This window comes from Actinacidiphila sp. bgisy167 (genome assembly GCF_057707665.1).
This window is the reverse complement of the sequence record NZ_JBYIQP010000019.1, coordinates 1-55,665: the sequence shown is the minus strand read 5'-3', so window position 1 is coordinate 55,665 and position 55,665 is coordinate 1. Positions and strand designations below refer to the sequence as shown.

The following is a 55,665-nucleotide window of genomic DNA, read 5'->3' as shown; positions in this document are numbered from 1 at the left end:
CCGGGGCACCGTACCGGACCTCAACGACTACACGCTGATGCGCATCTACGACGGTGCCACGTCGGTGATGATGCCGCTGCTGGAGATGGGGCACGGCTACGAACTCCAGCCGCTGGAGCGGGACCTCACCGCGGTGCGCGCCGCAGCGGAGATGGCGTACTTCGTCATCTGCTGGGACAACGACATCTTCTCGCACCACAAGGAGAAGCGAGCCGGCGGCTTCTACCTGAACGCGGTACGCGTCCTCGCCGAGGAGCGGGGTCTGTCACAGGACAAGGCCCTCACCGTGGCCATCGCGCAGCGCGACCGCGTGATGAACCTGTTCCTGCGCGTCTCGGAACATCTGAGGATCTTCGGCAGCCCCCAGCTGCGGCAGTTCCTCGACAGCCTCGGCCACTTCATCCGCGGCGCCCAGGACTGGGGCGTCACCTCGATCCGGTACACCACCCCCGACGACCCGGCGAACCTTCCCTCGACCTTCTGCGACGTCCCCAGCGACGACAGTCTCGAGCCGCTGGACATTCCGGCGATCGCGTGGTGGTGGGATCTGCTCCCCGAGCGGGACCCCTCACGTCCGCACGAGTTCACCCAGGCGCCGACCGCCGACTCCCTGCTGCACCCGTTCGCCCAGCGCACGGCGTAGTGCCCGCAAGGACATGGGCGGCGCGTCGGCGGCGGGAGCTCAGAGGTCGCCGGTGAACGCCACCAGCCGCGGGGTGCCCCATGGTTCCGGGACCGCGGTCCGGGTGGCGTGGTCGAGGAGCCACTGCTTCAGCTCCGCGAAGCCGACGTCCCCATAGGTGTCCTTGTAGAGCGCCGCGATGCCGGTGACGTGGGGCGCCGCCATCGAGGTGCCGCTCATGACGGCGTAGAGGCCGCCGGGGAAGGCGGAGGCGATGTCGACCCCGGGCGCGTTCAGATTGACGCAGCTGCCGAAGTTGCTGAACGGCGCCCGGTGGTCGGCCCGGTCGGTCGCGGCGACGGTGAACGCCTCCGCCGCGCTCGCCGGTGAGATGGCGCAGGAGCTGACGTCGTCGTTGCCGGCCGCGACCACCGGGAAGACCCCGGAGCGGGCCAGCGCGTCCAGGCTCTCGTTCAGAGCCGGCGAGTAGACCCCGCCGAGCGAGATGTTGGCCACCGCGGGTCTCACCGCGTGCAGGGCGACCCAGTTGATGCCGGCGATGATCCCGGAGTTCGGGCCGCGTGCCTCGCAGTCCAGTACGCGCACGGAGACCAGCGAGACGCCCCGGGCGACGCCGGTGTTCTCGCCGCCGACCGTCCCGGCGACGTGCGTGCCGTGCCCGGCGCAGTCCGCCGCACCGCGGTCGTCGTCCATCTCGTCGATGCCGGGCCTGGCGCGGCCGCCGAACTCGGGGTGGGTGAAGTCGATGCCGCTGTCGATGATGTAGGCGGTGACCTTGGCGCCGGTCGCCCGGACGGTGTAGCCGTGGGTGGCCGGGGCGCGGTTGTTCACCCGTTCCAGGCCCCAGAACCGGCCTGTGCCGCCGGGCGGAGGGGGTGGGCCCACGGGAATGCTGCGGCTGGTCGCCACCGGGACCCGGTCCTCGAGAGGCAGGGCGACGGTGGTGTCCTGCTCGACGCCGCGCACCGAGGGCAGGGCCCGCACCCGCGCCAGCTGCGGCCCGGTGAGCGGGGCGGCGAAGCCCCGCAGCACGCTCTCGTAGACGTGAGACGGGGTCACCCCGGCCGCGCTCGCGACGGCCGAGGGGTCGCTGCCCGGGGCCACGGTGACGATGTACCGGCCGGGGATGGAGTTCGGCGACCCCGCGCCGAGCAGCGGGGCCAGGGCGAGCTGGTCGTGCGCCTGCGCGGGCGACGGCACGGGGAGGGCGGCCAGAAGGGGGGAGACGGTCATCAGCACCCCGGCGAACATCCGGCGCAGGGACACACGCATGCGTCGATCTCCTCGGGTTCCGCGTACAGCGCGACCGACGGACCGTCAGTCGGCCCTCCTCTCCACCCTGTCAGCCGGGACCGGCCGCGGGCGCGCCCTGGTACGCCATCCGGGCCCGGGGCGGGCGACGGCGCCGGTGCTCCGCGCGCGGTGTGCCGGTGCGATCCTGAACGGTGTGCGAGATGCGATGACGGTGGTCGAGGCAGCGTTCGCCGGCGTCCTGGGGTCGTCGGCGGCAGACGTCGAGACGGCGCTGGACGCCGGGGCGTCGGCCATGGCGGCGGCGGAGGCCGGATGGGACGAGGTCAGCCGGGCGGTGGGGGCCGCGGTGGGCGGACTGCTGCGGGGCTGCCGGGCGCGTGGCTGGGAGGACGCGGACCTGCTGCGCATGGTGCGCCGTGAACTGCGCCCGGAGCACGTGCGGCTCGCCGAGCGCCTGACCGCGGACGGGGACGGGGGCAGAGACGCGGACGCGGAGCCGCAGGGCCTCCTGACGGCTTTCGGGGCGGCCGAGCGGTGGGACCGCTTCACCGTGGCGACGGCCGTGCTGGAGCTCGTCCGCCTGCTGGGGCGGCTGCCCGGGATCACCCCGCTGGCCGCCCCCGCGACGGCGGCGCCCGGTGGCTCGGGGCACCCCATGCTGCGCCGCATCAGGGCGCTGCTGGCCAAGGCGGAGTCCACGGCCTTCCCGGAGGAGGCGGAGGCGCTGAGCGCGAAGGCCCAGCATCTGATGGCCCGGCACAGCGTGGACGAGGCGCTGGTCGCGGGCTCGGCTCCGGGCGCCGGCCCGGGTGCGCGGCGGATCGGCGTGGAGCGCCCGTACGAGGCCCCGAAGGCGCTGCTGCTCGACGCGGTGGCGGCGGCCAACCGCTGCCGCGCCGTGTGGTCGGCGGAGTTCGGCTTCTCGACGGTCGTCGGCTGGGAGGCCGATCTGGACGCGGTGGAGGTCCTCTACACGTCTCTGCTGGTGCAGGCCGAGGCGGCGATGCGGCACGGCGGCGCGCCGGGGCCGGCCGCGGGCACAGGAGGGAAGGGCGGCAGGGGCGGGAGGGCCGGAAAGGGCGGTAAGGGCGGGGGCCCCTCCCGGGATTTCCGCGAGTCCTTCCTCATCGCCTACGCGGGCCGGATCGGCGAGCGCCTGGCCGGCGCCGCCCGCGACGCGGCGGAGGAGGCCGCGGAGGGGCCCGAGGGCCCCGGGGTGCTCCCGGTGCTCGCCGCCCGCGAGGTCGCGGTGGGGCGGGCCGCGGACGAGATGTTCCCGCAGACGAGAACGGAGCGGCTGAAGGGCCGAGACCGCGAGGGCTGGGAGCACGGCACGGCCGCGGCCGACCGGGCGGCCTTCCACGGCCCGGTCGGCCGCTCCCGGCTTCCCCGCGAGTGAGGGGGCGTCGGCCTGGGGGAACGGCCGGCGGGTGGGCGTCGGCGACGCCCCCCGCCGGGCGCGCCTAGAACACCCACCGGGTCTGGCTGTACACGGTGCCGCGGGCGTAGGCGAAAGCGGCGGTGGGCTCCACCTGGTAGACGAGGGCCTCGTGACCGTCGCCGACGAAGACCTGGTCGCGTACGTCGAAATGCCGTGCCGAGCCGTACTTGGCTTCGTACGCCTCCGCGATCCGGCGCAGTTGCTTGTCGCTGCGCACGCGGGCGGCCTTGCCCTCGAGCACCACGTCCAGGCCCTCCTCGAGCGCGTTGTTGCCGGTGGTGAGGGCGACCCGGTGGTTGTGGGCGAGGTTCCGGGCCTTGCGCTCGTCCACACCCGTGCAGAAGTGCAGGGCGTCGTCGAACCAGACCCCGATCAGCGGGGTGACGTGGGGGCGGCCGTCCGGACGGACGGTGCTCAGCCAGTAGATCTCGGCGCCGGCCAGTTGTTCGCGGGCGTCGTGCCAGGTCGTGGGGGCCGCACCCGCGCTGCTGTGGCGGGCGTCGAGCTCGGGCTCGGGTTCCTTCTCTTCTGCCATACCTCAACTGATACCGCGTCAGCCCGCGCGGAGCGCGTACGCGCTGTCGACGGCGCGCGCCAGGTCGCGTACCGCCGGGTCCTCGGTGATCTCGGCCAGGGCGTGCGCGGTCTCACCGAGCTCGGCGAGACCGGGCGCGCCGGGCAGCTGCCTGTCTCCCGTGTCGTAGGTGCGCAGCGCGTCGGCGAAGTACGCGGCGACCGCGTCCACGCGGAGCCTCGGGGAGGTGCCGGAGTCCCACAGCCGCCCGGAGAGCCGGTCCGCCTCGACGGCGCCGGCGGCCTCGTGAGGGGAGCGGTCGTGCGGGTCGAGCCAGCGCACGGTGGCCGTGGCGACGTGGCCCCGGGCGCCCTCCTTCAGCCGCACGGCGTAGAGCGCGGTGACGGTGTGGCCGGGACCGACCTCGCCGCCGTCCACGCGGTCGTCGCGGAAGTCCTCGTCGGCGACGGCGCGGTTCTCGAAGCCGATCAGGCGGTAGCGCTCGACCGTGCGCGGGTCGAAGGAGACCTGGGCCTTGGCGTCGCGGGCGCGCAGGCCGATGTTGACCGGCAGCCGGTCCACGAACAGGGCGCGGGCCTCCGCCGGGGTGGCGACGTACGAGGTGTGGCCGTCGCCCTTGTCGACCAGTTGCTCCATCAGCTCGTCGCCGTACTCGCTGCCGACGCCGACCCCGAAGAGCGCGACGCCGTGTTGTGAGCGGGCCCGGTCGATCCGCTCCAGCAGGGCGTCGGGTTCGGTCTCCCCGGTGTTGGCGAGGGCGTCGGAGAGCAGGACGACCCGGTTGGTGGACCCGCGCCGGGCGCTCTCCAGGGCCACGTCGTAACCGGTGCGTAGGCCCGCTTCCAGGTTGGTGGAGTCCTCCGGCTCGAGACGGTCGACCACCGAGCGGGCGTGCTGCCGGGCGCCCTTGGCGCCGAGCCTGGTGTGCGGCAGGACCACCCGGGCGCGGTCGCTGAAGGCCACGACGGCGAGGGAGTCGTCGTCCCGCAGTTCGCCGATCGCGGCGCGCAGCGCCTGTCGGACGAGGTCGAGGCGGCCGGTCTCGCCCATGGAGCCGGAGACGTCCACGACGAAGGTCAGGACGGCCGGCGGCCTCTCGCCCTCGTCCGCGGGGCGGGTGGCGAGGCCGACCCGCAGCAGGGACCAGCCCCGCTCGTCGCCGATGCGGGCGCCGTCGACGGTGACGGAGAAGCCGTCCCCCCGGGGAGCGGGGTAGTCCTGCCGGAAGCTGTTGACGAACTCCTCGTAGCGCACGTCGGCCGGCGAGGGCAGCGATCCCTCGTCGAGCCGCCGCCTGGCGTAACCGTACGAGGCGGTGTCGACGTCCAGCGCGAAGGTCGACAGCCGGGCGGTCTCCGGTCCGTCGGCCGGGTTCCGCCCGCTGCCGTCGCCGCCCTGCCCGGTCCACCCCGAGCCGTACCCGGGCGCCTGGGCGCCGCGGCCGGGGCCGTGCTCGGCGCCGGAGCGGGAGCGGTTCCCGCTCTCTCCGGCGCTGCACCCCGCCACCATCGCCGCCGCCGCGACCGCCGCCACCGTCATCGCCGTGATCCGCCGCATGAATGTCACCCCCGTCGGCGCCCCGTGCGCCTTCTGTGACTGTGACGTACGCGGTCCGCACGGGGCGGCATCGGTGCCGTTGCGGAAGCGTCTCAGTTGGGCCAACGCCTCTTCGGGCGTGGGGCGATGGGCGCTGCCAGGCCCATCGTCCGGAGCGGATGGCGCGGCTTGTCCCGCCCTCCCCGGCAGGGGCCGCCGGTGCTGTGGCTGGTTCCGGCCGGCGCCGCTGTCGTGGCGACCCGAGGCGACCGGCGTCAGGTGTTCCGGCGGCTGCGTGCCGCGTACAGCGCCGCCCCCGCGACGAGCACGGCCGCGCCCGCGGCGGCGGAGGTCCAGGGCAGGGCGAAGGCCAGGACGAGGCAGCCGAGCAGACCGACGGCGGGCACGAGCCGTCGGGCGCCGGGGCCCAGGGTCCAGGCGGAGGCGTTGGCGACGGCGTAGTAGACGAGGACGCCGAAGGAGGAGAAGCCGATCGCGCCGCGCAGGTCGGCGGTGGCGGCGAGCACGGCGACGACGGCGCCGACGGCGAGTTCGGCGTGGTGGGGAACCCCGAAGCGCGGATGCACGGCGGCCAGGGCCCGCGGCAGGTGGCCGTCGCGGGCCATGGCCAGCGCCGTGCGGGAGACCCCGAGGATCAGCGCGAGCAGGGAGCCGACGGCGGCGACCGCCGCGCCCACCCGCATCAGCGGCGCGAGGCCGCCCGCGGCATCGGCCAGCGGTGCCGCCGAGCCGGCGAGTCCCTGCGGGCCCAGCACCGCGAGCAGGGCGACCGCGACGGCGGCGTAGACGGCCAGGGTGACGCCGAGGGCCAGCGGGATCGCGCGGGGGATGGTGCGCGCGGGGTCCCGTACCTCCTCGCCGAGCGTGGCGATCCTGGCGTACCCGGCGAAGGCGAAGAAGAGCAGGCCGGCCGCTTGCAGCACGCCGCCGACGGTCGCGTCGGCCCCGATGTCCAGCCGGGTCGCGTCGGCCCCGATGTCCAGCCGGGTCGCGTCGGCCCCGATGTCCAGCCGGGTCGCGTCGGCCTCGCCGCCGGTGAACGCGGCGACCACGAAGGCCGCGAGCACCGCGAGGACGACCGCGACGATGCCCCGGGTGAGCCAGGCGGCCTTCTGCACGCCGGCGTAGTTGACGGCGGTGAGCGCCACGACGGCGGCGACACCGACCGCTCGCTGCTGCTCCGGCCAGACGTACGCGCCGATGGTCAGGGCCATCGCCCCGCAGGAGGCGGTCTTGCCGACGACGAAGGACCATCCCGCCAGATAGCCCCAGAAGGGCCCGAGCCGTTCGCGTCCGTAGACGTAGGTGCCGCCGGAGGCGGGGTAGAGCGCGGCGAGCCGGGCCGAGGACATGGCGTTGCAGTAGGCGACGACGGCGGCCGCCGCGAGCCCGAGGAGCAGCCCGGAGCCGGCGGCGTGGGCGGCCGGTGCGAAGGCCGCGAAGACCCCGGCGCCGATCATCGAGCCGAGTCCGATGACGGTGGCGTCGAAGACGCCGAGCCGTCGCTGCAGTATCGCGTTTCCACCGGTCACGGCGGCAAAGGTATACCGTGCCGCCGCCGGAGGAGACGCCGGCGGACCGCCTCCCGCGACCGCCGGGAACGGCGGTGGTACGGCGGGTGGCGGCCCGGCGACGAGCGGACGACGTGCGGGCGCCGACGGCGGACGCGGGCCCCACGGCGGACCCGGCGCGGCGCAGGTCGGCCGGGACGGGAGGCGTCCGCCCGCCCGGCCGCCGCGCGCTCCCGCCCCGCGCGGTGGGACGTGACGGAAGCGGCCGCAGTCGGTCGGCCGGCCTGCTCGACACGGTGGGTGAGAGCGGGCCGGTGGGGGCCGACGACGCGCAGGATGACTCCCGCGCGTGCGTTGCGGTCGACGACGGACGTGGCCGGTCGGTTGGGAGGGAGCAGACCCGCGCAGGGCAGCGCCTCCGCACGGTCCATCCATCGCACGAGGGCGGGGGGCGGTATGCCTGCTCGGTTGCTGCCGGCCCCACCGGCGCTGACGGCGCATCGCTTCCCACGAGCTCCTCGTCGCCGACCTCCCCGCCGCTCAGCGGCCCCGAAGACCACGGCAGACGGCGCGACGCAGGACCGCAGCACGCCGCCGCCAACAAGGCTTTCCGCACGCCGAGATGAGCGTCGCGAGTCCGCGACCGTGTGCAGCCCTCACCTCGCGATCCTGGGAACGCCGCAGGGCGGGAGTCGCGCACCATGATGACCGGTCCTCGACACAGACTGGCCATGTCCCCGACATGTTGCGTGCACCTCCATCACGATATCTACGAGATGCTGGAGACCGTCTCCGCGCGGGGCGGGCCGGGGCCTCGACGGGGCCTCACATCCTGAGCCCGTGCTCACGACGACCTCTCGCCGGCCGGCGGCCGCAAGCCGTCAGGGCGCTGCTCGCGGGAGCCCCCCCCGCGAGTCGACGGTCCCCGCTCGACCTCACGTCACCGACCTCCGCCGGATCCCGGTCCGGTTCGGGTCGCACCGACTCACATGCAGTACAAGGGACTTGGCAGGCTTTCATGAGATCGCGCAGATGGACGGTTCGCCGCAAGCTGAATGCCCTGCTGCTACTCCCCCTTCTCTCGTTGACCGCCCTGTGGGCCTACGGGGCGAACCTGTCCCTGGGCAACGCCCTCACCCTCGCTCACGTGGACACGATCGGCACCCGCCTGGCCCACCCCTTGGGCGAGGTCGTCATCGACCTCCAAGTGGAGCGGCGCAACTCCCTGATCGCGCTGGCGCTGCAGGCGCCCGCGGAAAAGGGACGCAGTGACCGCGCTCACTGGCGCGACCTGGCAGCCAGCCGTGCCGCCACGGACACCTCCGTGCGGGCTTTCCTGGCCGAGGCCGAGCAGAGCAGCGTCCGCGACGTCGAGAACCCCGAAGTCCGCCGTAGCGTCGACGCCGCCGAGGACGCTCTCGCGGGGATCGGGGGGCTGCGCCGGCAGATCGACAGCCTCGCGCTGCCTCCCGCCGAGGCGCTGGCCTCGTACACGGCCGTCAACGCAGCGATCTCCGGAGCGTTCCACGCGATGACGATCCTGCCGGACGAGGAGGCGCAGAAGTTCGGACAGGCCCTCGACACGCTGGTGGTCGGCGGGGACTTCCTCTCCCAGGAGGACGCCCTGATCTCGGCCGCAGCGGTCTCCGCGCACCACCGACTTGACCCAGCCTCCTACAGTGCCGTGGTCCAGAACATCGGCGCCGCACGGCACTTCACCGCCATGGCTCTGCAGTCCCTCCCCGCACCCCAGCGGGCCCAGTTCGAGGCGCTGTCCAAGGACGGAGGCCCGCAGGCGAAGGTCACGGCGATGGAGGAGCAGATCATCGCGGCCGGCCCCGACGCACCGGGCCTGCCGTTCCCTGTCCTTGAATGGCGCAAGGCGTACGACGCGCAGTGGCGGGCCACCAACCAGCTGGCCTTGAACGACATCTCCGTGGTGTTCACCCTCACCGGTCCGCCGGCGACGCGTGCCTTCGTGGAGCTGCTGGTGAGCGGCCTGTTCGGACTGGGCCTGCTGGTGGCCTCGGGTCTGCTGTCGGTGAGAATCACCCGGTCACTCGTCAGCGACCTGGGCCGCCTGAACGAGTCCGCCCGCAGTCTCACCGACGTGAAACTGCGTGACGTGGTCGGGCGCCTTCGCCGCGGTGAGCTGGTCGACGTCGAGGACGACCTGCGCCGGCCCGACTTCGTCAACCGCGAGATCGCCGAACTGGGCGAGGCTTTTCACGCCCTCCAGTCGACGGCCGTCGAACTCGCCGCCGAGGACATCCGCCTCCGTCGCGGGATCAGCGATGTGTTCGCCAACCTCGCCAGAAGGAGCCAGTCACTGGTCAACCGGCAGCTCAGCCTCCTCGACTCCATGGAAAAGCAGGAGGAGGACCCTGCGCTGCTGCAGTCGCTGTTCCAGCTCGACCACCTCGCCACCCGGCAACGCCGCTATGCCGAAGGCCTGATCATCGTCTCGGGCTCGTCGACGGGCCGTGTGTGGCGGCACCCGGTTCCGGCGGTGGACGTGGTGCGCGGCGCGGTCGCCGAGACCGAGGGCTACGACCGGGTCATCGTCCCGCCCGTGCCACCGGTCGGCATCAGCGGTCACGCGGCGGCCGACATCGTCCATCTGCTCGCCGAACTCATCGAGAACGCACAGAACTTCTCCCCGGCCGGCAGCCAGATCCGGGTCGGCGCGGGCGTCGGCGCGGGCGGCCTGGTCGTGGAGATCGACGACCGCGGCCTCGGCATGCTTCCCGAAGACCTGCAGGCGGCCAACGAGCGGATCACCCAGTCCGTGGACGTCAGCGCCGTGGACAGCACACGACTCGGCCTGGTGACGGTCGGCAGGCTCTCCCAGCGCCATGGCGTCCATGTGACTCTCCGCTCTTCGCCCTACGGTGGCATCACCGCCATCGTGCTCATCCCGAACACGCTGCTGGAGGACCCGGCCCGCCCAGCCGAGCCGGCGGACACGAGGGCGGAACCGGGAGCCGCACCCGGTTCCGGTCCGGGCAGGCTTCCCGGGCCGGCCGGCGCACCTGCGCTGCGGGCCCGGCCTCCCCAGGCGGGGCCTGCCCCCGAGTGGGCTCCGGCCGGCCCAGCCGCGCCGACGGGCGCGTGGACACCCGCGACCCACGCGCACCCCGGTGCTCTCCCTGCGGGGACTGTGGAGCCATGGCGCCACACGGCCGGCACGTCGCCCGCCGCCGCAAGCTCGGCACAGGTGCAGGACCAGGCCGCGGCCACCGTCCCGGAGATGATCGACGGCCTGCCGCGCCGGGTGCGGCAGGCCAGCCTGGCACCGCAGCTCAAGACCGAGAACGCCGGCCCGCCGGCGCCACCCGACTGGGGCGGAGCCCGGTCGGGCGATCACACGCCGGCCGCCGGGCCGGCGCCCTACCGGGGAGGTCTCCCCGGACCGGGCGTCACCGGAGTGCTCGACCCCTGGTCCGTGCGTCAACTGGACGCGGACGCGTCCGGGGCAGCGCCGGACGGCGGTGAGGCGGTGGCGGACGGCCCGGCCACCAGCCGTCCGGCCCAAGTGCGCTCTTTGATGTCCGCCCTGCAGGCGGGAGCCGCCCGAGGCCGTCTCGAACCGCTCTGAGCCCGCCGAGATCCGGCGCTCCCCTTCAACGACCGCTCGTCCAGGAGAGGACAACTCGATGACACCGACGCCCGCCACCGAGACCACCGCGAACCTCGGCTGGCTCCTCAACGACATGGTGCAGCGCGTGCCGAGCATCGGCCACGCCGTCGTGCTGTCGACCGACGGCCTGCTGCTCGCGGGCTCCGACGGACTCGCCCGGGAGCACGCGGAGCAGCTGTCCGCCGTCGCCTCGGGCTTCCACAGCCTCGCCAAGGGCACCGGCCGCCACTTCGGCGGGGGTACGGTGCGCCAGACGATGGTCGAGATGGAGGCCGGATACCTCTTCGTCTGCGCGGCGGGGGACAACGCGTGCCTCACCGTGCTCTCGCCCGAGCAGGCCGACATCGGCGTGGTCGCCTACGAGATGGCGAGGCTCGTCCGGCAGGTCGGCCGGCACCTCTCCGTGGCTTCCCGGCCCCCGCACGAGCCCTCGGACCAGTGAAGTGGGCGGTAGCTGGTGGGTGGACGACGAGGCGGTCCCTCTCGTACGCCCCTACGCCCTGGTACGCGGCCGCACCCACGCGCGGAAGGGCGCCTTCGACCTGGTCTCCTACGTCGTCGCCGTCATGGAGCACCTGGACACCTGGCTGGAGACGGAGCCGGAGCACACCAGGCTGCTGTCCCTGTGCCGGCAACCCCTGTCGGTGAGCGAACTCACGGCCCGCAGCGGACTGCCTATCGGGGTGGTCCGGGTGCTCCTGGGCGACCTGCTGGTCATGGGCGCCATCAGGGTCCGTGAGCCCTCCCCCGACGGAGAGCGCCCCTCCCTCTCCCTCATCCGCATGGTTCTCGCCGGCCTCCAGGCCCTGTGAGCGCCGCAGGCCCGGACGGCAACGAGACGAACCGGAAGTGGCGTGTACCGCCCTCGACACGAAACGCCCAGAAATGGAACGGCGATGATTCAAGCCCTCTCGCACGAGCCCTCTGTTCCGGGGCCGGCCGAAGACCTTCCCCAAGCTGTCAAGATCCTGGTCTCGGGCGGCTTCGGCACGGGCAAGACCACCTTGGTGTCGACCGCTAGTGAGATCACTCCCTTTCACACCGAGGAACGCCTCACCCGGTCCGGTATCGGGATCGACGACACCTCCGGTGTGGGAGAGAAGACGACGACCACCGTCGCCATGGACTTCGGGCGCATCGCCATCCACGACCGGCTCGACCTGTTCCTGTTCGGCACGCCCGGGCAGGACCGTTTCTGGTTCATGTGGGACGAGCTCGCGTCCGGGGCCCTGTGCGCGGTCGTCCTCGTGGACACCCGCCGTCTGGACGCGTCCTTCGCGTCCATCGACTACTTCGAGCGGCGCCGACTGCCGTACGTAGTGGCCGTCAACGTCTTCGACGACGCCCGTGTGTACCCGGCGGAGACCGTGCGGGCGGCTCTCGATGTCGACGTGACCGTTCCCGTGCTCTCCTGCGACGCACGGCAGCGCGCATCGGTGAAGCAGCTCCTGGTCTCCGCGGTGACCCACGTGCTGAGAGTCGAGGAGCTCCTGGCCGGAGTGGGTGCGGCCGAGTAGAGCGGTGGCGGCCGCCCCCGTGTCCGTCGCGGAGGATGCGCCAATTCCAGGGCTGCCGGGACGCGAGAGGATACTCCGACGGGACGGACAGAAAGACAGCTTCGAGTGAGGGGGCCTACGTTGCCGCACCAGCACGACTCCGAGCGGGAACCGCACGCCGTGGTGCGCGTGGAGATCACACCGGACCCGGCGGACCTGATCGGGGCGTGTCTGCGTACGCTCGCGGAACGTCCGGAGTCACCGGGCACGACCACGCACGACCTGGAGTCACGCGAAAGGGCGCTGGCTGATCTGACGAAGTCGTTCCTGGACGAGGTCGCTGCCTCAGGGCTGAAGCAGACCGGAGACGACCGCGTGCCCGAGAGCACCCGCATCGAGGTCGTCGCTGATCCGGTTTTCCCCGTGGCCGCTGTCATTGAGGCCGCGCAACACCTCGTGGCCGCCATCGACCACGGCATCTGGCTGACCTACGGGCCGCACAAGGGCACCCTTCACATGTGCCCCCGCTTCATCTCACTGTGCCTCTAGCCAAGAGGCCGCGCGGATAGGCGGGCCGGCGTCGCGGGTCGACGGCTCTCGCCTGGCGGCGTTGTCGTCGGTCGCCGCAGCTCCGCTGCGTCTCCCTTCTCCGCCTTGCCGGGCTCGGCCCTCGACCCCCTCCTTTCTCCACCCCGCCGATCCGCGCGACCTCTAAGCGGTCACCGGGTCCAGCGGCGCCGGGACGGGCTGGCCCTCCATCATGGCGCCGAGCCCGCGCACCGCGCAGACGTCGGGCCGGTCCGCGATCGTGACCGGCATCCCGGTGGACTGGCGGAGCATGGCGTCCAGGCCCGGCAGCAGCGCGCTGCCGCCCGCGAGCATGATGCCGCGGTCGGTGAGGTCGGCGACCAGGTCCGGCGGGCACCGCCGCAGCACCTGGCCGATCCCGTCGACCAGCGTCGCCATGGGCATCCGGATCGCCTGCCGTACGGCCTCGGTGTCGACGCGGACCGTGCGGGCGATCCCGCTGGCGACGTCGCGGCCCTGGACCTCGGCGCTGGGCGCGAGGGGCCCGGGCGCGGAGAGGATCTCGTGCAGCGGCCGGACCGACTGGCTGGGCAGCACCAGTTCGTGCTTGTTGCGCAGGTGCTGGACGACGGCGTGGTCGATCGCGTCGCCGCCCACCGCGATGGTCTCCGCGGCGACGATCGAGCCCATCGAGATGACCGCGATCTGCGTGGTGCCGGCTCCGGCGAGCATGATCATCGTGGCTTCGGGCTCGTCGACCGGCAGCCCGGCCCCGATGGCGGCCGCGATGACGGAGTCCACGAGTTCGACCCGGCGCGAACCGAGGCCGTACAGCGTCTCGACGGCGGCCCGCTGGGCCAGCGGCCCGCTGCCGGTGGGGGTGCAGACGGCGGCCCGCAGCATCGGCTTGCGCCGCCACGCTTTGCGGAGCTGACCGCCCAGCAGGTGACGGAGCATACGCTGGGCCATCTCGATGTCGACGACCATCCCGGCCTGGATGGGGCGGACCACGCGGATGTGCTCGGGTGTGCGGCCGGTCATCTTCTCGGCGAGCGAGCCGACGGCGACGAGGGCGCCGCTGTGCGCGTTGACGGCGGCCACGCTCGGCTCGTCCACGACGAGTCCCTGGTGCTTGAGGTAGACACGGGTGCGCGACGCCCCGAGGTCGACGGCAACGGAGCAACGACGCAGATGCGCCAGACTGACGGTCACGGCAGATCCTCCCCGAGGGGCCGGTTCCCGGGACCGCCCCTGCGGCGGCCCGTCTGATCATCGTGCGGGCGCAAGTCGAAATCCGCCTGTTGTGATACTCCGAGCGGTTGATCCGTCTATCGCATGATCCGTGCCGCGAGGATCGCGATGCCACCTCCGGCTCCTTCAGGACCCGCGCGGACGGGACCGGGTCGACCGGGCCGCCCACATCACCGTCGGCGTGCGGACGCAACCCGGCGAGCCGGGCGGGCGAGGCGCCGATGTCCTCCTCGCGCCACTCCACGAGGCCGTCGGACGGTCGGCGCGACTCGACCCGGCCGCCCGGACGCGGTCACCCCGCCGGGTGGCCGCGGCCGGGCGGGGCGTGTCGTCCGGGCGCTGCGGTGACCAGGCCCGACAGGATCGGGCGATGCGATGGAGGACGGCGGCCGTGGCCCTGTGCCTGCTCCTGGCCGGTGCGCCGGCGATGGCCGACGAGCACCCCCGGCCCGGCCCGCCGGCCCGGGCGGAGCGGCTGTACGCGCAGGCGGCCCGTGCGGTGCAGGCGTACGAGGACACCGAGCGGGCGGCCCGCCGCAAGCGCGCCGAGCTGCGGCTGCTGCGCCGGGCCGCGGCGGTGGAGCGGCGGCGGCTGACGGCGGTGCGGGACCTGATCGGGGCGATGGCGCGCAGCGAGTACCGCAGCGGGTTGATGGGGCCGTCGGCACGGCTGCTGCTGGCCGACCGGCCCGAACGGCTGCTGGAGGGCGTGGCGCTGGCCCGGCAGGGCCAGCACGCGCAGGCGGCGCTGCTGGCCCAGCGGATGCTGGCGGAGCGCCGGCTGGAGGCGAAGACCGAGGCCGTCAGGCGGACGCTGAAGGCGCTGGCCCGCGAGGCCCGCCGCAAGGACGCGCTGCTCCGGCGCATCGAGGCGCGGCTGCTGCGCGCCCGTGCCGGGCTGTCCGCCCGGGACCTCGCCCTCATGTCCCACGGGGGGCTCTCGGCGGACTGCCCGCGCGAGGCGCCCCCGGCCCCGTCACGGTCCTCCGCCGCATCACGTCGCCCCGAGGCGCCGCGCTGGGTGCGCCCGGTGGCGCATTACACGCTCACAGCCGGCTACGACGCCTCCGGCGCGCACTGGGCGCACCGCCACACCGGTCAGGACTTCGCGGTGCCGCCGGGCACCCCGGTCCGGGCGGTGGGCGGCGGCACGGTGGTGGTGGCCGCGTGCGGCGACGGCTTTGGGAACCAGATCGTCGTCCTGCACGACGGCGGCTACTGCACCCACTACGCCCATCTGTCCGTCCTGGAGGTCGCCCCCGGTCAGCGGGTCCGCGCGGGCGAGCGGATCGGCCGGTCCGGCAACTCCGGCAACTCCACGGGTCCCCACCTGCACTTCGAGGTCCGCGTGACGCCCCAGATGGGTTCCTCGGTCGCCCCGCTGCCCTGGCTGGCCCGGCACGGCGTGCGCATCCGCCACTGACCTCCCCGGGGGCGCGGGCTACGGGACGCGGCCCACGGGACGCGATCCAGGGAAGCGGTGCCGGAAGGCGTGTCCCACCCCGTCCCGTCCGTGCTCCATGGCACCCCGCCCCCGCCTGCACCGCACCGCCACCCCTGCACACAGGACGCACACAGGTCCGCTAAGGTTCGGCCTCCGGCGTTTGATCATTTCGGCGCCGTTCTCTGACCTGTGGGGGGTCTTGCATGCGCATCTCGCGCGCACATCGGCCTGCCGTCCTCCGAAGCGCGGCCGTCCTTCTACTCACCACCGGCCTCGCGGCCGGACCGCTGACCGCCTGGCCTGCGTACGCCGACGATGCGACGGTCAGCGGGCTGGCGACCGGCGACGACGGCACCCTGGCCGTGGACCTGGCCGACGGCGAGGCCCTGTGGGTCAAGGTGAGTGTCCGGGCGTCCGCCGCGCCCGACGCTCCCGTGCTGGCCTCGACCGACAACCTGTCCTTCTCCTGGCAGCGCGGCTGGTACACCGACCGGCCCATCGGCCTGCCCGCGGGGACCGCGTACGGCGACTACCCGGTGGACGTCGACTACCGCCTGCCCGGCGGCACCGTCCAGCACTGGAGCGGGGCCGAGCACGGCGCGGCGGGACTCTTCGGCTACCGGCTGCACACCGGTGTCGGCAGGCTCGCCTACGACCGGGACCACACCGACTTCGACCACCGGACGGCGGTGCTCACCGGCACCGTCACGACCTTCGACCCGGCGACCGGCACCACCGGTCCGGCCGCGCCCGGCACCACGGTGCGGGTGAACTGGACCGCCCGCGTCGGGGTGGACGCCAGGCAGGGCTCGGCGACGGCGACGTCCGCGGCCGACGGCACCTTCTCCCTCGGCGTGACGCCCGGCGGCACGCTCACCGCGGGCGCCGCCGTGGTGACCGGCGGGGCCGACACCGACCCGGGGGCCCCGGTCGCCCTCCCGCAGCTGCCGGCGGAGGCGGTGCAGTACCGGATCAGCGCCGACCCGTCGGCCAAGCGGGTCCACAAGGGCAAGACCTTCACCGTGCGGGGCACCGTCCAGCGGCTGACCGACGCGGGCTGGAAGCCGTTCGCCGGGGCGCCCCTGGTCACCACACCGCAGCCGCCGGACGTCTACCGCTACACCACGTCCGGCCTGATGGGCACGGGGACGGCGGACACCTCCGGCACCTTCGCCTTCGCGGCGACGGCGACCAGGACGACGCACCACTACACCTATGTCAGGCCGTCGGAGTACGTGTCCGGCTTCGCGTACACCGAGCACCTGGTCAACGTGCCGACGCCCGGCGCCTATTCGGGCGTCTCGATGTCGCTGGACGCCTACGGGAAGGTCACCGCCAAGGGCAAGCTGGCCGGCTCCTGCTGGAGGGCACCGGTCTCCCTCCAGTACTCCAAGAACGGCAGCACCAGCTGGAGGACCCTCAAGTCGGGCTCCGCCGGGGAGTCCTCGGGCGGCAAGTGCTCCTTCTCGGTGAGCGCCTACGGCTACACCGACGGCTACTACCGCCTGTACCACCCCGAGTCGGACGGCATGCTCGCGGTCACCTCGGCCAAGAAGCGGCTGTACCGCACCGTCACCCGGATCGTCTCCTTCGACATGACGCCCAACAGCCCGCGCGTGGGCGGCGCGCTGAAGGCCCGGGGCACGCTGCAGTACAAGTCGGGCAGCAAGTGGAAGGCGTACAAGGGCGGGAAGGTCGTGATCGTCTTCCGGCCCAAGGGCAAGAGCACCTGGTACTGGACGGTCATGGGCCGCACCGACTCGGCCGGACGCTTCAGCCTGAAGACCAAGGCCTACGGCGACGGCACCTGGGCCGCCTGTCTGGAGGCCGACTCCAAGCACTTCTACAGCGAGTCGAAGACGGAGTACGTCAATGCCCGTTGATTCCCGGCGCGCTCTCGCGCTGATCGTCTCGGTGGCCGCGCTCTCCTCCGGATTCGCCGTCACCCCCGCCCTCGCCGACGACGCCGGCCCGCTCGGCATCGGTGTGGCCCGCACGGCCGACGCCGAGCGCGGCTCCTTCACGGTGCCGGTGTGGACGGACGAAGCCGGTTCGGCGATCACCTCGGTCACGGCGACCGTGCGCGACGGCGACTCGGTCGTCGTGGACGCGCTCGCGCTGTCCGGCGTGGGGGAGCGGTGGTCGGTGCCGTCCGGCGCCCCGCTGAGGCTCACCGAGGACGGCGGCGCCATGCCGCACCTGGGCCGGTACGCCATCGACGTCACCGCCACCGACGACCAGGGCCGCACCGTCACCCGCACGGACGCCGGCATCCTGGACTTCACCCTGCGCCCGGTCCTCGCCGGCACCGGCCTGACCCGTACGGAGCTCGACAAGGACCACCGCACGACGGCCGTCACCGGCACGCTCCTCGGCGTCCAGCCGGGCAGCGGCGACCAGGTGCCCATCGAGGGCGCCACCGTGGATGTGACCTGCGTCTACGACTCCTCCGCCGGGCGGCCCGACGGCATTGGGCAGGCCGTGACCGGGGCGGACGGCTCCTTCACCTCCCCGCAGTTCCCGATCGGTTCGTGGGCGGAGCTGAAGGCGGCGTTCTCCGCGAACGACGAGCGGGTCCACGGCGCCGCGACCGAGGGCGCGGGCTCCCCCCGGCTCCGGCAGACCTCCGTGGTCGTCACCGCCAAGGCCGACCGCACCCGCGCGGTGCCCGGCCAGGCGGTGACCATCAGCGGCAGCGTCAAGGACTCCGCGGGCGCCCCGGTGGCGGGCGTGCCCGTGCGGCTGTGGCTGACCGCGGGCACGGCGGTCACGGTCACCAGCAACGCGTCGGGCGCCTTCAGCGGCAAGGTGATCGCCGCCCCGTACGCGTACGGGGCCTGGTCCGCCGCCGAGGCGGACCCGTACCTGACCGCGTCCGGCGCCGCGAGCGGTTCGATCGTCCTCCCGGCGGACTCCCTCTTCACCGAGGTCAGCGCCAAGATCGGCGCGGACGCCAAGGTGACCATGTCCGCCCGGCTGTACTCCGCGTACGACCGGGTGACATCGATCTACCGTCCCCAGGTGGTGCACCTGGAGTACTCCAAGGACGGCAGGACGGGCTGGCAGGACCTCGGCAAGGCGAACGCGGCCGACAACGGCAGTGTCGTGACGATCGCGAAGTGGGGCAACCTCGACGGCTACTACCGGCTGCACCACTACGTCTCCGACCAGTTCGCGGAGAGCGCCACCAAGCCGGTCCGGCTGACCCGCACCAACACCCGGATGTACTCGATCAAGGCGTCCGCGACGAAGAAGGTCAAGAAGGGCGCCACCGTCACCTTCACCGGCACGCTGAAGGAGTACGTCTCCAAGTCCTGGCGGCCGTACAAGGGCCGCCACGTCGAGCTGTTCTTCCAGAAGAAGGGCTCGACGAAGTGGACGTACGTCTCCTCGGGCACGACGAGTTCGACGGGCAAGGCCACGCTCAAGGGCAAGCCGTCCTCCGACGGCACGTGGCTGATCCAGTACTTCGGTGACTCCAAGCACTTCAACAGCGACGGCACTCCCGTCTACGTCGACGTGCGCTGACACAACGCACCACCCGCGCGAGGCGGGGGTGGGCCGGGCGACCGGCCTGCCCCCGCCCTCGCCCGTACCGGCCTCGACGCGCGGCGTCCACCGGAGCCGGTGGGCGGCGGGCCGCTCAGTGGTGGAAGGCGGTGGGCGCCTCGCCGGGCGGGTGGAGCGGGTGCTCCTGGGCCCGCAACTGGGGGAGGAGGCGCTCCAGGTCGGCGAGGAAGAGGTCGGCGAGGTCCTCGGAGAAGCCGTTGCGGACCACGATGCGCAGCACCGCCAGGTCCTCGCGGTCCGGCGGGTAGGTGTAGGCGGGGACCTGCCAGCCCCGCTCGCGCACCCGCCGGGAGACGTCGAAGACGTCGTACGCGGTGACGTGGTCGGCGGTGGTGAAGGCGAAGACCGGGAGCTGGTCGCCGCGGGTGATCAGCCGGAAGTCCCCCAGGTCCTCGATCCGCGCGGCCAGGTAGGTGGCCACGTCGCGGGCGGTCTGCTGGACGGTGCGGTAGCCGTCCCGACCCAGCCTGAGGAAGGTGTAGTACTGGGCGACGACCTGGGCGCCCGGCCGGGAGAAGTTGAGGGCAAAGGTCGGCATGTCGCCGCCGAGGTAGTTGACCCGGAAGACCAATTCCTCGGGCAGCGCCTCGGTGTCCCGCCACAGCGCCCAGCCGACGCCGGGGTAGACCAGCCCGTACTTGTGCCCGGAGGTGTTGATGGACGCCACCCGCGGCAGCCGGAAGTCCCAGACCAGGTCCTCGTCGAGGAAGGGGGCGATCATCGCCCCGGAGGCACCGTCGACGTGGACGGGGATGTCGAGTCCGGTCCGCTCCTGCAGGGCGTCGAGGGCGGCGCAGACCTCGGCCACGGGCTCGTACGAGCCGTCGAAGGTCGAGCCGAGGACGGTCACGACGCCGATGGTGTTCTCGTCGCACAGCGCGACGGCGGCGTCCGCCTCCAGGTGCAGCCGCTCGCCCTCCATCGGCACCAGGCGCGGCTCGACCTCCCAGTAGTCGCAGAACTTCTCCCAGCACACCTGCACGTTGCCGCCCATGACCAGGTTGGGCCGGGCACTGCCGGGATGGCGTCCGCCGCCGGCGCGCCTGGTCAGGCGGCGCGTGAGGGAGGCGCGGGCGGCGCCGTCCCCGGCGCGCTTCGCCCAGCGGCGCTTCAGGGCCATCCCGGCGAGCATGCAGGCCTCGGAGGAGCCGGTGGTGGAGCAGCCGACGGCGCTCTCCGGATCGGGCGCGTGCCACAGGTCGGCGAGCATCGACACGCACCGCCGCTCCAGTTCCGCGGTGCGCGGGTACTCGTCCTTGTCGATCATGTTCTTGTCGAGGCACTCGCCCATCAGCACCCCGGCCTCCGGCTCCATCCACGTGGTGACGAAGGTGGCCAGGTTGAGCCGGGCGTTGCCGTCGAGCATCAGCTCGTCGTGGACGAGCTGGTACGCCGTGCCGGGCGTCATCGGGCCGTCCGGGAGCCGGTGCTTCGGCGGCGCCTCGCGCATTCCGGCGACCGGGTCGGCCCCGGCGTAGAAGGGGTTCACGGCGAGTTTCGGAAGGCCTTCGGCACCCTTGTGTAGCGACATAACGTCACGATACGGGCGGAATCCGTCACCGGCAGGTCGGCGGCGGGTCGGCGGCGGGGGCTTCAGGGAGCGCCGGTCAGCCCGCAGAGGACAGCGACAGCTTGGCCGCGAAGCCGAGGAAGAGCGCCGCGGCACCGGAGGTCAGCCCCGCCGCCAGGCGCTTGCGACGGCGGAACTGGGCGGCCAGGCGGGTGCCGCCGAAGATCAGCAGCGTCAGGTAGCAGAAGCTGAAGAGCTGCGCGATGGCGCCCAGTGCAAGGAAGGACAGCGCGCGGTGCGCGTAGGCGGGGTCCACGAACTGCACGAAGAAGGAGATGAAGAACAGGATCGCCTTGGGGTTGAGCAGGCTGATCACCAGTGCCCGCCGGAACGGCCGCTCGGCGTCCCCCGCCTCATCGGCCGTCGCTGAGGCCGCCGGCTCCGCGCTCCGCGACCGCCACATGCCCCAGGCGGCCCGCGCCATCCCGAACGCGATCCACGCCAGGTAGCCGGCGCCGGCGTACTTCACGATGCCGAAGAGCACGGCGTTGGCCTCGAGCAGCCCGGCCACGCCCGCCGCAGAGGCGGTCATCAGGACGGTGTCACCGAGGAAGACGCCCATGGCCGCGCGGTACCCCGTCCGGACGCCGCGGCGCGCCGCGACGGAGAGCGTGTACAGCGAGTTCGGCCCGGGCAGCAGCACGATCAGGACGGTGCCCAGCACATACGTCGGCAGGTCGGTGATTCCCAGCACGCGCATCAATATGGCACTTGCACCTCACGCGGCGTGAGGCTTCAGGGTGTGGTCATGAACGCGAGCACGGGCTACCCGGTCGGGCAGGTGGCGGGTTTCGCCGGCGTGACCGTCCGCACGCTGCACCACTACGACGAGATCGGGCTGCTCTCGCCGAGCGCCCGCAGCCACGCGGGCCACCGGCGCTACAGCGACGCCGACCTCGACCGGCTGCAGCAGATCCTCTTCTACCGGGAGCTCGGCTTCCCCCTGGAGCAGGTGGCGGTCCTCCTCGACGACCCGGACGCGGACCCGCGGGAGCACCTGCGGCGCCAGCACGAGCTGCTGAGCGCGCGCATCGGGAAGCTGACGGAGATGGCCGACGCCGTCCAACGAGCCATGGAGGCACGCACGATGGGCATCAACCTCACGCCCGAGGAGAAGTTCGAGGTCTTCGGGGACTACGACCCCGACCGGCACGCCGAGGAGACCAGGGAGCGCTGGGGGAACACCACGGCGTACGAGCAGTCGCAGCGCCGGGCCGCCTCCTACACCAAGGAGGACTGGTTGCGGATCAAGGCCGCGCAGGACGACTGGAGCGCCCGGCTGGTCGCGCTCCGCGAGTCCGGCGCCCCGGCCGACGGCGAGGCCGCGATGGACCTGGCCGAGGAGCACCGGCGCTTCATCGTGGACCACTACTACGACTGCTCCTACGAGATCCACACCGGTCTCGCCGGGATGTACCTGGCCGACCCGCGCTTCAACGCCTACTACGAGTCGATCGCGCCGGGCACCGCCCAGTACGTGCACGACGCGATCATGGCCAACGCTAGGCGTGCCGGGGTGTGATCACCGCCGCCGTGCCGTAGGCGCACACCTCGGTGCCCACGTCGGCCGCCTCGCTGACGTCGAAGCGCATCATCAGCACCGCGTTGGCGCCGCGCGACTGCGCCTGCTCCACCAGCCGCTCCATCGCCTCGGTGCGGGTCTGGGCCAGGGTCTTGGTGAGTCCCTTCAGCTCGCCGCCGATCAGGGACTTCAGGCCCGCGCCGATCTGGCTGCCCAGGTGGCGGGAGCGCACGGTGAGGCCGAAGACCTCGCCGATGACCCGCTCCACCCGGTAGCCCGGCACATCGTTCGTCGTGACCACCAGGACGGCGGACCGGGCCGACTGTCCGCCGCCGTACTCGTCGATACCCATACCGGCATCGTCGTCCCTCCGCCGCGCTCCCGCGCGGTCTGGCGTCGTGGCGGACGGCCGCAGTGCGGACGGAGGCGGTGCGGGAGTGGCGGACGGTGCTCGATGGTGCGCGTTGACGTGCCCAAAAGGGCCGTAGCCGATCGTTCCCGGTCGGGGAACCGTTCGGTCGCGATCGCGTTGGTACTTTTGGCGCGTGACGACTCTCGCCCTGGGCCCGCAATGGCTCGACCCCGATTACCTCATCTCGTCCGCGGGCCTCATCGGCCTGCTGGCGATCGTCTTCGCCGAGTCGGGTCTGCTCATCGGCTTCTTCCTGCCGGGTGACTCCCTGCTCTTCACCGGTGGCCTGCTGGTCGCGGGCGGCAAGCTGGACTGGCCGATCTGGGCGGTGTGCCTGCTGGTCGTGCTCGCGGCGATCGCCGGCGACCAGGTGGGCTACCTCTTCGGCCGCAAGGTCGGGCCCGCGCTCTTCCGGCGTCCGGACTCCAAGCTCTTCAAGCAGGAGAACGTCGAGAAGGCCCACGAGTTCTTCGAGCGGCACGGTGCCAAGTCGATCGTGCTCGCCCGCTTCGTCCCCATCGTGCGGACCTTCACCCCGATCATCGCCGGCGTCAGCCGCATGAACTACCGCGTCTTCGTGACGTACAACATCGTCGGCGGCCTGCTGTGGGGCGCCGGCGTCACCCTGCTCGGCTACTGGCTGGGCCAGATCGAGTTCGTCCGCACGCACATCGAGCTGATCCTCGTCGGCATCGTGCTGCTCTCGGTCGTCCCGATCGCCATCGAGTTCCTGCGGGCCCGCGCCGCCTCCCGGAAGGCCGCGCCGTCCCGGGCGTCCGACTTCGAGGCCGCGCCCGAGGGCGAGGCCGGCCCGCCGCCGCTCCAGCGCGGCACCGGCGGGCGGCACCGCGCGAACCGCCGTTAGCGGACGGGGACCGGGCAGTCGCCGCTGAGCCGAGGGGGAGGGCCGCCGAGCCCTTCCCCTCGGCACGCCCGCACCCGATCACATGCCGAAAGGAGGACGTGTGGCGCATCCCGAGGAGCCCGAGCAGCAGACAAGCGGCTCGGAGTTCACCGCGCCCCTGGGAGTGGAGCTGCCCAGAACCGAACCGCGGGGTTCCGCCTTCTCCCGCCCGGGGGCACGGACCTCCCCGCAGCTGTCCCACCCGGCCTTCACGCCGCCCGACGGCATCCCCATCGTCAGACTCTCCAAGGAGACCCCCTGGCCCGACCGCATGCGCACGATGCTGCGCATGCCCGTCGGCGAGCGTCCCGCCCCCGAGCAGCCGGCCCGGCGGCCGGAGGCGGAGGCCGGCCCGCCGATCCCGCGCGTGCTCGACCTGGCGCTGCGCATCGGTGAGCTGCTGCTGGCCGGCGGCGAGGGAGCGGAGGACGTCGAGGCGGCGATGCTCGGTGTGACGCACGCCTACGGGCTCGGGCGGGTCGAGCCGACCGTGACCTTCACCCTGCTGAGCATCTCCTACCAGCCCTCGCTGGTGGACGCGCCGGTCACCGCCAACCGCACGGTGCGCCGCCGGGCCACCGACTACACCCGTCTCGCGGCCGTCTTCCGGCTGATCAACGACATCACCGCGGCGGATCTCAGCCTGGAGGACGCCTACCGGCGGCTCGCCGGGATACGCCGCAACCGGCACCCGTACCCGGGCTGGCTGCTGACCCTGGCGGCCGGGCTCCTGGCGGGCGCGGGCAGCGTGCTCGTCGGCGGCGGCGGTCCGCTGGCCTTCGTGATCGCGGCGCTCGGCGCGATGCTGGGCGACCGGCTGGCCTGGCTGTGCTCCGGCCGGGGGCTGCCGGAGTTCTACCAGTTCGTCGCCGCCGCGATGCCCGCCGCCGTGATGGGGGTGCTCGTCGCCCGCTACGGCCAGTACCTGCCCGGTGCGGGCACCCTGCAGGCGTCCGCGGTCATCACCGGTGGGCTCTTCGCCCTGATCCCCGGGCGGCCCCTGGTGTCGGCCGTGCAGGACGGCCTGACCGGCTTCTACATCACCGCCTCCGCGCGACTGCTGGAGGTGATGTACCTCTTCACCGGCATCGTCGTCGGCGTGACGCTGGTTCTGTACGCCGGGGTCAGCCTGGGCGCTCAGCTCGACCCCGACAAGGGCTTCCGGGCCTACGAGAACCCGCCGGTGCAACTGGCGGCCGCGATGGTGCTCAGCCTCGCCTTCGCCGTGCTGCTCCAGTGCGAGCGCGGCGTGCTGGCGGTCGCCGCGCTGGGCGGCGGTGTCGCGTGGACGGTCTACGCGGCGCTGCACCAGGACAGGATCGGCGTCGGCATGTCGCCGGTCGCGGCCACCGCGGTCGCCGCCGGCGTGGTGGGCCTCCTCAGCCAGGTGCTCTCCCGCTATCGCCGGGCCTCCGCGCTGCCGTACGTCACGGCGGCCATCGGCCCGCTGCTGCCGGGCTCCGCGACGTACTTCGGACTCCTCGGGCTGACCCGAGGTCACCTGGATCAGGGATTCACCTCGCTGACGAAGGCGGCGGCGCTGGCGCTCGCCGTGGCCATCGGGGTGAACCTGGGAGGGGAGATCGCGCGGCTGTTCATCAGGCTGCCCGGTGGCGCCCACCAGGCACGACGCCGCGCGGCGGCCAAGCGGACGCGCGGTTTCTGAGCCTTCCGGACCGCGCCGCCTCGCCGTCCGGCGGCCGCGCGGGCAACCTGATGTTAACTGTCCGTATCGTGGTCGTAGTTGACTGTAATCGGTTTTAGGGGTTTCACTTCATCAACTGGAGTCCGTTCCGGGGCAAACCCCGACCTTTCGGAGGCATGAAGCCTTGGCTGACGAGCACCTGAGCCCGCTGGACCTCGCCTTCTGGAACCTGGACTCGCCAGGCCACCCCATGCACCTGGGCGCCGTGGCCGTCTTCGACCGCGATCCGGAGCGTGCGGTGGACGCCGACGGGCTCGCCGCGCTGCTCACCGCCCGTGCCGAGGCCGTACCGCGGATGCGGCAGCGCGTGAAGGACGTCTGGTACGGCGTGGGAGGCGCAGCCTGGGCGGCGGACGCGTCCTTCGACGCGCGGCACCACGTCCACGCGGTACGGAGCGCCGACGACCGGGCCGCCGTCGCGGAACTGATGGCCCGGCCGATGGACCGGCACCGGCCGCCGTGGGAGGTCTACGTCATCGAGGGCGCCCCCGACGCGCCCTTCCGTGTCCTGGTCAAGCTGCACCACGCCCTCGCCGACGGACTGCGCGCCGTGGAGTTCGGAGCCGCGCTGCTCGACCAGGGGGCCCGCGACCCCGCGCCGACCCGGGCCGCCCCCTCCGCCGCGAGTCGCTCCGCCGCGGACCGCGGCCCGAGCCCCGGCAGCCACCTGCCCGCGCTGCCGCTGCCCGATCCCCGGCAGGTCGTCGCCTCCCTGCCGGAGCGGGTGCGCGAGGCCGGGCGCGTCCTGGGCATCGGGTCGGCCGTGCTGCGCGCGTCCCTCGACCCCGGCGGGCCCGCCGCGCTGGGCGCGGCCTGGACGCCCGGCGGCGCCGAGCGCCGCTTCGCCACCGCCTCCCTCGACGTCGACGACCTGCATCACGTCCGCAAGACCAGCGGAGGCACCGTCAACGACGTCGTCATGGCCGTCGTGGCCGGCGCGCTGCGGCACTGGATGGAGGCCCGTGGCGACGACCCGGCGGGCCCCGGACCGCGCGCCCTGATCCCGGTGGCGCGGCGCCGCCGCAGGGGCGTGCGCGGCGGCCGGGGCAACAGCATCTCCGGCTACCTGCTGCGCCTGCCGGTCGGCGAGCCCGACCCGCTCGCCAGGCTGCGCGACGTGCGCGCGGGCATGGACCGCAACAAGGACGCCGGGCCCGACACCGGTCCGGGCGCCGTGGCGCTGCTGGCCGACAGCGTGCCGCCGCTCGCGCACCGCTTCGCCGCCCCACTGCTCGCGGCCTCGGCGCGGCTGCTGTTCGACGTGCTGGTCACCAATGTGCCGATGCTCGACGTGCCGCTCTCGCTCGACGGCTGCCGCATGACGGAGCTCTACCCGATCGCCCCGCTCGCGCGCGGCCAGTCCCTCGCGGTCGCCTGCTCCACGTACCGCCGCCGGGTCCACATCGGGCTGCTCGCGGACGCCGGGTCGCTGCCGGACGCCGACGCGCTCGCCGCCGCCCTGCACGGCGCACTGGCCGAACTCCTCGACGCCTGCGGGTGAGGCGGCAGCCCCGCGAGGACGGCCCTCCCGGGAAGGGCGTGCGCGCAGCGCGCGGGGCAGGCCGAAGCGGCAGGACGCGCGAACAGCGAGGCTCCCCGGCACGGGAGTCGAGACGTCAGCCGTCTCGCTCGTCCGCGGGGGAGCCTCGCTCGTCCGCTACGGGTCGCCGACCGGCGGGCCGCCGTCCGATCGGCGGCCCGGCCGGAAGGGGTCAGTGACCGCCGTGCTCCTTCAGGCGCTTGTAGGACGCCTCGATCTCGGCCTCCGCCTCGGCGCGGCCCACCCAGTTGGCGCCCTCGACGGACTTGCCGGGCTCCAGGTCCTTGTAGACCTCGAAGAAGTGCTGGATCTCCAGCCGGTCGAACTCGGAGACGTGGTGGATGTCACGCAGGTGCTCGACCCGGGGGTCCGCGGCGGGCACGCACAGCAGCTTGTCGTCGCCGCCGGCCTCGTCCGTCATGCGGAACATGCCGATCGCGCGGCAGCGCACGAGGACACCGGGGAAGGTCGGCTCGTCGAGCAGCACCAGCGCGTCCAGCGGGTCGCCGTCCTCGCCCAGGGTGTTCTCCACGAAGCCGTAGTCGGCGGGGTAGACCGTCGAGGTGAACAGGTGCCGGTCCAGGCGGATACGACCGGTCTCGTGGTCCACCTCGTACTTGTTGCGGGAACCCTTCGGGATCTCGATCGTTACGTCGAACTCGAGCACAGCCTGTCCTCCATGATCAGCACATACTTCTGGTGATTAAGTGTCTCCCACGCTTGTGTGTGGTCGCGAAAGGGGCTGGTCCCGGGTGCCCGTCACGAAGAACTGGCAGGTGGTGGCAGGATCTGCCGCCGCGGGATTCGCCGTGGCGCTGACGGCCGTGGCCGCGGCGGGACCGTGGGAGTCAGGTCAGCGTACGGCTGAACGGGCGATCGCCGCCTCCCGGGACGGTCAGGGGAAGCAGGCCCGTGCCCTCAACAAGGGCGGGCCGGGAGGCCGCGACGGGGCGGTCGCTCCGGTGCCGCCCGCCGCTCCCGAGGTGCTCGCCGCCGTCTCCGGGCCGCAGAGCGCGCCGGCGCCGACCAGGGCCGGACTGTCCGGGCGGCTCGGCCCGCTGCTCGACGACCGCGCGCTCGGCGCGCTGACGACGGGCGCCGTCGTCGACGCCGTCTCGGGCCGGACGGTGTGGGGGCAGGGAAACGGCACACCCGCCGTCCCCGCCTCCACCACGAAGGTCGCCACGGCCGTCGCGGCCCTGTCGCTGCTCGGGCCCGACCACCGGCTCACCACCTCCGTGGTCGCCGCGGGCAAGGACCGCGTCGTCCTGGTCGGCGGCGGCGACCCCACCCTCACCGCCCGGGCGAAGCCCGGCGGCGGCTGGAGAGCGGCCTCGCTGCGCACCCTCGCCTCCGACACCGCCCGCGCGCTGCGCGCCGAGGGCGTCCGCTCCGTACGGCTCGGCTACGACACCTCGCTCTTCACCGGCCCGGCCGTCCATCCCATCGGGATCAACGAGAACATCGCGCCGGTCGCCGCCCTGATGGCCGACGAGGGCCGCAGCGACGGCCGGAGCACCAAGGGCCCGGCGGCCCGCCAGTGGGACCCGTCGGCCGAGGCCGCGGCGACCTTCGCGGACCTGCTGGGCAAGCAGGGCATCACGGTCGTCGGCGCGGCGAAGGCCGGCAAGGCGCCTACGGACGCGTCCGCGGCCGACCGGCTGGCGGAGGTGCGCTCCGCGCCGCTGGCCGACCTGGTCGAGCGCATGCTCACCAACAGCGACAACGACATCGCCGAGGCGCTCGCCCGGCACACCGCCCTCGCCGCGGGCCGCCCGGGGTCCTTCTCCGGAGGCGCCAAGGCCATCGGCTCCACGCTCCGCGAGCTCGGCCTCCCGCTCGAGGGAGCCCGTTTCACGGACGGCAGCGGTCTCAACCGCGCCGACCACCTCACGGCGGAGCAGCTGGCGCAACTGCTGGCCCTGGCGGCCGACCCGGACCACCCGGAGCTGCGCCCCGTCCTGACCGGACTGCCGGTCGCCGGCTTCACCGGGTCCCTGCGGGAACGCTTCACCTCCGCGGGCCGGGGCGCGGGCCTCGTGCGTGCGAAGACGGGGACGCTGACCGGGGTCAACGCACTCGCCGGGACGGTGGTGGACGCGGACGGCCGGCTGCTCACGTTCGCCTTCCTGACCAACGGCACGACCGACCCCGTGGCCGCGCAGTCCGCCCTCGACCGCCTCGCCGCCGAACTCGCCACGTGCGGCTGCCGCACGTAGTGCGGTCGGCGACGCGCGACGTGGCGATGCCGCGGCGTTCGGGCTCGGGAGGAGGTGAGGGGTCGTCCCGCCGTCTCGCGCCCTTCGGGCGCACAGCGCCGGCAGCGGATGAGGAGGGCGGCGGTACGGGGCAGGTCGGCGCGGTGCGGCGGGTGTGCGGCGGATGTTCAGGCGCCGGACCGGGTGCCTTTCCGGTGGCCGGAACCCGTGCCGCGGGCGGGGAACGCTCCCGTCGCGGGGGCCGAGCACGTACCGTGAAGGAATGACGAGCATCGGTGGTGCGGAGATGGTCGACTGGAACCTCGCGGTCGCGACCGCGACCCGCCTCGTGCGGCCCGGCCCGGAGGTCAGCCGGGACGAGGCGCGCGCGGTGGTGGCGGAGCTGCGGCGGCACGCAAAGGAGTCCGAGGCGCACGTCCGGACCTTCACCAGGATGTTCGGCGATCAGGAGGACCCGGCCGACGCCGGGACCCCGGTGCTCATCGTGGACCGCCCCGGGTGGGTCAAGGCCAACGTCGCCGGCTTCCGCGAGGTGCTGAAGCCGCTGCTGGACAAGATGCAGGCCCGCAAGCCGGGCGGCCCCGGCGGCGCCGTGCTGGGCTCCGTCGGCGGCAAGGTGACCGGGGTCGAGGTCGGGATGCTGCTGAGCTTCCTGGCCTCGCGCGTACTGGGTCAGTACGAGACCTTCGCCCCCGCGACCCGCGACATGCCGGCCGGTCCCGCCGCGCCCGGCGCCGGCGAGCCGCGCACCGGGCGGCTCCTGCTCGTGGCGCCCAACATCGTCCACGTGGAGCGCGAACTCGACGTCGACCCGCATGACTTCCGGCTGTGGGTCTGCCTGCACGAGGAGACCCACCGCACCCAGTTCACGGCCGTGCCGTGGCTGCGGGACCACATCGAGCAGGAGGTCCAGGCCTTCCTCGCCGAGACGGAGATCGACCCCTCGACGCTGATCGAGCGGCTGCGCGAGGCGTTCCAGACGTTCGCCTCCGGCGGCAGGCCCGACACGGAGGAGGCCGCGGTCGACGCGGACGGCGGCGAGGGCCGCAGTCTGATCGACCTGGTGCAGACCCCGGACCAGCGGGAGATCCTGTCGCGGCTGACCGCGGTCATGTCGCTGCTGGAGGGGCACGCCGACTACGTCATGGACGGCGTGGGTCCGGACGTCGTGCCCTCCGTCGCGGAGATCCGCGAGAAGTTCCAGCGCCGCAGGCAGAGCGGCGCCGGGCGGCTGGACATGGCCCTGCGCAAGCTCCTGGGCCTGGACGCCAAGCTGCGGCAGTACCGTGACGGCGAGCGCTTCGTGCGGGCCGTGGTGGACGAGGCCGGGATGGACGGCTTCAACCGGATCTGGACCTCGCCCAACACGCTCCCGACCAAGCAGGAGATCGCCAAACCCGCGGACTGGGTCGCACGGGTCCACGGGCGTACCGAAAGCTGAGGGGAGCCCGGGGTCATCGTGGCCCCGGAGCCCTCCGGTTCACCCGTCCGAGGGACCGTGGGCGCAGGGTAGGCGTGCGATGCTCGAGTATCGCACGCCTTCTGTCACCATCTAGCTACCCTGCGTCATCTTCACCGTCCTGACGCCTCCCCCAGCCTCTCCAGGAGGGAAACCGGACATGGGTCCCCACCCCGCGGTCGCGGCGATACGCCTGGCGGTCCGCCGCGCACTCCACGACGTCCTGACCGACCGACCCGGCGGCAGCCCGCTCGTGCTGGCCGCCTGCAGCGGCGGAGCCGACTCGATGGCCCTCGCCACCGCCCTCGCCTTCGAAGCGCCCAAGCTCGGTGTCCGGGCCGGCGGTGTCACCGTCGACCACGGCCTGCAGGAGGGCTCGGCGGCCCGTGCCGTCGACGTCGCCGACCGCCTGCGCGGCCTCGGGCTCGACCCGGTGCACGCCGTCGCGGTCACCGTGGGCCGCCAGGGCGGTCCGGAAGCCGCCGCCCGCGACGCGCGCTACGCGGCGCTCGACGCCGTCGCCGAGCGCGCCGGCGCCTCCGCCGTACTGCTCGGGCACACCCGTGACGACCAGGCCGAGACGGTGCTGCTCGGGCTGGCCCGCGGATCGGGCATCCGGTCGTTGTCCGGCATGCCCGCCGTCAATGGGCGCTACCGCCGCCCCTTCCTGCTGCTGGACCGGGACACCGTCCGCAAGGCCTGCCTCGTGCAGGGCATCGACGTGTGGGAGGACCCGCACAACCGCGATCCCGCCTACACCCGCTCCCGGGTCCGCCACGAGGCGCTGCCGGTGCTGGAGAAGTCCCTCGGCAAGGGCGTCGTGGAGGCGCTGGCCCGTACCGCCCAGCTCTCCCGTGACGACGCCGACGCCCTCGACCAGTGGGCGGCCCAGGCCGAGCGGACGGCCGCCGACGCCGACGGCGGACTGGACGTCGACCGGCTGCTGACCCTTCCCGCCGCCGTGCGCCGCCGGGTGCTGCGCCGAGCGGCCCTCGCGGCGGGCTCACCCGCCGGTTCGCTCTTCGCCCGGCACATCGAGGAGACGGACCGCCTGCTCACCGGGTGGCGAGGGCAGAAGCCGCTCAACCTGCCGGGCGGCGTCGTCGTCGGCCGGCGGAATGGCAGACTGTTCTTCCAGGCCCTGTAGACCGAGCCGGAAGTAGTACGGGTGAACGAGAACGACATGGGCACCGACCTCGAGAAGGTGCTCATCTCCAAGGAAGAGATCGACGCGAAGCTGGCGGAGCTGGCTGCGCAGATCGACAAGGACTACCAGGGCAAGGACCTGCTGATCGTCGGCGTGCTCAAGGGCGCCGTCATGGTGATGGCCGACCTCGCGCGTTCCCTGTCCTCCCAGGTCACCATGGACTGGATGGCGGTGTCCTCCTACGGCGCGGGGACCAAGTCCTCGGGTGTCGTGCGGATCCTCAAGGACCTGGACACCGACATCGCAGGCCGGGACGTGCTGATCGTCGAGGACATCATCGACTCCGGCCTGACGCTGTCCTGGCTGATCAGCAACCTCGGCTCGCGCCGGCCGGCCTCGCTCGAGGTCTGCACGCTGCTGCGCAAGCCGGAGGCCGCCAAGGTCGAGATCGACGTGAAGTACGTCGGCTTCGACATCCCCAACGAGTTCGTGGTCGGGTACGGCCTGGACTTCGCGGAGAAGTACCGGAACCTGCCGTTCATCGGCACCCTTGCGCCGCACGTGTACGGCGGCTGAGGCGCCGGGAACCCCTGCGCCCTCCGCAGCGTTGGAGGGTGGTAACGCTGTTTGTTTACGGTCTCCGGCGACTTCGGGTGACAATGCTGGGGTACCGTCCGAAGGTCGGTTCATACACCGGATGCACCGGCGGCCCCCAGGCCGTCGTGCCTCACTGTGGCAGGAGGGACGGGGCGTGATCGCCCCGCATGGATGGACGTGAAGCGCTATTTCCGTGGGCCAGTCATGTGGATCGTGCTGGCTGTCCTCGCCGTGGTCGTATTGATGCAGGTCGTCGGTTCGTCCGGTGGCTACAAGACGGTGGACACCGGCCAGGCCATTGAGGCGATCAACAGCAACCAGGCCAAGTCCGCCGAGCTGACCACCGGCGACGAGAACACGATCAAGGTCGAGCTCAAGGACGGCGCCAAGATCGGCGGCGAGGACCTGGGCTCGAAGATCAAGGCGAGCTACATCGGCGACCAGGGCGTCGAGGTGGCCAAGGTCCTGCAGAGCAAGGTCGACGACGGCGACAAGAGCACGCTGCCCGACGGCTACACCGTCGCGCCCTCGAAGCAGAACGCCTTCGTCGGCATCCTGCTGTCGCTGCTGCCCTTCGTCCTCATCGTCGTGGTCTTCCTGTTCCTGATGAACCAGATGCAGGGCGGCGGCTCCCGAGTGATGAACTTCGGGAAGTCCAAGGCCAAGCTGATCACCAAGGACACCCCGAAGACCACCTTCGCGGACGTCGCGGGCTCGGACGAGGCCGTCGAGGAGCTCCAGGAGATCAAGGAGTTCCTGCAGGAGCCGGCGAAGTTCCAGGCCGTCGGCGCCAAGATCCCCAAGGGTGTGCTGCTCTACGGCCCGCCCGGAACGGGCAAGACCCTGCTTGCGCGCGCCGTCGCCGGCGAGGCGGGCGTCCCGTTCTACTCGATCTCCGGTTCCGACTTCGTCGAGATGTTCGTGGGTGTGGGCGCCTCGCGTGTCCGCGACCTGTTCGAGCAGGCCAAGGCGAACGCCCCGGCCATCGTCTTCGTCGACGAGATCGACGCCGTGGGCCGGCACCGCGGCGCGGGCCTCGGCGGCGGCCACGACGAGCGCGAGCAGACGCTCAACCAGCTGCTGGTCGAGATGGACGGCTTCGACGTCAAGGGCGGCGTCATCCTGATCGCCGCCACCAACCGCCCGGACATCCTGGACCCGGCGCTGCTGCGCCCGGGCCGCTTCGACCGGCAGATCGCCGTCGACCGCCCCGACCTGCAGGGCCGCCTGGAGATCCTCAAGGTCCACCAGAAGGGCAAGCCCGTCGCCCCGGACGTCGACCTCAAGGCCGTCGCCCGCCGCACCCCCGGCTTCACCGGTGCGGACCTGGCGAACGTCCTCAACGAGGCGGCGCTGCTGACCGCGCGCAGCGACAAGAAGCTGGTCGACAACGCGATGCTGGACGAGGCCATCGACCGCGTCGTGGCCGGCCCGCAGAAGCGCACCCGGATCATGTCCGACAAGGAGAAGAAGATCACGGCGTACCACGAGGGCGGTCACGCCCTGGTCGCCGCGGCTTCTCCCAACAGCGACCCGGTCCACAAGATCACGATCCTGTCCCGCGGCCGCGCCCTCGGTTACACGATGGTCCTGCCGGACGAGGACAAGTACTCGACCACCCGCAACGAGATGCTCGACCGGCTCGCCATGACGATGGGCGGCCGCGCGGCGGAGGAGCTGGTCTTCCACGACCCGACCACCGGTGCCGCGGACGACATCGAGAAGGCCACTGCCACGGCCCGCGCGATGGTGACCCAGTACGGCATGACGGAGCGGCTGGGCGCGATCAAGTTCGGCACCAGCGACGGGGAGCCCTTCCTCGGCCGCGAGATGTCCCACCAGCGGGACTACTCGGAAGAGGTCGCCGGGCTCGTCGACGAAGAGGTCAAGAAGCTCATCGAGACCGCGCACAACGAGGCGTGGGAGATCCTCGTCGAGAACCGCGACGTCCTCGACAACCTGGTTCTGGCGCTCCTGGAGAAGGAGACCCTGAACAAGGAGGAGATCGCCGAGATCTTCAAGCCGATCGTCAAGCGTCCGCCGCGTCCGGCCTGGACGGGTTCCTCGCGGCGCACGCCGTCGACCCGCCCGCCGGTGCTCTCGCCCCGTGAGCTCGCCCTGACCAACGGCACCCAGCCGACGGCCAACGGCAGCGCCACGGCGTCGCTGAGCAAGCCCGCCGAGACGGTGGAGCTCCCCGAGGAGCCGAACCCCGAGGCCTGACAGCCTCGACGTGGCCTTGGTCACGGACAACGGAATGCGTGCCGCGCCCCCCGGGTTTCCTATCCTGGGGGGCGCTGCGTTTCCGCGGTTCGCGCGGAGACGCATTCGGCACGTCTGAGGAACGAGGCACACATGACCGACCCGGTGACCCTTGAGGGCGAGCTTCGTCCCGTCGGCGAGTTCGACGAGAAGCGTGCCGAGAACGCGGTCCGTGAGCTGCTGATCGCGGTCGGGGAGGACCCGGACCGGGAGGGTCTGCGGGAGACCCCCGCGCGCGTGGCACGGGCGTACCGGGAGATCTTCGCGGGGCTCTACCAGCAGCCCGAGGACGTCCTGACGACCACCTTCGACCTCGGCCACGACGAGATGGTGCTGGTCAAGGACATCGAGGTGCTGTCGAGCTGCGAGCACCACCTGGTGCCGTTCGTGGGCGTCGCCCACGTCGGCTACATCCCCTCCGCGGACGGCAAGATCACCGGCCTGTCGAAGCTGGCCCGCCTGGTCGACGTCTTCGCCCGCCGCCCGCAGGTGCAGGAGCGGCTGACCACGCAGATCGCCGACTCGCTGATGCGGATACTCGAACCGCGCGGCGTGATCGTGGTCATCGAGTGCGAGCACATGTGCATGACGATGCGCGGGGTCCGCAAGCCCGGCGCGAAGACCATCACGTCGGCGGTGCGGGGGCAGCTGCGCGACTCCGCGACCCGCGCCGAGGCGATGAGCCTGATCATGGCCCAGTGAGCCGGCGGGGCCGGGGGTCCCGTCATGGGGCGGCCCCGCGCTCACCCCGGCCCCCCGCCCGGGCCCTCTCTGCGCCCGCGCCGCGCGGCCGGCTCTAGGCTGAGTCCATGCGTACGATGCGCGGCCACGTGGCCGGATTGCCGTCCTGGGACCGGTGCGCGGTCATGGGCGTGGTCAACGTCACCCCCGACTCGTTCTCCGACGGCGGCGAGTGGTTCGACACCGAGCTGGCGGTGAAGCACGGCCTGGACCTCGTCGCGGCCGGCGCCGACCTGGTGGACGTCGGTGGCGAGTCGACCCGTCCCGGGGCGGCGCGGGTGGACGAGGCGGAGGAACTGCGCCGGGTCGTCCCGGTCGTCCGGGAGCTGGCCAGGGCCGGGGTCGTGGTCAGTGTGGACACGATGCGGGCCACGGTCGCGGAGAAGGCCGTCGAGGCGGGTGCGGCCCTGGTCAACGACGTGAGCGGCGGCCAGGCGGACCCGGCGATGATCCCCGTCGTCGCGGCGACGGGCAGCCCGTTCATCGTGATGCACTGGCGCGGCCAGAGCATCGACATGAACAACCGGGCGGTCTACGGGGACGTGGTGGGCGAGGTCACCGCCGAGCTGCGGCGCGGTTACGAGCACGCGGTGGCGGGCGGCATCGACCCGGAGCGGATCATCCTCGACCCGGGGCTGGGCTTCGCGAAGAACGCCGAGCACGACCTGACCCTCCTCTCCCACGTCGAGGACCTGCTGGCGCTGGGCCGCCCCCTGCTGATCGCGGCCTCCCGCAAGCGGTTCCTCGGCCGGGTGCTGGCCGGAGAGGGCGGCGATCCGCCCCCGGCCAGGGAGCGCGACGCCGCGACGGCCGCCGTCACCGCCATCGTGGCGGGCCGCGGCGCCTGGGCGGTCCGGGTGCACGAGGTGCACGACAGCGCCGACGCCGTGCGGGTCGCGCGGGCACTGGAGGGGGCGCGATGACGCCGCGTACGGCCGAGGCCGCGCAGGTCGAGCAGGCGAACCAGGCCTTCTACGACGCGGTGGAGCGCTCCGACCTGGACGCGCTGGAGGAGCTGGTGCTGACCGGCCCGCTGGCGGAGACGGTGTCCGTGGTGCACCCGGGCTGGCCGGTGCTGCGGGGGCGCCGCGAGGTGATGCGCTCGTACGCGCTGATCATGGCCAACACCGAGTACATCCAGTTCTTCCTGACCGATGTCGAGGTGGCGGTCGACGGCGACACGGCCCTGGTGACCTGCACCGAGAACATCCTCACCGGCGGCCCCGCCGAGGAGGAGGGCGAGATGGGCCCGCTCGTGGGCGGTCTAGTGGTCGCCACCAATGTGTTTCGGCGCACACCGGAGGGCTGGCGGCTGTGGGTGCACCACGGCTCGCCGGTGATGGCCGAGGGGATCGACGAGGACGCCGCTCGGGACGCCGACAACGGCGGCGAGGGGGCTTCCTGAGGCCGTGTCGCCACTCGTTCGTGGCAAGAACCGGCAAGAAGTGGTGAAGCTCGGAGTAACCGGTTCCGTCCCCGGGTAAGCGCGCTGCGGTCGGCCGCCTCGCAGCCCGGTGCTGGGGACTGTCGGTGGTCGAAGGTAGATTCGAGTAAGGGCGGTGCGGCCCTCCCCTCCCGCCGGGCGGGTGGCCGCGCCCGCCTGTCCGTCCGTCCGTCGACCAGCGGGAGTGAATGGTGGATCGTGTCGCGCTGCGCGGCCTGAAGGCGCGTGGCCACCACGGCGTGTTCGAGCACGAGCGCCGCGAGGGCCAGGACTTCTTCGTGGACCTGGTCCTCGGCCTGGACACCGCTCCCGCCGCCGCCACGGACGACCTGACCAGGACCGTGCACTACGGCGTCGTGGCCGAGGAGGTCACGGCCGTCGTCGAGGGCGAGCCCGTGGACCTGATCGAGACCCTGGCCCAGAGGATCGCCGACCAGGTGCTGGGGCACGACCTGGTCCAGGAGGTGGAGGTGACCGTGCACAAGCCGCAGGCCCCGATCACCGTCCCGTTCACCGATGTATCCGTCACCATCACCCGGAGGCGCCCGTGAGCTACGACCCCACCGTGCAGCCGGTCCCGGCCTCCGTCGTCGCGCAGGTCGACGCCGCGGACTCGACGCTGCAGAATCCGAAGGTCGCCGTCATCTCGCTGGGCAGCAACCTCGGCAACCGCCTGGAGACGCTGCAGGGCGCCGTGGACGCCCTGGAGGACACCCCGGGTGTCCGGGTCAAGAAGGTCTCCCCGGTGTACGAGACGGAGCCCTGGGGCGTCGAGCCGGGCTCGCAGCCGAACTACTTCAACGCCGTCGTCCTGATCAGGACGACGCTGCCGCCGTCCTCGCTGCTCGAGCGCGGCCGGGCGATCGAGGACGCCTTCGCCAGGACCCGCACCGAGCGCTGGGGACCGCGCACCATCGACGTCGACATCGTCGCCTACCAGGGCGTCGTCTCCGACGACCCGGAGCTGACGCTGCCCCACCCGCGGGCGCACCAGCGGGCCTTCGTCCTGGCCCCGTGGCTCGACATCGACCCCGCGGCCGAGCTGCCGGACCGGGGCCCGGTGGCCGGTCTGCTGGCGGATGTGGGCCGGGACAGCGTCTGGGCCCGGGGCGACGTGGAACTCAGGCTGCCGGAGTAATCGTTACGATCCCGTCGGTACGTTCGTCGATGGTGATGTGAGGAGCGAGCACTCGGTGAAGGCGCTGCGCATCAGGACCCTGGTCGGACTGTTCGCGGTCGCCGGAGTGCTCTCGTGGGCGGGCGCGAAGCTGTGGGACTCGTTCGGCACCCTGCCGGGCGTTCCCGTGGCCGCGCCCATCGTGCTGGCGCTGATCGCCGCGGTTCTGGCGGCGACGGCGCTGTCGTTGCGCTCGCGGCTGCGCGCCCAGCGCGAGCGGCGCCCGGGCGCCAAGCCCGTGGATCCGCTCCTGGCCGCCCGCGCGGTGGTCTTCGGTCAGGCCAGCGCCCTGGTCGCCGCCGTGGTCTCGGGGGTGTACGGCGGCACATGCGTCTTCCTCGCCATGTACCAGATGGACAACGACCCCCGCCGCGACCAGGCGATCTACGCGGGCGCCGCGGTGGTCGCCGGCATCGCGGTCTGTGCCGCGGCGCTCTTCCTGGAGCGGGTCTGCCGCCTTCCCGAGGACGGGGACGACAACCGCACCGGCGCGGTGGGCGGGCGGGCGTAGGGGCGTACGGCGCCGCCTCAGGAGCGTCGGCGCGGCCCCGCGGCGGGTTCGCCCGCCAGCAGGGCCGAGCCGAGCGGGGTGAGGCTGTGCAGGACGGAGGCGCCGGTCCGGGTGGTGTGCACCAGTCCGGCGTTCCGCAGCACCCCGGCGTGCTGGCTCGCCGCCGCGAGGGAGACCCGCACCCGCTCGGCGAGCGCGGTGGTCGTGGCCGGCTCGCGCAATGCCCGCAGCACGGCCGCCCGGGTCCGTCCGAGCAGCGGCCCGAGGGCGGCTCCAGGCGGTGCGGCCGTGGTGCCGTCCGGCTCCGGCACGTGCATCGGATGGGCGAGCACGGTGGGTTCGTCGGAGCGGTAGCGGATCAACGGCCCGGTACGGCTGCCGCCTCTACGTCGTGAACAGCCAGAACGACGAGCCGCCGGGCCGGCCGCCCTACACCGTGAGCGCGATTGACGACCCGGTGTGCGCCCGGCCGCGCCGCTGACCGTCCCGCCGCCGGTTGCCGCCCGCCGACCGCGCCACAGGGCGCCGGGGGGCCTCGGTGGGGCGTCAGGAGGCAGTGGCGTCCGGTTCCGCCTGGCGGCCGCCGACCGCCCGGTCCTCGTCCGCCCCGGCCCCTGCCGCGTCCGGCAGCCCCGTGCTCCCGTTCCGCCCGTCCGCGCCGTCTTCGTTGACCGAGCGGCGCAGCGCGGCATGGAGCGTGGCGGGCGTCAGCACCCCGGCGTAGCGGTCGCCGTCGACGACGGCCGTCCAGCCCGCGTCGTGCTGGAGCATCGCGCTGAACGCCTGCTTGAGGGGGGCGCCCACCGGCACCCGGGCCTCGACGCGGAGGGTGTGGTCGTCCACGGTGCCCGAGGTGGGGCCGCCCGCGGCGACGTAGCCGCGCAGCCCGCCGTCGGCATCGAGGACGACCGCGTAGGGGGCGCCCCGCTCCGCCAGGAGCGCGGCGGCCTCAGCGGCGGGCGAGCCGGCGCGGACGACGGGCGGGTGCTCCAGGCCGCCGGCTTCGACCGGGGTGACGGACAGCCGCTTCATGCCGCGGTCGGAGCCGACGAAGTCGGCGACGTACGGGGTGGCGGGGGAGCCGAGCACGGTCGCGGGGGTGTCGTACTGCTCGATCCGGCCGGGGCCGAAGACCGCCATGCGGTCGCCGAGCCGGACCGCCTCCTCGATGTCGTGCGTGACGAACAGCACGGTCTTGCGCACCTGTTCCTGCAGCCGCAGGAACTCCGACTGCAGCCGCTCGCGCACCACCGGGTCGACCGCGCCGAAGGGCTCGTCCATCAGCAGCAGCGGCGGGTCGGCCGCCAGCGCGCGGGCCACGCCGACCCGCTGCCGCTGCCCGCCCGAGAGCTGCCCGGGGTAGCGCGAGCCGTGCACAGACGGGTCCAGGCCGACGAGTTCCAGCAGCTCGGCGGCGCGCGCCCGGCGCTTGGCGCGCGTCCAGCCGAGCAGGTGGGGCACGGTCTCGGTGTTCTCCAGCACGGTCCTGTGCGGGAACAGGCCGACGTTCTGGATCACGTAGCCGATGCGGCGGCGCAGCCTCACCGGGTCGGTGCGGGCGATGTCCTCGCCGTCCAGCAGGATCCGGCCCGCGGTGGGCTCGATGAGCCGGTTGACCATCTTCATGGTGGTCGTCTTGCCGCAGCCGGACGGCCCGACGAGGGTGACGAGTTCGCCCTCGCGCACGTCGAAGGACAGGTCGTCGACGGCGGTGGTGCCGTCGGGGTAGCGCTTGGTGACGTTCTCGAAGCGGATCATCGGGACCTCTCGTCGGCGCTAGGCGGTGCGGCTCACCCCCCAGCTTGGTACACGCTCGGCGACGGATGTGAAGGGGGTGTTGCCGTGTTGTGGCGGGAGGCCGGGAATGTCAGAGGCACGGTTTACGCTCCCTTGCATGATCTGATCGCGGCGGGGGAGGTGGCATCGCATGGCGGGACAGGACTGCCTCGCGGCGAACCAGTGGATCTGCGGTGAGTATGTGCGCACACGCAGTCAGGAGTTGCTGGACGCCGGGGTGGAACACCTGTGGATCACCGCTGCGTCGGTGGCGGCGGGTGTGCTGCTCGCGCTGCCGCTGGCCCTGCTCGCCCGGCGCTGGCGGGCGGCCGAGGGGCCGGTGCTGGGGGTGACGACGGTGCTCTACACCATCCCGTCCCTGGCCCTCTTCTCGCTGCTGGTCCCGGTGTTCGGGATCTCCGCGTCGGTGGTCGTCACCGGTCTGACCCTGTACTCGCTCACCATCCTCGTCAGGAACTTCCTGGCCGGACTGGACGCCGTGCCCGAGGACGCGCGGGAGGCCGCGCGCGGCATGGGCTACGGGCCGGTACGCCTGCTGTGGGAGGTCGAGCTGCCGCTGGCGCTCCCCGCGGTGATGGCGGGCGTGCGCATCGCCACGGTCGCCACGGTCTCCCTCACCACGGTCGGCGCGATCGTCGGCTACGGAGGTCTCGGCAATCTCATCAAGGACGGCATGCAGAGCTTCTTCAAGGCGGAGGTGCTCACCGCGTCCGTGATCTGCGTGGTGTTCGCCCTCGTCGCCGATCTGCTGCTGCTCGGGGTGCAGCGGCTGCTCACGCCGTGGACCAGGGCCGCGAAGGCGGTGGGCTGATGGGGGCGATCCCCGGCGCGTGGGACTGGCTGACCACGGGCGCCAACTGGACCGGCACCGACGGGGTCCTGCAGCGGCTCGGCGAGCACCTCGTGCTGACCTCCGTGTCCTTGGCCATCGCCTGCGCCGTGGCCCTGCCCGTCGCGATCCTCCTCGGCCACCTCGGCAAGGGCGGCGCGCTCGCTGTGAACCTCTCCAACGTCGGGCGTGCGGTGCCCACCTTCGCCGTCCTGGTGCTGCTCATCGTCGCGACGAACTCGGCGCGCTACTGGCCGACCGTCATCGCCTTGGTGCTGTTCGCCGTCCCGCCGCTGCTCACCAACACCTACGTCGGCATGCGCCAGGTCGACCGGGACGCGGTGGAGGCCGCCCGCGGCATGGGGATGTCCGGCGGCCAACTGCTGGCCCGGGTGGAGCTGCCGCTGGCGGCGCCCTTCGTCATGAGCGGGGTGCGTTCGGCCGCCGTCCAGGTCGTCGCCACCGCGACCCTCGCCGCCCTGCCCGGCGAGGGCGGCCTCGGCCGGATCATCACCGCGGGCTTCGCCCAGTACGACACCCCGAAGGTCGTCGCGGGCGCGGTGCTGGTGGCCGCGTTCGCCCTGCTCGTGGAAGGAGTCTTCCTGTTGCTGCAGCGCCTGGTGTCGCCCGCGCGGAAGTCCCCGCCCGCCCGAAGACCTGCCCGTCCCACCCATCAGATGGAGTTCACATGAGCAAGGCCCTGCGCACCGCCACCGCCGTGGCCGCCGCGACGGTCCTCGCCGCCGGCCTGGCGGCCTGCGGCGGCGACAGCCTGGAGAAGAGCGGGGGAGGGGGCAGCTCGTCGGCCGGCGGCGGCAAGGGCTCCCTGACCGTCGGCTCCGCCGGGTTCACCGAGAGCACGGTCCTCGCGCAGCTGTATGCGCAGGTGCTGACCGACGCCGGCTACACGACCACGATCAAGACCGTCGACAATCGCGAGCTGTACGAACCCGCTCTGGAAAAGGGCCAGATCGACGTCGTTCCGGAATACGCGGCCACCCTCGCGGAATTCCTCAACGCGAAGGTGAACGGCAAGGACGCCGCGCCCGTCGCCTCTTCCGACGTCGACGCCACCGTCAAGGCGCTCACCGAACTCGCCGCCCCGCGCGGACTGAAGGTGCTGCCGGCCGGAGAGGCCGTCGACCAGAACGCGTTCGCGGTCACGAAGGACTTCGCGACGGAGCACAACCTCAAGACCCTTTCCGACCTTGGTAAATCCAAGATCAAAGTCAGGCTGGCCGCGGGCGAGGAATGCTCCGTCCGCCCCTTCTGCTCGCCGGGCCTGAAGAAGACCTACGGCATAGACGTCACGTCGGTGGACGCCAAGGGCGTCGGGACCGTCCAGTCCAAGCAGGCCGTCAAGGACGGCACCGACCAGCTGGTGCTCACCACGACCACGGACGCCACTCTCGACCAGTTCGGCCTGGTGCTCCTGGCGGACGACAAGGGCCTGCAGAACGCGGACAACGTGCTGCCCGTCGTCAACGCGAAGGAGGCCGGCGGGGCGGACGTCGCCGCCGCCCTCGGCAAGCTCACCGAGGTGCTCACCACGGCCGACCTCACGGAGCTGAACCGGAAGGTGGACGGCGAGCGCAAGAAGCCCGCGGACGTGGCCGCGGACTATCTGAAGGCGAAGGGTCTGCTGAAGAGCTGAGACCGCGGGACCGCCGCGACCCGCCAATCAAGATCAATAAAGGGCGGGGAAGGGCGTTCACGTGACGTTTTGTACGCGCGTGGACGCCCTTCGTATTTGTCGTTGTGTGTTCGCTCGGAAAACGCATGCCGCGGCCCCACACGGCTCACCGGCACGCTAAGTTCCCTTTCATGCCCCGTGGACGACACCGCCATTCCCAGCCGCTGCACCGGCTGCTCCCGCCCGTGACGGTCGCCGGCTCCGCCGCGGTCCTCGCCGTGGGCGCACTGGTGACCGGTGATCCGGTGCTGCTCCGTGTCCTCGTCGTCGCCGCGGCTGGCGCCGCCGGCGTCGGCGCCTACCTGCTGCGCAGCTGGGACCGCGCCGCCGGCAAGGAGGTCGCCGACCTCAAGGCCGCGCGGGTGCGCGACGAGTGGCGTGCCGACGAGCGGATCGCGGAACTCGAGGTGGACCTCGAGGACTCCCGCGAGCTGCGCGGCAAGCTGGAGAACAAGCTGCGCGCCAAGCGCGCCGAACTGGCCCGGCTGCGCACGGAGCACGCGGACCTGCTGCGCCGCTACGCCACCGCCGAGTCCGAGCGGGCCCGCGCGCTGGAGGAGGGCCGCGTCGCCAAGAAGGCGGTCGCCCCCGCGCTCCCCGTGCCCTACACGGGACCGGTCAGCCCGGCCGCGTACCTGCAGGCGTCGGCGGCGCTGCGGGACCTGTCGCGCAACGGCGCCCGCCAGCAGGCCGCGCTCACCGTCGAGGAGGCGCGCCGCCGCGATCTCGCCGCCACCGACGAGCCGCAGGGCAGGCACGCGCTGGACGCGGCGCGGGACCGCCCGGCCGACGCGGGCGCCCACCCCGGCGACAGCGGGGAATCCCCGGCGCTGCCGGTGCGCCAGCCCAAGCTCGTCCCGGCGGTCGCCGCGGCCGTGCTGCCCTACGCCAGCCCGCAGCGGCAGGCCAGCCGCGCCCTGGGCGGCTTCGACTTCTTCGGGACGAAGAGCGGCAAGGCCCGCCCCCAGGAGCTGGAGGCGGCGCCCGCGGCCCCGGCCCTCGCGGACCTCGCCGACGTCGTCGGGGACGAGGCCGTGGCCGAGCAGACCGAGGTCATCGATCTGACCGCGCACGACGAGACCGAGCAACTGGACCTCAGCGAGCTGCGCGCCCGCACCTCCTGACGCCGGCCGGGCCCACTTCCCCGGAGCCCGCGCCGGCCGGGCCGCCCGCTCGCGGGCGGCCCACCGGTCACTTGTCGATGTCGCCGACGACGAAGAACATCGAGCCCAGGATCGCCACCATGTCGGCGACCAGGGTGCCCGGCAGCAGCACGGCGAGCGCCTGGACGTTGTTGTAGGACGCCGAGCGCAGCTTCAGCCGGTACGGCGTCTTGTCGCCCTTGGACACCAGGTAGTAGCCGTTCAGCCCGAGCGGGTTCTCCGTCCAGGCGTAGGTGTGGCCCTCGGGGGCCTTGAGCACCTTCGGCAGCCGCTGGTTGATGGGGCCGGGGGGCAGTTCGGCGAGCCGGTCCAGGCACGCGTCGGCGAGGTCCAGAGCGTTGTGGGTCTGCTCCAGCAGCACCTCGAAGCGGGCCAGGCAGTCCCCCGCGGTGCGCGTGGGCACCTTGAGGGTGTCCGCCAGCTCCGCGTACGACAGGTAGGGCTCGTCCCGGCGCAGGTCGAAGTCGACGCCCGAGGCACGGGCGATCGGCCCGCTCACCCCGTAGGCGTGCACGTCGTCGACGGAGAGGACGCCGACACCCCGGGTGCGGCCGCGGAAGATCTCGTTGCCCAGGACGAGGTCGTCGAAGGTCTGCATGCGCGAGCGCACACCGGCGACGGCGGCGCGCACCCGGCCGTGCCAGCCGTTGGGAAGGTCCTCCTTGAGGCCGCCGACGCGGTTGAACATGTAGTGCATGCGGCCGCCGGAGACCTCCTCCATGACCGCCTGCAGGTCCTCGCGTTCGCGGAAGGCGTGGAAGATCGGGGTGATCCCGCCCAGTTCGAGCGGGTAGGAGCCGAGGAACATCAGGTGGTTGAGCACCCGGTTCAGCTCGGCGAGCAGCGTGCGCGTCCACACCGCGCGCTCGGGGACCTCCATGCCGAGCATGCGCTCCACGGCGAGCACGACGCCGAGTTCGTTGGAGAAGGCGGAGAGCCAGTCGTGCCGGTTGGCCAGCATGATGATCTGGCGGTAGTCCCGGGCCTCGAAGAGCTTCTCCGCGCCGCGGTGCATGTACCCGATGATCGGCTCCGCCGAGCTGATCCGCTCGCCGTCCAGGCTCAGCCGCAGGCGCAGCACGCCGTGCGTCGAGGGGTGCTGCGGGCCGATGTTCAGCACCATGTCGGTGCCCTCGGCCGCGCCGCCGATGCCGATCGTGGTCTCCGTCATGGCCCCAGTTTCCCACCCCCTCACCCTTCCGGGGGCGTGCCCCCCGGGGCTTGTCCGGCCGCCCGGACCGGCTGTTCCAGCCACAGGAAGCCGCCGAGCCCGGACGGGTCGGTGACCTCGGCCGCCTCGCCGGCGCGGGCCAGGGCGCGGACGTACCCGGCGGGGTCGGAGGAGGCCAGCGAGAGCGGCGGACGGGCCCCGGAGACCCCCAGGGCGCCCAGGGCCTCGCGCTGGGTGCGCAGGACCGCCCCGGGGCCCGCGCAGGCGTCCATCGCCACATGCGCCGTGAGGTCGCAGGAGCCGTCGGGCACCGGGGGCGAGACCTCGCGGCCCGCCCGGAACGCGGTCAGCGTCCCGTAGGGCGGGCGGCCCCCGGCCAGGTGCCCGTAGTCCACCGCGACGGCGAGCCCGGCCTCCAGACAGGCCACCGCCGCGGCCCAGGCGGCATCCCGCCCGCGGCCGATCTCCGCCCGGGTCCCGGCCGGCGCGCCCTCGACGGGCCACCACCGCCGAAGCCAGGCCGCGTCCTGTCCGACCACCGGGTCGCCGAGGCGTTCGGCGCCGTCGGCGGCGCGGACGAGGACGTGGCGGGGCACCCCTTCGGTGTCGGTCTCCACGACCTCGACGGGCACGTTGTCCAGCCACTCGTTGGCGAACAGCAGGCCCGCCAGGCCCCGGGGGAGCTCGCCGCACCAGGCCACCCGGGCGTCCAGGCCCTCGGGCCGCGGTGCCTTCTCCACCGCGTACGGCCGCAGGCGGGCGCCCAGCGTGGCGGGAACCACATCGAGCACCCCCGTGAGCAGTTCCCCCTCGCCGGCGCCGACGTCCACCAGGGCCAGTTCCGCGGGGTGCCCGAGCTCGGTGTCGACGCGTTCCAGCAGGCGTGCGACGGCCGCCGCGAACAGCGGCGAGGCATGGACCGACGTGCGGAAATGCGCGGCCGGGCGCTCCCGCCGGAAGAACCCTCCGGGGCCGTAGAGGGCCCGCTCGGTGGCTTCCCGCCACCCCGTCCACGCCGCTGTGCTGTCGATCACGCCACCACCGTATGCGCACCCCCGGGGCTTCAAACGGTTGAGCGGCCCATCACCGGTTCCAGGTAGGCTGCCGTGGTCAGAGGTGTGCCCGCCCGTGACGGCCGCGGACGAACTGATCATGAACATCGGTCATCGGGAGAGCGCACGCCTTTCGCCGGATGGCCCGGTGCTGATAGGTGCTTCACAAGCGACAGGCAGTGGCGGCAGGCAGTGAAAGGTGAAGAGCGGATGACGGCCGGCAACAACGGTGCTCCCGAGCCCGAGGGTGACGACCCCTTCGCGTACCTGTACCGCCAGGACGGAGACGAGCCGGGTCAGCCGGCTGCCGCCCAGCCCGGCGTGCCCCGTACCTCGTACAACCAGGTGCAGCGCGTCGGTGAGCGGCGGCCGCAGCAGCCGCAGCAGCCGCAGCAGCAGCCGGGATACGGCTACCCCCAGCAGCAGCCCGGATACGGTCAGCAGCAGTCCGGCCATGGCCAGCAGCAGCCTGGCTACGGCCCGCCGCAGCCGGGGTACGGCCAGCAGCACCAGCAGTTCCCCCAGGGCCCCGGCGGCCCGTCCGGCCCGTCCGGCCCGGGCGCCGGCGGCCCGTCCGGCCCGTCCGGCCCGGGCGCCGGCGGCAGCCGCCGCGACGCGGCCCCGCGTGCCGGCGGCCCCAACAGCAAGAGCCTGCTGATCGGCGCCGTCGCCGTGGTCGCCGCCGTGGCGATCGGCATCGGCGTCGCCATGGCGGGCGGCGACGACGACAAGCCGCAGGCGGGCGGCGCCACCTCCTCGCCGACGGCCCCCGCCGACACCGGCACGGACGACACCACCACCGAGCCCTCGGCGCCGGCGACCGCGACCGCGCCCGGTGTCGTCGACGCGGCGACGCTGGTGCCGGCGGGCGGCGCGCGGGTCGGCTCCCAGTACAAGGGCACCATGGCGGCCGGCGGCAAGTACATCGAGAACATGAACGCGGTGGGCGCGTCGGTGACGTGGAAGGTCGAGGTCCCGAAGGACGGCTCGTACGACTTCTGGCTCCGCTACAACAACGCGGAGAAGGACTCGGCCAGCGCCACGATCGTGGTCAACGGGTCGCCCCAGAGCTACAAGCCGGACCTCAGGAACTACGGCAAGAAGGGCGACTGGAACCACTGGTACCGCTCCTACGCCACCCTCGACCTGAAGCAGGGGACCAACACGCTCGCCGTGACCTGCGCTCAGGGCGACGCCTGCCACTTCAACCTGGACCAGCTGGCACTGCTGGACAAGGGCCAGGCCCCCGAGGGCTGGTGAGGCCGCTCCCGTCGTGGCCCGCGGGCCGCGACGGGCTACTGCCGTGAGTCGCCCGCACTGATCACGTCGACCCGCCCCAGCAGGTCTCCGTACACCGCGCGGTCGAACTCGCCCGCGACGGGCGCCGCCACGGTGGCCGCCGAGAGGGCGACGGCGCGGATGAGCCGCCCCGGCCAGTCCAGGCCCTCGACGAGCCCGGCGAGCAGGGCGGCGACGGCCGAGTCGCCGGCCCCGGCGGGATTGCCCGACACGGGGGCGGGGGGCCGGGCGGTCCACACGGTGCCGTCCTCGGCGAGGGCCAGCATCCCGTCGGGGCCGAGCGAGGCCGCGACGGCCCGTGCGCCCCGGCGGCGGGCGTCGCGGGCGGCGCGCATCGGCTCCGTCGCGCCGGTGAGCCCGGTCAGCTCGGCGGCGTTGGGCTTGACGAGGTCGGGACGGGCGGCCAGACCCCGCCGCAGTGGCTCGCCGCTGGTGTCCAGCAGCACAGGGACGCCCGCGGCGCGCGCGTCCCGCACGAGGTCGGCGTAGCAGCCGACGGGCAGCCCGGGCGGCAGGCTGCCGCACAGCGCCACGGCACGGGTCGTGCCGCCCTCCAGGAACGCGCGGTACGTGCTGAGGAGGGCCGCCCACTCCTCCGAAGTGATGGTCGGCCCGGGCTCGTTGAACATCGTGGTGCCGCCGCCCGACTCGTCCACGACGCCCACCGTCCGCCGGGTGCTGCCGGAGATCGGCACCAGGGCGTCCGTGACGCCGTCGACGCCCGTCAGCCAGGCGCGCAGCCGGTCACCGGGCGGGCCGCCCGCGAAGCCGGTCGCCACGGCCTCATGGCCGAGCGCGGCGAGGACGCGGGCGACGTTCAGCCCCTTGCCGCCGGGGCGTTCCGCCGTCTCCGACACCCGGTGGGTGGTGTGCGGGCGCAGCCGGGGGACACGGTAGGTCACGTCGACGGCGGCGTTCAGCGTGACGGTGAGGATCACCGCTCGATCCCTTCCAACAGCGTGTTGCGACGGGAAGGGATCATGCCAAAGGAACGCCCGCAGGCACAGACCCCGGCGCCCCAGGGCCGGTCAGGGCTCGACGACCCAACTGCCCTTCCGCATCACGCCCACGAGGTCGAACGACGCGTCGAGGACCACCAGGTCGGCGTCCTTGCCCGGCTCCAGGGAGCCGATCCGGTCGTACGCGCCCAGCAGCCGGGCCGGGTTGGCGCTGAGCGCGCGCACCGCGTCGCCGACGGGCAGCCCGTCCACGGTCACCGCCCGCTTGAAGGCCGTGTCCAGGGTGAGGGTGGAGCCCGCGATGGAGCCGCCCTCGACGAGCCGGGCGACGCCGTCGACGACGTCGACCTCCATCGGGCCCAGCAGATAGCGGCCGTCGCCGAATCCGGCCGCGTCCATGGCGTCGGTGATGAAGGCGACCCGGTCGGCCCCGGCGCTGCGGAACGCCAGCTCCAGGACCGCCGGGTGGAGGTGGACGCCGTCGTTGATGAGCTCGACGGTGACCCGCTCGTCCTCCAGCAGCGCGGCGATCGGGCCGGGTTCGCGGTGCAGCAGCGGGGGCATGGCGTTGAACAGGTGCGTCGCCACGGTGGCGCCCGCCTCGACGGCCCGCAGGGTGGCCTCGTAGGCGGCGTCGGTGTGGCCGACGGCGGCGATGACGCCGTGCTCCGCCAGCATCCGCACCGAGTCGAGCCCGCCGGGCAGTTCCGGGGCGAGGGTGACCATGCGCGCGGCGCCCCGGGCGGCGTCGAGCAGCTTGCGGACGTCCGAGGGGTGCGGCTCCCGCAGCAGCGAGGGCTTGTGCGCGCCGCGCCGGTGCGGGGAGATGAAGGGCCCCTCGAAGTGGATGCCGGCCAGGTCGCCCTGCTCGACCAGCTCCGACAGCAGCGCGGCCTGCCGGGACAGGTCGTCCAGGTCCCCGGTCACTGTGGAGGCGAGCAGGGTCGTGGTGCCGTGCCGCCGATGGGTCTCGATCCCGGTGAGGACGGCCTCCGCGTCCCCGGAGGAGAAGGAGGCGCCGCCGCCGCCGTGCACGTGGATGTCGACGAAACCGGGCACGATCCAGTGCCCCGTCAGATCGAGGGTGGACGCCTGGCGCGGGTCGTCGGCGACGATCGAGCGGCCCGCGACGGTCACCCGGCCGTCCTCGGCCACGCCGTCCGGCAGTACCACATGGGCGCCGGTCAGCACGCTGGTTGCCGCGGTCACGCGGTCACCTCCAGGGAGAGAAGATCCCAGGCGAGCAGCCCTGCGCCCAGGCATCCGGCGGTGTCCCCGAGGGCCGCCGGCACGATTAGGGGGAGTTGCTGGAAGGTCAGCCGCCGCTCGACGGCCGCCCGCAGCGGTGCGAGGAGGGTGTCGCCGGCCTCGGCGAGTCCGCCGCCCACGATCAGCGTGCCCGGGGCGAGCAGGGTGATCCCGGTGACCAGGCCGTCGGCGAGGGCGGCGACGGCCTCGTCCCACACGGCCGCCGCGCGGGGGTCGCCCGCCTCGACCGCGGCGGCGCAGCCGGCGGCGCCGGCGTCCGGGCCGCCGCCCGCGGCCTCCCAGGCGCGGGCCACGGCGGCGGCGGAGGCCGCGGCCTCCAGGCAGCCCCGCCCGCCGCAGGCGCAGGCCGGTCCGCCGGGGCGGACGACGACGTGCCCGAGCTCGGTGGCCTCGACCCGGTTCTCGATGCCGGTCGCGCCCGCGATGCCGGTGCCCAGCGCCACGAACAGGAAGCGCTCGGCGCCCTGCCCCGCGCCCAGCCGTCCCTCGGCGAGGCCGCCGACGCGCACGTCGTGGCCCAGGGCGACGGGAGTGCCGCCGAGCCGGCGGGCCAGCAGGTCGCGCAGGGGCGCGTCGCGCCAGCCGAGGTTCGCGGAGTAGAGCGCGACGCCGGCCCGCTCGTCGACCAGACCCGGCACGGCGACTCCGGCCGCGGCGGCGGGCCGGCCGTAGGCGCGCTCACCGTGGGCCCGCAGGTCCGCGGCGAAGCGGAGCACGGACTCGACCACGGCGTCCGGGCCGCGCTCCCGGCCGGTCGGGCGGCGCGCCTGGTGCAGCAGCGTGCCGTCCGCCGCGACCAGGGCGGCCTTCATGCCGGTGCCGCCGACATCGAGGGCGATGACGTGTTCCACGGGGGACAGTGTCGCGCGGTACCCGGCAAAAGGTCTAGTCCACTTGCCGGAAAGAGATCACGTGCCTCGCGTGTCGGACTGCCCGGGGCGCTGGGGCGGACACACATGGCGCGATCGGGGCGTCACGCAGCGGTCCGAAGGGACGGGGAGGGGCGGCGACCCGGGCGCGGATAGGGTGGTCGGATGGAACGGGACGAAACCGGGGCGGACACCCCCGCCGAGGGGCTGACGGAGCAGGACCGCGCGGTCCTCGACATCGCCCGCCGCAGCTGGGCCGGCCCCGGCGCGAAGGAACGCGCCGTCCGCGAACGCCTCGGCATCTCCCCGACGCGCTACTACCAGCTCCTCAACGCCCTCCTGGACGACCCCCGCGCCCTCGCGCACGACCCGGTCACGGTCAACCGCCTCCGCCGCACCCGCGACACCCACCGCACCCTTCGTTGACGCCGGTGCCTGGCGGGGCCCCGGTCGTCCCGCGGCGTCAGCGGGTGCTGCCGGTGAGGACGGCACGTCGGCTGTCCCGCCGTCTCGCGCCCTTCGGGCGCACAGCGCGGGCTGCGGACGGGGCCCGCGTCTTCGCGCCCGAAGGGCGCGAGATGAACCGCACCCGCCCACCGGGAGTGCCGCACAGCCCACCTCACGCACACCGACCGGTCCCGGAGGACACCGCCGTGGCGGAATGCCTCCGTACGCCGGGCACGCCCCCCGCAGGGGTCGGTATGGTCGGTGTCATGAGCCGCAGCCGCAGGGACGAAGTGCCGGTACCCACGACGCCCGAGGGCAAGGACGGCCTGGCCGCACTGCTCGCGGAGCCCCGCAGGGCCGTGCTGGCACTGGACTTCGACGGGACGCTGGCGCCGATCGTGCCGGATCCGGACGCCGCGCGGGCCCACCCCCGCGCCGCCGCCGCGCTGGCCCGGCTGGCCCCGCGCATCGGGTCCGTCGTGGTGGTGACCGGCCGTCCCGCGGGCGTGGCCGTGCGGTACGGCGGCTTCGCCGGCGTACCCGCGCTGGAGCACATGGTCGTGCTCGGCCACTACGGCGCCGAGCGCTGGGACGCCCGTTCCGGCCAGGTCAAGGCCCCCGGTCCGCACCCCGGTGTCAACGCGGTGCGGGCCGAACTTCCGGGCGTGCTGGACGCGATCGGCGCGTGGCACGGCACCTGGGTGGAGGACAAGGGCCGCGCGGTGGCCGTCCACACGCGCCGCACGGAGGACCCGCAGGCGGCGTTCGAGGCGTTGAGCGGGCCGCTCCGTGAACTGGCCGACCGCCACGGGCTGATCGTGGAGCCGGGCCGGATGGTGCTGGAGCTGCGGCCGCCCGGCATGGACAAGGGCGTGGCCCTCAACGACTACCTGCGCGAGGTCGGCGCCGGTCCCGTGCTCTACGCCGGAGACGACCTGGGCGACCTGGCCGCCTTCGGGGCCGTGGAGAAGCGGCGCGCCGAGGGCCTGCCCGGCGTGCTGGTGTGCAGCGGCAGCGCGGAGGTGGCCGAACTGGCGTCGCGGGCCGACCTCGTCGTGGACGGCCCGGAAGGCGTCGTCGCGCTGGTCGACGCCCTCGCGGACGCCCTGGAGGAGCGCGACGCCGAGGACAGGGCATAGAGGCCGCGCGCATAGGCGGGCCGGCGTCGCGGGTCGATGGCTCTCGCCTGGCGGCGTTGTCGTCGGTCGCCGCAGCTCCGCTGCGTCTCCCAGTCAGGTGCTGCACTCAGGCGAGCACCGCGCGGACAGCACGGAGAAGGCCGCCGCACCGAGGAAGACCGCGATGTCGGCGACGGTGTCCTTCGGTGCGCGTCGCATTCCTCCGAATGCACGGATCCGGGGCCGCCGCACCAGCCCGCGTCCCAAGGGGAGACTTTCGGACGACAACCCGCGCGTGATCGGCGACCTTCGCCGACAGCCGGCGCGGGCGGCCGCTCCCTAACCTCGTGGCGTGAAGGGATTCCTCGGCTTTCTCGGCTTCGTGCTGCTCTCCCAGGGCATCGGCGGCATCGTCCACCAGCTCACGGGCGGCTGGTTCCGGCTCTGGGCGCTGACGTACCGGATCGGCTTCCTGGACGGCTACGAGATATACGCGTGCGTCCTCCTGGTGGTGCTGGGCGTCGCGGTCTGCCGCGCGGCGGAGGCGGCGGGCAAGCGCTCCTGACGCCGGTCGGGCTGGGCCCGCCGCCCCGGTCCGCCGTTCCCGTGCGACGGGCGGCCGGGGCGGTGGCCCGGGGGAAGGGGGGGGTCACCAGTTGTTGTTGTCCCGCACGATCGCGGCGCACTCCACGACGGCGCGGGCGGTGGGGCTGGTCAGCGTCGAACCGCCGATGTTCCGGACGGTGACCGTCCAGCCGTTGCCGGACCGCTGACTCGTCAGCACGTGCAGGTCGCTGCTGCTGAGGACGAAGCCGCCACCGGTGACTTCGGTGCGCGAGGGGCACCGTGCCGAGACGGTCTGGGTGGTGTTCATGGGGACGACGGCGGAGACACCGAGGAACTCGGCGGTCCTCAGCCGCCAGTCGTCGCGGTTGTTGCCGCCCTTGACGGGGTTCGAGGCGGCGGCGTCGGCGACCGCGGCGGTGCGCGCGGTGGCGGAGGCGGTGGCGTTCACGGGGGCGACGAATGCGGTGGTCGTGACGACCGCGGCGGCGGCCGCCATGGTTCCGGCGACACCCCAAAGCACCTTATGACGGGGTCGACCGGACATGGTCTTCTTCGCTCGTATGTTCATCTCTCTGCCTTCGAAGATGACGGAAGGAGCTCGCTCCAGGTCGAAGCGATTGCGCCCATCGTCACCCTGTGCGAGGCACACCGCACTTCGGGTGACCGAAGAGGATGAACGGTCGAGGACAGCCATCTGACGGAGCGGCGGCAGGCGGTGCGTCAGGTCGGTGTCAGGCGAGGCGTCAGTCGGCCGTGCCGGACGGGACCACCCAGCGCACGGGCTGGCCGGTCACGTCGGCGATCATGTCGAAGTCGCCGTCGTAGTGCAGGACGGTCGCGCCGTGCCGTTCCGCGGTAGCCGCGATGATCAGGTCTGCCAGGGAAAGCGCCTTCCAGTTCCCGGCGGCAATGAGGTGCGTCTGCACGTCCAGCGCGCGGTCCCATGCCTCGTCCGGCGTGGGCAGCCAGTCGAAACCCCGCATGCCGTCTCGGATGCGGTCTGCGTCCGCCTTGGACCGTGCGCTGTGGAGCACCTCCAGTTCGACGGCCCCGCAGACGGCGAGCAACCCGGCGTCGTGGAGGGGTTCGATCACCGCCCTCACCGAGGGTTTCGGGTAACGGGCGAGAGCGGACTCGTCGATGAGGAAGCGATCTCTCATGCGACTCGGTGCGGGTCGTGCGCCGCCCCGACCTCGCCGGTGAGGCCGGGAAGTCCGCCTTCCGCAAGCCAGTCGAGGAACGAGGCGCGCTTGCGGCGCTTGATCGCGTCTGCCAGGGCTGCGTTCACGGTGGCGACTTTGGTGGTGGTGCCGAAGATCTCGGCCGCCTCCGCCAGCATCTGGTCGTCGACGTCGATGACGGTGCGGGTCATGCGAGCCTCCTCGGGCGTGGATGCTTCCTTCTGAGATATCAAATTGGGTCTCAGTTGATATCGGCGGACGCTCGCGCCCCCGCGCCGGGCCGCTGCCGCACGATGCCCGCGCGTACCAGGGCCGCGCCGCGCCGTGCGGCTGACGGGGCGCCGGAAGCGGGGTCGGGGGCGGGGTCGGCGGCGGACGCGATGGTGGCGCAGGGCAGACAGGGGCCGGTGGCGCCGTGGGGCAGCGGGTCGCCGCAGCCGGGGCATTCGGGGAGCGGGGCCGCCGGGGCGGCGGGGTCGCGGGCGGGGCGAGGCGCGGGGAGCTTGTCGCGCAGACGTCGGGCGATGAAACCGGCGGGGGAGTGCACGGTGCGCGGCAGCCCGGCGGACAGGGCGGTCCCAAGCTCCAGCTCGCTCGTCCCGTGGGCCAGCCAGCGGGCCGCGAGCGGAGCGAGCCGGGCCGCCTCGGCGACGCCCAGGGTGAGCCTGGCCTCGCGCCGCCCGAGGCGCTGCAGCGCGGCCGCCGCGCGGGCGACCAGCGGCTCGCCTGTGGGGGGTTCGGGGTGGGAGGTGTTCTGCTCCTCCCTGTTCTCCCCCTTGGGGGATGCGCCGACGGCCCGTACGGACGGCGCACCGGCCGTCAGCGCGCTGCCACTCGGAGCCGCGAAGGCGGCGTCGATCTCGGCGGGGTCGCGCAGCGGCACGTTGGAGACGAGCACCCGGGTCGTCCAGCGGCCGGTCTCGGGGCTCTGGGTGCGGCGGGTGTGGACATAGCCCTCGGCCTCGAGCTGCTGCCGGGCCCGGCGCAGGGCGATGCGCCCCTCGGGCATCTTCTCGCCGATGCTCTGCAAGGTCTCCCGCGAGTCCTCCGGCAGGGAGAGCGCCCACTGCAGCAGCCGTACGGCGGTGCCGTTCAGACGCGGATGGCGGATGAGGTCGTTCGGCGTCTGGGAGAAGAAGCGGGACGGCGAGATAACATGGCGCATCATTTGCGGGGCTCTTTCTTAGGGGTAGGCCTCGTGGTGTAGGCCCCCTGCCGGTGTTGGCGCACCGCTGGGGGCCGCTTCATGCCTCAGGCACGAAGAGTGATCGGCTGGTTACTCTACTCGCGTCCCGGTGGTGTGTGCGACGAAGTGGATGAACGCTGTCCACTCCTCGGCGGCCGGTTCCTCGGAGTCCCGCACAGGGACGGCGCCGGGCGCGTGGGCGCCCTCGACGCAGGCACCGCCCTCGCCGAGCCGGACTGTCGTAGCTCCCCCGCGATCCGCTCGATCATCTGGGCGCAGTCCCCACGCTGAAGGTCTGTGAGCAGATTGACGCATAGCGCGGGTGGAGTTCGCCGACCTCGTTCCGGCCCTTCACCAGCACGCTGCGGCCCCGCACTTCGAGACGGGCGAGCAGGCACAGACAGGGGTCTGCGGCAGGCGCGTGGGGCCGTCGAGGGCCGGGTGCGCCTCGTTGGGGAGCGGCATCATCCGGACGGTGACAACCGGCACGCACGCTCCCCGGAGTGCGAGCTGCCCCGGGACGACCTGGCCGCCGAGGGGTGCGGGCCGCCCGTCAGCGACCGCTCGCCCGTCCTGCCGTGGTGGCTCCCGTCCTGCCGGGCCGGGCGGCCCAAGCGGGCGCGGCCGGCTGATCGCCGCGGCGGCACACCGGTGGGGCGTGCTCCCGGACCCCGGAGGGCAAGCGGGTGTGGGTGCTGCCGCGGAGGGCCGCCGCGTGGGCGACGCCCGCGTCCAGCACGCTGCTCGTGCGTCGGAACCCCGGGTCGTGTCGTGCCGGACGTCCACGCCCCGCTCGGCGCGGGGCGTGGGCGGGCGCCCGGGAAGGCGGGGTTCGCCGGGGCCGGCGGTCCGTGTCGGGAAGCCCCGCCGCCGGCGGTACTTCGCTTCGTTCCGACAGGGATCTGATGCACTTCATGGTGGCGGCGGGAGGCGTACCGCGGTGACCCGGAAACCCACCGCAGGGGTCCTGCGGCCGTCTCCGCGT

54 protein-coding genes (1 of these 54 only partly in view) are annotated in these 55,665 nt (G+C 73.2%); 33 read left to right on the top strand and 21 right to left on the bottom strand.

Annotated elements, in window-relative coordinates; translation table 11 throughout:
- Positions 1-643 carry the 3' portion of a selina-4(15),7(11)-diene synthase gene (locus AC3ET4_RS10475; protein ID WP_431948346.1) on the top strand. It extends 491 nt beyond the left edge of the window, so 643 of the gene's 1,134 nt are visible here — the last part of the coding sequence; its start codon lies off the left edge, out of view; it ends in the stop codon at positions 641-643.
- 39 nt (positions 644-682) lie between these two features.
- On the opposite strand, the gene AC3ET4_RS10470 is transcribed toward AC3ET4_RS10475, so the two are convergent.
- A complete protein-coding gene (locus AC3ET4_RS10470; protein WP_431948344.1) occupies positions 683-1,915 on the bottom strand; it encodes a S8 family peptidase in 1,233 nt (410 codons plus the stop codon).
- 175 nt (positions 1,916-2,090) lie between these two features.
- Here AC3ET4_RS10470 and AC3ET4_RS10465 point away from each other — a divergent pair, with 175 nt between their 5' ends.
- Positions 2,091-3,296 (top strand): DUF2786 domain-containing protein, encoded by a 1,206-nt coding sequence (locus tag AC3ET4_RS10465; RefSeq protein WP_431948342.1) that lies wholly within the window; start codon positions 2,091-2,093, stop codon positions 3,294-3,296.
- 64 nt (positions 3,297-3,360) lie between these two features.
- Here the strand turns inward: AC3ET4_RS10465 and AC3ET4_RS10460 are convergent, their stop codons facing one another.
- The 3 genes from AC3ET4_RS10460 to AC3ET4_RS10450 form a co-directional block, all read right to left on the bottom strand.
- Positions 3,361-3,873 (bottom strand): pyridoxamine 5'-phosphate oxidase family protein, encoded by a 513-nt coding sequence (locus tag AC3ET4_RS10460; RefSeq protein WP_431948340.1) that lies wholly within the window; start codon positions 3,871-3,873, stop codon positions 3,361-3,363.
- 18 nt (positions 3,874-3,891) lie between these two features.
- The gene (locus tag AC3ET4_RS10455; protein ID WP_431948338.1) at positions 3,892-5,430 is read right to left on the bottom strand and encodes a vWA domain-containing protein; all 1,539 of its coding nucleotides are present in this window, start codon (positions 5,428-5,430) and stop codon (positions 3,892-3,894) included.
- A gap of 254 nt (positions 5,431-5,684) precedes the next feature.
- Positions 5,685-6,962, bottom strand: coding sequence for an APC family permease (locus AC3ET4_RS10450; RefSeq protein ID WP_431948336.1), 1,278 nt, complete (start codon positions 6,960-6,962; stop codon positions 5,685-5,687).
- 997 nt (positions 6,963-7,959) lie between these two features.
- Between AC3ET4_RS10450 and AC3ET4_RS10445 the strand changes: the two genes are divergently transcribed.
- The 5 genes from AC3ET4_RS10445 to AC3ET4_RS10425 all read left to right on the top strand — a co-directional run bounded on the left by AC3ET4_RS10445 (position 7,960) and on the right by AC3ET4_RS10425 (position 12,626).
- Complete coding sequence (locus AC3ET4_RS10445; RefSeq protein ID WP_431948334.1) at positions 7,960-10,539, top strand: sensor histidine kinase; 2,580 nt, start codon at positions 7,960-7,962, stop codon at positions 10,537-10,539.
- Between the two features lie 58 nt (positions 10,540-10,597).
- Positions 10,598-11,023 carry a roadblock/LC7 domain-containing protein gene (locus AC3ET4_RS10440; protein ID WP_431948332.1) on the top strand — a complete coding sequence of 142 codons (426 nt, stop codon included), beginning with the start codon at positions 10,598-10,600 and terminating at the stop codon, positions 11,021-11,023.
- Position 11,024: 1 nt separating this feature from the next.
- Positions 11,025-11,393 carry a DUF742 domain-containing protein gene (locus AC3ET4_RS10435; RefSeq protein WP_488175930.1) on the top strand — a complete coding sequence of 123 codons (369 nt, stop codon included), beginning with the start codon at positions 11,025-11,027 and terminating at the stop codon, positions 11,391-11,393.
- 84 nt (positions 11,394-11,477) lie between these two features.
- A complete protein-coding gene (locus AC3ET4_RS10430) occupies positions 11,478-12,098 on the top strand; it encodes a GTP-binding protein (protein ID WP_431948328.1) in 621 nt (206 codons plus the stop codon).
- Between the two features lie 120 nt (positions 12,099-12,218).
- A complete protein-coding gene (locus AC3ET4_RS10425) occupies positions 12,219-12,626 on the top strand; it encodes a hypothetical protein (protein WP_431948326.1) in 408 nt (135 codons plus the stop codon).
- Between the two features lie 162 nt (positions 12,627-12,788).
- Here AC3ET4_RS10425 and mreB read toward each other — a convergent pair whose 3' ends face one another.
- The gene (gene mreB / locus AC3ET4_RS10420; RefSeq protein ID WP_431948324.1) at positions 12,789-13,817 is read right to left on the bottom strand and encodes a rod shape-determining protein; all 1,029 of its coding nucleotides are present in this window, start codon (positions 13,815-13,817) and stop codon (positions 12,789-12,791) included.
- Between the two features lie 409 nt (positions 13,818-14,226).
- Here mreB and AC3ET4_RS10415 point away from each other — a divergent pair, with 409 nt between their 5' ends.
- The 3 genes from AC3ET4_RS10415 (at position 14,227) to AC3ET4_RS10405 (ending at position 18,828) form a co-directional block, all read left to right on the top strand.
- Positions 14,227-15,279 (top strand): M23 family metallopeptidase, encoded by a 1,053-nt coding sequence (locus AC3ET4_RS10415; RefSeq protein WP_431948322.1) that lies wholly within the window; start codon positions 14,227-14,229, stop codon positions 15,277-15,279.
- Positions 15,280-15,503: 224 nt separating this feature from the next.
- Complete coding sequence (locus tag AC3ET4_RS10410) at positions 15,504-17,183, top strand: hypothetical protein (protein WP_431948320.1); 1,680 nt, start codon at positions 15,504-15,506, stop codon at positions 17,181-17,183.
- Positions 17,173-18,828, top strand: coding sequence for a carboxypeptidase-like regulatory domain-containing protein (locus AC3ET4_RS10405; protein ID WP_431948318.1), 1,656 nt, complete (start codon positions 17,173-17,175; stop codon positions 18,826-18,828). Before AC3ET4_RS10410 ends, AC3ET4_RS10405 begins: the two co-directional genes overlap by 11 nt.
- Before the next feature lie 115 nt (positions 18,829-18,943).
- Here the strand turns inward: AC3ET4_RS10405 and gad are convergent, their stop codons facing one another.
- A complete protein-coding gene (gene gad, locus AC3ET4_RS10400) occupies positions 18,944-20,401 on the bottom strand; it encodes a glutamate decarboxylase (protein WP_431948316.1) in 1,458 nt (485 codons plus the stop codon).
- Positions 20,402-20,477: 76 nt separating this feature from the next.
- On the bottom strand, positions 20,478-21,134 hold the full coding sequence (leuE, locus tag AC3ET4_RS10395; RefSeq protein ID WP_431948314.1) for a leucine efflux protein LeuE: 657 nt from the start codon (positions 21,132-21,134) through the stop codon (positions 20,478-20,480).
- Between the two features lie 54 nt (positions 21,135-21,188).
- Between leuE and AC3ET4_RS10390 the strand changes: the two genes are divergently transcribed.
- Positions 21,189-21,962: a MerR family transcriptional regulator gene (locus AC3ET4_RS10390; protein ID WP_431948312.1), complete on the top strand. Its 774-nt coding sequence runs from the start codon at positions 21,189-21,191 to the stop codon at positions 21,960-21,962.
- On the opposite strand, the gene AC3ET4_RS10385 is transcribed toward AC3ET4_RS10390, so the two are convergent.
- Entirely contained in the window at positions 21,943-22,314 is a 372-nt protein-coding gene (locus AC3ET4_RS10385; protein WP_431948310.1) for a YbjQ family protein, read from the bottom strand. The genes AC3ET4_RS10390 and AC3ET4_RS10385 overlap by 20 nt on opposite strands.
- Before the next feature lie 193 nt (positions 22,315-22,507).
- Here AC3ET4_RS10385 and AC3ET4_RS10380 point away from each other — a divergent pair, with 193 nt between their 5' ends.
- The 3 genes from AC3ET4_RS10380 (at position 22,508) to AC3ET4_RS10370 (ending at position 26,484) form a co-directional block, all read left to right on the top strand.
- On the top strand, positions 22,508-23,239 hold the full coding sequence (locus AC3ET4_RS10380; RefSeq protein WP_431948308.1) for a DedA family protein: 732 nt from the start codon (positions 22,508-22,510) through the stop codon (positions 23,237-23,239).
- A gap of 82 nt (positions 23,240-23,321) precedes the next feature.
- Positions 23,322-24,944, top strand: a complete 1,623-nt coding sequence (locus tag AC3ET4_RS10375) for a threonine/serine exporter family protein (protein ID WP_431948306.1) — start codon at positions 23,322-23,324, stop codon at positions 24,942-24,944.
- 163 nt (positions 24,945-25,107) lie between these two features.
- The gene (locus AC3ET4_RS10370) at positions 25,108-26,484 is read left to right on the top strand and encodes a wax ester/triacylglycerol synthase family O-acyltransferase (protein WP_431948304.1); all 1,377 of its coding nucleotides are present in this window, start codon (positions 25,108-25,110) and stop codon (positions 26,482-26,484) included.
- Positions 26,485-26,695: 211 nt separating this feature from the next.
- Here the strand turns inward: AC3ET4_RS10370 and AC3ET4_RS10365 are convergent, their stop codons facing one another.
- The gene (locus tag AC3ET4_RS10365) at positions 26,696-27,190 is read right to left on the bottom strand and encodes an inorganic diphosphatase (RefSeq protein WP_431948302.1); all 495 of its coding nucleotides are present in this window, start codon (positions 27,188-27,190) and stop codon (positions 26,696-26,698) included.
- A gap of 85 nt (positions 27,191-27,275) precedes the next feature.
- On the opposite strand from AC3ET4_RS10365, the gene dacB reads away from it, so the two are divergent.
- The 11 genes from dacB (at position 27,276) to AC3ET4_RS10310 (ending at position 38,080) form a co-directional block, all read left to right on the top strand.
- Positions 27,276-28,742: a D-alanyl-D-alanine carboxypeptidase/D-alanyl-D-alanine endopeptidase gene (gene dacB / locus AC3ET4_RS10360; protein WP_431948300.1), complete on the top strand. Its 1,467-nt coding sequence runs from the start codon at positions 27,276-27,278 to the stop codon at positions 28,740-28,742.
- Positions 28,743-29,004: 262 nt separating this feature from the next.
- On the top strand, positions 29,005-30,183 hold the full coding sequence (locus AC3ET4_RS10355) for a zinc-dependent metalloprotease (protein WP_431948298.1): 1,179 nt from the start codon (positions 29,005-29,007) through the stop codon (positions 30,181-30,183).
- A gap of 178 nt (positions 30,184-30,361) precedes the next feature.
- Positions 30,362-31,348 (top strand): tRNA lysidine(34) synthetase TilS, encoded by a 987-nt coding sequence (tilS, locus tag AC3ET4_RS10350; RefSeq protein ID WP_431948296.1) that lies wholly within the window; start codon positions 30,362-30,364, stop codon positions 31,346-31,348.
- A 36-nt stretch (positions 31,349-31,384) separates the two neighbouring features.
- On the top strand, positions 31,385-31,924 hold the full coding sequence (hpt, locus tag AC3ET4_RS10345; protein ID WP_431948406.1) for a hypoxanthine phosphoribosyltransferase: 540 nt from the start codon (positions 31,385-31,387) through the stop codon (positions 31,922-31,924).
- A gap of 192 nt (positions 31,925-32,116) precedes the next feature.
- On the top strand, positions 32,117-34,168 hold the full coding sequence (gene ftsH / locus AC3ET4_RS10340) for an ATP-dependent zinc metalloprotease FtsH (RefSeq protein ID WP_431948294.1): 2,052 nt from the start codon (positions 32,117-32,119) through the stop codon (positions 34,166-34,168).
- A gap of 132 nt (positions 34,169-34,300) precedes the next feature.
- A complete protein-coding gene (gene folE / locus AC3ET4_RS10335; protein WP_431948292.1) occupies positions 34,301-34,909 on the top strand; it encodes a GTP cyclohydrolase I FolE in 609 nt (202 codons plus the stop codon).
- 107 nt (positions 34,910-35,016) lie between these two features.
- Positions 35,017-35,871 carry a dihydropteroate synthase gene (folP, locus tag AC3ET4_RS10330; protein ID WP_431948290.1) on the top strand — a complete coding sequence of 285 codons (855 nt, stop codon included), beginning with the start codon at positions 35,017-35,019 and terminating at the stop codon, positions 35,869-35,871.
- Positions 35,868-36,353, top strand: a complete 486-nt coding sequence (locus AC3ET4_RS10325; protein WP_431948288.1) for a nuclear transport factor 2 family protein — start codon at positions 35,868-35,870, stop codon at positions 36,351-36,353. Before folP ends, AC3ET4_RS10325 begins: the two co-directional genes overlap by 4 nt.
- 230 nt (positions 36,354-36,583) lie before the next feature.
- A complete protein-coding gene (folB, locus tag AC3ET4_RS10320; RefSeq protein ID WP_431948404.1) occupies positions 36,584-36,943 on the top strand; it encodes a dihydroneopterin aldolase in 360 nt (119 codons plus the stop codon).
- On the top strand, positions 36,940-37,530 hold the full coding sequence (folK, locus tag AC3ET4_RS10315; protein WP_431948286.1) for a 2-amino-4-hydroxy-6-hydroxymethyldihydropteridine diphosphokinase: 591 nt from the start codon (positions 36,940-36,942) through the stop codon (positions 37,528-37,530). The genes folB and folK overlap by 4 nt, the downstream gene beginning before the upstream one ends.
- Before the next feature lie 55 nt (positions 37,531-37,585).
- A complete protein-coding gene (locus AC3ET4_RS10310) occupies positions 37,586-38,080 on the top strand; it encodes a DUF3180 domain-containing protein (protein ID WP_431948402.1) in 495 nt (164 codons plus the stop codon).
- Between the two features lie 17 nt (positions 38,081-38,097).
- On the opposite strand, the gene AC3ET4_RS10305 is transcribed toward AC3ET4_RS10310, so the two are convergent.
- Both AC3ET4_RS10305 and AC3ET4_RS10300 read right to left on the bottom strand, forming a co-directional pair.
- Entirely contained in the window at positions 38,098-38,412 is a 315-nt protein-coding gene (locus AC3ET4_RS10305; RefSeq protein ID WP_488175928.1) for an ArsR/SmtB family transcription factor, read from the bottom strand.
- 214 nt (positions 38,413-38,626) lie between these two features.
- A complete protein-coding gene (locus AC3ET4_RS10300; protein WP_431948282.1) occupies positions 38,627-39,838 on the bottom strand; it encodes an ABC transporter ATP-binding protein in 1,212 nt (403 codons plus the stop codon).
- 169 nt (positions 39,839-40,007) lie between these two features.
- Between AC3ET4_RS10300 and AC3ET4_RS10295 the strand changes: the two genes are divergently transcribed.
- The 4 genes from AC3ET4_RS10295 (at position 40,008) to AC3ET4_RS10280 (ending at position 43,523) form a co-directional block, all read left to right on the top strand.
- Positions 40,008-40,688 carry an ABC transporter permease gene (locus AC3ET4_RS10295; protein ID WP_431948280.1) on the top strand — a complete coding sequence of 227 codons (681 nt, stop codon included), beginning with the start codon at positions 40,008-40,010 and terminating at the stop codon, positions 40,686-40,688.
- Complete coding sequence (locus AC3ET4_RS10290) at positions 40,688-41,398, top strand: ABC transporter permease (RefSeq protein ID WP_431948278.1); 711 nt, start codon at positions 40,688-40,690, stop codon at positions 41,396-41,398. The genes AC3ET4_RS10295 and AC3ET4_RS10290 overlap by 1 nt, the downstream gene beginning before the upstream one ends.
- Complete coding sequence (locus AC3ET4_RS10285) at positions 41,395-42,360, top strand: ABC transporter substrate-binding protein (RefSeq protein ID WP_431948276.1); 966 nt, start codon at positions 41,395-41,397, stop codon at positions 42,358-42,360. Before AC3ET4_RS10290 ends, AC3ET4_RS10285 begins: the two co-directional genes overlap by 4 nt.
- A gap of 170 nt (positions 42,361-42,530) precedes the next feature.
- A complete protein-coding gene (locus tag AC3ET4_RS10280; protein WP_431948274.1) occupies positions 42,531-43,523 on the top strand; it encodes a hypothetical protein in 993 nt (330 codons plus the stop codon).
- Between the two features lie 67 nt (positions 43,524-43,590).
- Here the strand turns inward: AC3ET4_RS10280 and AC3ET4_RS10275 are convergent, their stop codons facing one another.
- Both AC3ET4_RS10275 and AC3ET4_RS10270 read right to left on the bottom strand, forming a co-directional pair.
- Entirely contained in the window at positions 43,591-44,733 is a 1,143-nt protein-coding gene (locus AC3ET4_RS10275; protein WP_431948272.1) for an NADH-quinone oxidoreductase subunit D, read from the bottom strand.
- Between the two features lie 20 nt (positions 44,734-44,753).
- Positions 44,754-45,767 (bottom strand): SAM-dependent methyltransferase, encoded by a 1,014-nt coding sequence (locus tag AC3ET4_RS10270; protein ID WP_431948270.1) that lies wholly within the window; start codon positions 45,765-45,767, stop codon positions 44,754-44,756.
- A 228-nt stretch (positions 45,768-45,995) separates the two neighbouring features.
- Between AC3ET4_RS10270 and AC3ET4_RS10265 the strand changes: the two genes are divergently transcribed.
- A complete protein-coding gene (locus tag AC3ET4_RS10265; RefSeq protein WP_431948268.1) occupies positions 45,996-47,045 on the top strand; it encodes a carbohydrate-binding protein in 1,050 nt (349 codons plus the stop codon).
- Between the two features lie 35 nt (positions 47,046-47,080).
- On the opposite strand, the gene AC3ET4_RS10260 is transcribed toward AC3ET4_RS10265, so the two are convergent.
- From AC3ET4_RS10260 to AC3ET4_RS10250, 3 genes are all read right to left on the bottom strand, one after another.
- Entirely contained in the window at positions 47,081-48,022 is a 942-nt protein-coding gene (locus AC3ET4_RS10260; protein ID WP_431948266.1) for a 1-phosphofructokinase family hexose kinase, read from the bottom strand.
- A gap of 90 nt (positions 48,023-48,112) precedes the next feature.
- Positions 48,113-49,306, bottom strand: a complete 1,194-nt coding sequence (gene nagA / locus AC3ET4_RS10255) for an N-acetylglucosamine-6-phosphate deacetylase (RefSeq protein WP_431948264.1) — start codon at positions 49,304-49,306, stop codon at positions 48,113-48,115.
- Complete coding sequence (locus AC3ET4_RS10250; RefSeq protein ID WP_431948262.1) at positions 49,249-50,163, bottom strand: ROK family protein; 915 nt, start codon at positions 50,161-50,163, stop codon at positions 49,249-49,251. The genes nagA and AC3ET4_RS10250 overlap by 58 nt, the downstream gene beginning before the upstream one ends.
- Before the next feature lie 183 nt (positions 50,164-50,346).
- Between AC3ET4_RS10250 and AC3ET4_RS10245 the strand changes: the two genes are divergently transcribed.
- The 3 genes from AC3ET4_RS10245 (at position 50,347) to AC3ET4_RS10235 (ending at position 52,311) form a co-directional block, all read left to right on the top strand.
- The gene (locus tag AC3ET4_RS10245) at positions 50,347-50,607 is read left to right on the top strand and encodes a DUF3263 domain-containing protein (RefSeq protein WP_431948260.1); all 261 of its coding nucleotides are present in this window, start codon (positions 50,347-50,349) and stop codon (positions 50,605-50,607) included.
- Positions 50,608-50,894: 287 nt separating this feature from the next.
- On the top strand, positions 50,895-51,767 hold the full coding sequence (gene otsB / locus AC3ET4_RS10240; RefSeq protein WP_431948258.1) for a trehalose-phosphatase: 873 nt from the start codon (positions 50,895-50,897) through the stop codon (positions 51,765-51,767).
- A 331-nt stretch (positions 51,768-52,098) separates the two neighbouring features.
- A complete protein-coding gene (locus tag AC3ET4_RS10235) occupies positions 52,099-52,311 on the top strand; it encodes a hypothetical protein (RefSeq protein WP_431948256.1) in 213 nt (70 codons plus the stop codon).
- A gap of 84 nt (positions 52,312-52,395) precedes the next feature.
- On the opposite strand, the gene AC3ET4_RS10230 is transcribed toward AC3ET4_RS10235, so the two are convergent.
- The 5 genes from AC3ET4_RS10230 to AC3ET4_RS10210 all read right to left on the bottom strand — a co-directional run bounded on the left by AC3ET4_RS10230 (position 52,396) and on the right by AC3ET4_RS10210 (position 54,995).
- A complete protein-coding gene (locus tag AC3ET4_RS10230; protein WP_431948254.1) occupies positions 52,396-52,809 on the bottom strand; it encodes a hypothetical protein in 414 nt (137 codons plus the stop codon).
- 247 nt (positions 52,810-53,056) lie between these two features.
- A complete protein-coding gene (locus tag AC3ET4_RS10225) occupies positions 53,057-53,473 on the bottom strand; it encodes a PIN domain nuclease (RefSeq protein ID WP_431948252.1) in 417 nt (138 codons plus the stop codon).
- A complete protein-coding gene (locus AC3ET4_RS10220) occupies positions 53,470-53,685 on the bottom strand; it encodes a type II toxin-antitoxin system VapB family antitoxin (RefSeq protein WP_431948250.1) in 216 nt (71 codons plus the stop codon). Before AC3ET4_RS10220 ends, AC3ET4_RS10225 begins: the two co-directional genes overlap by 4 nt.
- 50 nt (positions 53,686-53,735) lie before the next feature.
- Positions 53,736-54,662: a hypothetical protein gene (locus AC3ET4_RS10215; protein ID WP_431948249.1), complete on the bottom strand. Its 927-nt coding sequence runs from the start codon at positions 54,660-54,662 to the stop codon at positions 53,736-53,738.
- 108 nt (positions 54,663-54,770) lie between these two features.
- On the bottom strand, positions 54,771-54,995 hold the full coding sequence (locus AC3ET4_RS10210) for a DUF397 domain-containing protein (RefSeq protein ID WP_431948247.1): 225 nt from the start codon (positions 54,993-54,995) through the stop codon (positions 54,771-54,773).
- Positions 54,996-55,665 lie beyond the last annotated feature (670 nt).

Coding starts and splice junctions, on each gene's coding strand:
- AC3ET4_RS10470 (WP_431948344.1), bottom strand. CDS start 1,915: ATGCGTGTGTCCCTGCGCCGGATGTTCGCCGGGGTGCTGATGACCGTC.
- AC3ET4_RS10460 (WP_431948340.1), bottom strand. CDS start 3,873: ATGGCAGAAGAGAAGGAACCCGAGCCCGAGCTCGACGCCCGCCACAGC.
- AC3ET4_RS10455 (WP_431948338.1), bottom strand. CDS start 5,430: ATGCGGCGGATCACGGCGATGACGGTGGCGGCGGTCGCGGCGGCGGCG.
- AC3ET4_RS10445 (WP_431948334.1), top strand. CDS start 7,960: ATGAGATCGCGCAGATGGACGGTTCGCCGCAAGCTGAATGCCCTGCTG.
- AC3ET4_RS10440 (WP_431948332.1), top strand. CDS start 10,598: ATGACACCGACGCCCGCCACCGAGACCACCGCGAACCTCGGCTGGCTC.
- AC3ET4_RS10430 (WP_431948328.1), top strand. CDS start 11,478: ATGATTCAAGCCCTCTCGCACGAGCCCTCTGTTCCGGGGCCGGCCGAA.
- AC3ET4_RS10415 (WP_431948322.1), top strand. CDS start 14,227: ATGCGATGGAGGACGGCGGCCGTGGCCCTGTGCCTGCTCCTGGCCGGT.
- AC3ET4_RS10410 (WP_431948320.1), top strand. CDS start 15,504: ATGCGCATCTCGCGCGCACATCGGCCTGCCGTCCTCCGAAGCGCGGCC.
- AC3ET4_RS10405 (WP_431948318.1), top strand. CDS start 17,173: ATGCCCGTTGATTCCCGGCGCGCTCTCGCGCTGATCGTCTCGGTGGCC.
- gad (WP_431948316.1), bottom strand. CDS start 20,401: ATGTCGCTACACAAGGGTGCCGAAGGCCTTCCGAAACTCGCCGTGAAC.
- AC3ET4_RS10390 (WP_431948312.1), top strand. CDS start 21,189: ATGAACGCGAGCACGGGCTACCCGGTCGGGCAGGTGGCGGGTTTCGCC.
- AC3ET4_RS10385 (WP_431948310.1), bottom strand. CDS start 22,314: ATGGGTATCGACGAGTACGGCGGCGGACAGTCGGCCCGGTCCGCCGTC.
- AC3ET4_RS10375 (WP_431948306.1), top strand. CDS start 23,322: ATGCCGAAAGGAGGACGTGTGGCGCATCCCGAGGAGCCCGAGCAGCAG.
- AC3ET4_RS10355 (WP_431948298.1), top strand. CDS start 29,005: ATGACGAGCATCGGTGGTGCGGAGATGGTCGACTGGAACCTCGCGGTC.
- tilS (WP_431948296.1), top strand. CDS start 30,362: ATGGGTCCCCACCCCGCGGTCGCGGCGATACGCCTGGCGGTCCGCCGC.
- hpt (WP_431948406.1), top strand. CDS start 31,385: ATGGGCACCGACCTCGAGAAGGTGCTCATCTCCAAGGAAGAGATCGAC.
- ftsH (WP_431948294.1), top strand. CDS start 32,117: ATGGACGTGAAGCGCTATTTCCGTGGGCCAGTCATGTGGATCGTGCTG.
- folE (WP_431948292.1), top strand. CDS start 34,301: ATGACCGACCCGGTGACCCTTGAGGGCGAGCTTCGTCCCGTCGGCGAG.
- folP (WP_431948290.1), top strand. CDS start 35,017: ATGCGTACGATGCGCGGCCACGTGGCCGGATTGCCGTCCTGGGACCGG.
- AC3ET4_RS10325 (WP_431948288.1), top strand. CDS start 35,868: ATGACGCCGCGTACGGCCGAGGCCGCGCAGGTCGAGCAGGCGAACCAG.
- AC3ET4_RS10300 (WP_431948282.1), bottom strand. CDS start 39,838: ATGATCCGCTTCGAGAACGTCACCAAGCGCTACCCCGACGGCACCACC.
- AC3ET4_RS10295 (WP_431948280.1), top strand. CDS start 40,008: ATGGCGGGACAGGACTGCCTCGCGGCGAACCAGTGGATCTGCGGTGAG.
- AC3ET4_RS10290 (WP_431948278.1), top strand. CDS start 40,688: ATGGGGGCGATCCCCGGCGCGTGGGACTGGCTGACCACGGGCGCCAAC.
- AC3ET4_RS10285 (WP_431948276.1), top strand. CDS start 41,395: ATGAGCAAGGCCCTGCGCACCGCCACCGCCGTGGCCGCCGCGACGGTC.
- AC3ET4_RS10280 (WP_431948274.1), top strand. CDS start 42,531: ATGCCCCGTGGACGACACCGCCATTCCCAGCCGCTGCACCGGCTGCTC.
- AC3ET4_RS10275 (WP_431948272.1), bottom strand. CDS start 44,733: ATGACGGAGACCACGATCGGCATCGGCGGCGCGGCCGAGGGCACCGAC.
- AC3ET4_RS10265 (WP_431948268.1), top strand. CDS start 45,996: ATGACGGCCGGCAACAACGGTGCTCCCGAGCCCGAGGGTGACGACCCC.
- nagA (WP_431948264.1), bottom strand. CDS start 49,306: ATGCCTGGGCGCAGGGCTGCTCGCCTGGGATCTTCTCTCCCTGGAGGT.
- AC3ET4_RS10245 (WP_431948260.1), top strand. CDS start 50,347: ATGGAACGGGACGAAACCGGGGCGGACACCCCCGCCGAGGGGCTGACG.
- otsB (WP_431948258.1), top strand. CDS start 50,895: ATGAGCCGCAGCCGCAGGGACGAAGTGCCGGTACCCACGACGCCCGAG.
- AC3ET4_RS10230 (WP_431948254.1), bottom strand. CDS start 52,809: ATGGCGGCCGCCGCCGCGGTCGTCACGACCACCGCATTCGTCGCCCCC.
- AC3ET4_RS10225 (WP_431948252.1), bottom strand. CDS start 53,473: ATGAGAGATCGCTTCCTCATCGACGAGTCCGCTCTCGCCCGTTACCCG.
- AC3ET4_RS10220 (WP_431948250.1), bottom strand. CDS start 53,685: ATGACCCGCACCGTCATCGACGTCGACGACCAGATGCTGGCGGAGGCG.
- AC3ET4_RS10215 (WP_431948249.1), bottom strand. CDS start 54,662: ATGATGCGCCATGTTATCTCGCCGTCCCGCTTCTTCTCCCAGACGCCG.
- AC3ET4_RS10210 (WP_431948247.1), bottom strand. CDS start 54,995: ATGCGTCAATCTGCTCACAGACCTTCAGCGTGGGGACTGCGCCCAGAT.